53 protein-coding genes, 1 tRNA gene and 1 riboswitch (1 of these 55 only partly in view) are annotated in these 56,721 nt (G+C 73.9%); of the genes, 29 read left to right on the forward strand and 25 right to left on the reverse strand.

The genetic code is table 11. The features are described from left to right. Positions 1-248: 248 nt before the first annotated feature. Positions 249-1,517: a globin domain-containing protein gene (locus E4P43_RS08350; protein WP_135145006.1), complete on the reverse strand. Its 1,269-nt coding sequence runs from the start codon at positions 1,515-1,517 to the stop codon at positions 249-251. A 192-nt stretch (positions 1,518-1,709) separates the two neighbouring features. Between E4P43_RS08350 and E4P43_RS08355 the strand changes: the two genes are divergently transcribed. Continuing rightward, entirely contained in the window at positions 1,710-2,039 is a 330-nt protein-coding gene (locus tag E4P43_RS08355; RefSeq protein ID WP_135145007.1) for a cupin domain-containing protein, read from the forward strand. 37 nt (positions 2,040-2,076) lie between these two features. Here the strand turns inward: E4P43_RS08355 and E4P43_RS08360 are convergent, their stop codons facing one another. Beyond that, positions 2,077-2,772, reverse strand: a complete 696-nt coding sequence (locus E4P43_RS08360) for a helix-turn-helix domain-containing protein (protein ID WP_245159012.1) — start codon at positions 2,770-2,772, stop codon at positions 2,077-2,079. Positions 2,773-2,975: 203 nt separating this feature from the next. Between E4P43_RS08360 and E4P43_RS08365 the strand changes: the two genes are divergently transcribed. From E4P43_RS08365 to E4P43_RS08390, 6 genes are all read left to right on the forward strand, one after another. Further along, complete coding sequence (locus E4P43_RS08365) at positions 2,976-6,683, forward strand: nitrate reductase subunit alpha (protein ID WP_135145009.1); 3,708 nt, start codon at positions 2,976-2,978, stop codon at positions 6,681-6,683. After that, positions 6,683-8,407, forward strand: a complete 1,725-nt coding sequence (gene narH / locus E4P43_RS08370) for a nitrate reductase subunit beta (RefSeq protein WP_135145010.1) — start codon at positions 6,683-6,685, stop codon at positions 8,405-8,407. The genes E4P43_RS08365 and narH overlap by 1 nt, the downstream gene beginning before the upstream one ends. Further along, entirely contained in the window at positions 8,404-9,093 is a 690-nt protein-coding gene (gene narJ / locus E4P43_RS08375) for a nitrate reductase molybdenum cofactor assembly chaperone (protein WP_135145011.1), read from the forward strand. Before narH ends, narJ begins: the two co-directional genes overlap by 4 nt. Beyond that, entirely contained in the window at positions 9,090-9,830 is a 741-nt protein-coding gene (narI, locus tag E4P43_RS08380; RefSeq protein ID WP_135145012.1) for a respiratory nitrate reductase subunit gamma, read from the forward strand. The genes narJ and narI overlap by 4 nt, the downstream gene beginning before the upstream one ends. Further along, positions 9,827-11,068, forward strand: coding sequence for an MFS transporter (locus E4P43_RS08385; protein ID WP_245159013.1), 1,242 nt, complete (start codon positions 9,827-9,829; stop codon positions 11,066-11,068). Before narI ends, E4P43_RS08385 begins: the two co-directional genes overlap by 4 nt. A 654-nt stretch (positions 11,069-11,722) precedes the next feature. Then, positions 11,723-12,421 carry a translation initiation factor IF-2 N-terminal domain-containing protein gene (locus E4P43_RS08390; RefSeq protein WP_135145013.1) on the forward strand — a complete coding sequence of 233 codons (699 nt, stop codon included), beginning with the start codon at positions 11,723-11,725 and terminating at the stop codon, positions 12,419-12,421. Positions 12,422-12,884: 463 nt separating this feature from the next. Here E4P43_RS08390 and E4P43_RS08395 read toward each other — a convergent pair whose 3' ends face one another. The 3 genes from E4P43_RS08395 to E4P43_RS08405 all read right to left on the reverse strand — a co-directional run bounded on the left by E4P43_RS08395 (position 12,885) and on the right by E4P43_RS08405 (position 16,467). Beyond that, positions 12,885-13,910 (reverse strand): acetamidase/formamidase family protein, encoded by a 1,026-nt coding sequence (locus E4P43_RS08395; RefSeq protein WP_135145014.1) that lies wholly within the window; start codon positions 13,908-13,910, stop codon positions 12,885-12,887. After that, positions 13,907-15,343 (reverse strand): APC family permease, encoded by a 1,437-nt coding sequence (locus tag E4P43_RS08400; protein WP_135145015.1) that lies wholly within the window; start codon positions 15,341-15,343, stop codon positions 13,907-13,909. The genes E4P43_RS08395 and E4P43_RS08400 overlap by 4 nt, the downstream gene beginning before the upstream one ends. A gap of 86 nt (positions 15,344-15,429) precedes the next feature. Continuing rightward, positions 15,430-16,467: an ABC transporter substrate-binding protein gene (locus tag E4P43_RS08405; protein ID WP_135145016.1), complete on the reverse strand. Its 1,038-nt coding sequence runs from the start codon at positions 16,465-16,467 to the stop codon at positions 15,430-15,432. 21 nt (positions 16,468-16,488) lie between these two features. Here E4P43_RS08405 and E4P43_RS08410 point away from each other — a divergent pair, with 21 nt between their 5' ends. The 4 genes from E4P43_RS08410 to E4P43_RS08425 all read left to right on the forward strand — a co-directional run bounded on the left by E4P43_RS08410 (position 16,489) and on the right by E4P43_RS08425 (position 20,045). Then, positions 16,489-16,932 (forward strand): MarR family transcriptional regulator, encoded by a 444-nt coding sequence (locus E4P43_RS08410; RefSeq protein WP_135145017.1) that lies wholly within the window; start codon positions 16,489-16,491, stop codon positions 16,930-16,932. 85 nt (positions 16,933-17,017) lie between these two features. Next, the gene (gene bluB, locus E4P43_RS20815; RefSeq protein ID WP_135145018.1) at positions 17,018-18,712 is read left to right on the forward strand and encodes a 5,6-dimethylbenzimidazole synthase; all 1,695 of its coding nucleotides are present in this window, start codon (positions 17,018-17,020) and stop codon (positions 18,710-18,712) included. Then, positions 18,709-19,254, forward strand: a complete 546-nt coding sequence (locus E4P43_RS08420; protein ID WP_245159014.1) for a bifunctional adenosylcobinamide kinase/adenosylcobinamide-phosphate guanylyltransferase — start codon at positions 18,709-18,711, stop codon at positions 19,252-19,254. The genes bluB and E4P43_RS08420 overlap by 4 nt, the downstream gene beginning before the upstream one ends. Then, complete coding sequence (locus E4P43_RS08425; protein ID WP_209313793.1) at positions 19,251-20,045, forward strand: adenosylcobinamide-GDP ribazoletransferase; 795 nt, start codon at positions 19,251-19,253, stop codon at positions 20,043-20,045. The genes E4P43_RS08420 and E4P43_RS08425 overlap by 4 nt, the downstream gene beginning before the upstream one ends. A 10-nt stretch (positions 20,046-20,055) precedes the next feature. On the opposite strand, the gene E4P43_RS08430 is transcribed toward E4P43_RS08425, so the two are convergent. Beyond that, positions 20,056-20,829, reverse strand: a complete 774-nt coding sequence (locus E4P43_RS08430) for an alpha/beta hydrolase (protein ID WP_209313794.1) — start codon at positions 20,827-20,829, stop codon at positions 20,056-20,058. 29 nt (positions 20,830-20,858) lie between these two features. Further along, positions 20,859-21,164: a hypothetical protein gene (locus tag E4P43_RS08435; RefSeq protein ID WP_135145019.1), complete on the reverse strand. Its 306-nt coding sequence runs from the start codon at positions 21,162-21,164 to the stop codon at positions 20,859-20,861. Between the two features lie 152 nt (positions 21,165-21,316). Between E4P43_RS08435 and E4P43_RS08440 the strand changes: the two genes are divergently transcribed. After that, positions 21,317-21,577 carry a hypothetical protein gene (locus tag E4P43_RS08440; protein WP_135145020.1) on the forward strand — a complete coding sequence of 87 codons (261 nt, stop codon included), beginning with the start codon at positions 21,317-21,319 and terminating at the stop codon, positions 21,575-21,577. 45 nt (positions 21,578-21,622) lie between these two features. Here the strand turns inward: E4P43_RS08440 and E4P43_RS08445 are convergent, their stop codons facing one another. Further along, the gene (locus tag E4P43_RS08445; RefSeq protein WP_135145021.1) at positions 21,623-22,810 is read right to left on the reverse strand and encodes an acyl-CoA dehydrogenase family protein; all 1,188 of its coding nucleotides are present in this window, start codon (positions 22,808-22,810) and stop codon (positions 21,623-21,625) included. 28 nt (positions 22,811-22,838) lie between these two features. Here E4P43_RS08445 and E4P43_RS08450 point away from each other — a divergent pair, with 28 nt between their 5' ends. Next, positions 22,839-23,978 (forward strand): glycerate kinase, encoded by a 1,140-nt coding sequence (locus E4P43_RS08450; RefSeq protein WP_135145022.1) that lies wholly within the window; start codon positions 22,839-22,841, stop codon positions 23,976-23,978. 35 nt (positions 23,979-24,013) lie between these two features. After that, on the forward strand, positions 24,014-25,051 hold the full coding sequence (locus tag E4P43_RS08455; protein WP_209313795.1) for a potassium channel family protein: 1,038 nt from the start codon (positions 24,014-24,016) through the stop codon (positions 25,049-25,051). Here E4P43_RS08455 and E4P43_RS19880 read toward each other — a convergent pair. Genes E4P43_RS19880 through E4P43_RS08475 form a run of 5 tightly spaced genes read right to left on the reverse strand, consistent with a single transcriptional unit; the run spans position 25,048 to position 29,652 of the window. Beyond that, positions 25,048-25,185: a hypothetical protein gene (locus E4P43_RS19880; RefSeq protein WP_167759128.1), complete on the reverse strand. Its 138-nt coding sequence runs from the start codon at positions 25,183-25,185 to the stop codon at positions 25,048-25,050. The genes E4P43_RS08455 and E4P43_RS19880 overlap by 4 nt on opposite strands. A 40-nt stretch (positions 25,186-25,225) precedes the next feature. Then, positions 25,226-25,729: a DinB family protein gene (locus E4P43_RS08460; RefSeq protein ID WP_135145024.1), complete on the reverse strand. Its 504-nt coding sequence runs from the start codon at positions 25,727-25,729 to the stop codon at positions 25,226-25,228. Between the two features lie 43 nt (positions 25,730-25,772). Next, positions 25,773-26,984, reverse strand: a complete 1,212-nt coding sequence (locus tag E4P43_RS08465) for a serine/threonine-protein kinase (RefSeq protein ID WP_135145025.1) — start codon at positions 26,982-26,984, stop codon at positions 25,773-25,775. Positions 26,985-27,011: 27 nt separating this feature from the next. Beyond that, the gene (locus E4P43_RS08470) at positions 27,012-28,676 is read right to left on the reverse strand and encodes an AMP-binding protein (protein WP_135145026.1); all 1,665 of its coding nucleotides are present in this window, start codon (positions 28,674-28,676) and stop codon (positions 27,012-27,014) included. 10 nt (positions 28,677-28,686) lie between these two features. After that, complete coding sequence (locus E4P43_RS08475) at positions 28,687-29,652, reverse strand: cyclase family protein (RefSeq protein ID WP_135145027.1); 966 nt, start codon at positions 29,650-29,652, stop codon at positions 28,687-28,689. Between the two features lie 133 nt (positions 29,653-29,785). Here E4P43_RS08475 and E4P43_RS08480 point away from each other — a divergent pair, with 133 nt between their 5' ends. Continuing rightward, entirely contained in the window at positions 29,786-31,075 is a 1,290-nt protein-coding gene (locus tag E4P43_RS08480; RefSeq protein ID WP_135145028.1) for a hydroxyacid-oxoacid transhydrogenase, read from the forward strand. Positions 31,076-31,081: 6 nt separating this feature from the next. Here E4P43_RS08480 and E4P43_RS08485 read toward each other — a convergent pair whose 3' ends face one another. Both E4P43_RS08485 and E4P43_RS08490 read right to left on the reverse strand, forming a co-directional pair. Continuing rightward, on the reverse strand, positions 31,082-32,068 hold the full coding sequence (locus tag E4P43_RS08485) for an MsnO8 family LLM class oxidoreductase (RefSeq protein ID WP_135145029.1): 987 nt from the start codon (positions 32,066-32,068) through the stop codon (positions 31,082-31,084). 41 nt (positions 32,069-32,109) lie between these two features. After that, positions 32,110-32,526: a PaaI family thioesterase gene (locus E4P43_RS08490; protein ID WP_135145030.1), complete on the reverse strand. Its 417-nt coding sequence runs from the start codon at positions 32,524-32,526 to the stop codon at positions 32,110-32,112. A gap of 114 nt (positions 32,527-32,640) precedes the next feature. On the opposite strand from E4P43_RS08490, the gene E4P43_RS08495 reads away from it, so the two are divergent. Genes E4P43_RS08495 through E4P43_RS08510 form a run of 4 tightly spaced genes read left to right on the forward strand, consistent with a single transcriptional unit; the run spans position 32,641 to position 35,668 of the window. Next, positions 32,641-33,063, forward strand: a complete 423-nt coding sequence (locus tag E4P43_RS08495; protein ID WP_135145031.1) for a putative T7SS-secreted protein — start codon at positions 32,641-32,643, stop codon at positions 33,061-33,063. After that, positions 33,060-33,842 carry a hypothetical protein gene (locus E4P43_RS08500; RefSeq protein ID WP_135145032.1) on the forward strand — a complete coding sequence of 261 codons (783 nt, stop codon included), beginning with the start codon at positions 33,060-33,062 and terminating at the stop codon, positions 33,840-33,842. The genes E4P43_RS08495 and E4P43_RS08500 overlap by 4 nt, the downstream gene beginning before the upstream one ends. Beyond that, entirely contained in the window at positions 33,829-35,205 is a 1,377-nt protein-coding gene (locus E4P43_RS08505; RefSeq protein WP_135145033.1) for an alpha/beta hydrolase, read from the forward strand. Before E4P43_RS08500 ends, E4P43_RS08505 begins: the two co-directional genes overlap by 14 nt. A 7-nt stretch (positions 35,206-35,212) precedes the next feature. Beyond that, on the forward strand, positions 35,213-35,668 hold the full coding sequence (locus tag E4P43_RS08510) for a hypothetical protein (protein ID WP_135145034.1): 456 nt from the start codon (positions 35,213-35,215) through the stop codon (positions 35,666-35,668). 6 nt (positions 35,669-35,674) lie between these two features. Here E4P43_RS08510 and helR read toward each other — a convergent pair whose 3' ends face one another. After that, the gene (gene helR / locus E4P43_RS08515) at positions 35,675-37,843 is read right to left on the reverse strand and encodes an RNA polymerase recycling motor ATPase HelR (protein WP_135145035.1); all 2,169 of its coding nucleotides are present in this window, start codon (positions 37,841-37,843) and stop codon (positions 35,675-35,677) included. Positions 37,844-37,922: 79 nt separating this feature from the next. On the opposite strand from helR, the gene E4P43_RS08520 reads away from it, so the two are divergent. Beyond that, the gene (locus E4P43_RS08520) at positions 37,923-38,432 is read left to right on the forward strand and encodes a putative immunity protein (RefSeq protein ID WP_135145036.1); all 510 of its coding nucleotides are present in this window, start codon (positions 37,923-37,925) and stop codon (positions 38,430-38,432) included. A 13-nt stretch (positions 38,433-38,445) separates the two neighbouring features. On the opposite strand, the gene E4P43_RS08525 is transcribed toward E4P43_RS08520, so the two are convergent. Continuing rightward, positions 38,446-38,522, reverse strand: a tRNA-Ile gene (locus E4P43_RS08525). A gap of 149 nt (positions 38,523-38,671) precedes the next feature. After that, positions 38,672-38,834, forward strand: a riboswitch (cyclic di-AMP (ydaO/yuaA leader). A gap of 7 nt (positions 38,835-38,841) precedes the next feature. Here E4P43_RS08525 and E4P43_RS08530 point away from each other — a divergent pair. Next, on the forward strand, positions 38,842-40,032 hold the full coding sequence (locus tag E4P43_RS08530) for a M23 family metallopeptidase (protein ID WP_245159015.1): 1,191 nt from the start codon (positions 38,842-38,844) through the stop codon (positions 40,030-40,032). Positions 40,033-40,062: 30 nt separating this feature from the next. After that, positions 40,063-40,740 carry a VTT domain-containing protein gene (locus tag E4P43_RS08535; protein WP_167759129.1) on the forward strand — a complete coding sequence of 226 codons (678 nt, stop codon included), beginning with the start codon at positions 40,063-40,065 and terminating at the stop codon, positions 40,738-40,740. A 4-nt stretch (positions 40,741-40,744) separates the two neighbouring features. Here the strand turns inward: E4P43_RS08535 and E4P43_RS08540 are convergent, their stop codons facing one another. Further along, positions 40,745-41,620 (reverse strand): maleylpyruvate isomerase N-terminal domain-containing protein, encoded by an 876-nt coding sequence (locus E4P43_RS08540; protein WP_167759130.1) that lies wholly within the window; start codon positions 41,618-41,620, stop codon positions 40,745-40,747. 172 nt (positions 41,621-41,792) lie between these two features. On the opposite strand from E4P43_RS08540, the gene E4P43_RS08545 reads away from it, so the two are divergent. Together E4P43_RS08545 and E4P43_RS08550 are read left to right on the forward strand one after the other, a co-directional pair. Continuing rightward, positions 41,793-42,923: a GGDEF domain-containing protein gene (locus E4P43_RS08545; RefSeq protein ID WP_135145039.1), complete on the forward strand. Its 1,131-nt coding sequence runs from the start codon at positions 41,793-41,795 to the stop codon at positions 42,921-42,923. A gap of 477 nt (positions 42,924-43,400) precedes the next feature. Then, a complete protein-coding gene (locus E4P43_RS08550; protein WP_232796851.1) occupies positions 43,401-43,868 on the forward strand; it encodes a DUF3145 domain-containing protein in 468 nt (155 codons plus the stop codon). A 151-nt stretch (positions 43,869-44,019) separates the two neighbouring features. On the opposite strand, the gene E4P43_RS08555 is transcribed toward E4P43_RS08550, so the two are convergent. From E4P43_RS08555 to E4P43_RS08580, 6 genes are all read right to left on the reverse strand, one after another. Then, positions 44,020-45,432, reverse strand: coding sequence for a carboxyl transferase domain-containing protein (locus tag E4P43_RS08555; protein ID WP_135145040.1), 1,413 nt, complete (start codon positions 45,430-45,432; stop codon positions 44,020-44,022). A 40-nt stretch (positions 45,433-45,472) separates the two neighbouring features. Beyond that, positions 45,473-46,714: a beta-ketoacyl-[acyl-carrier-protein] synthase family protein gene (locus tag E4P43_RS08560; protein ID WP_135145041.1), complete on the reverse strand. Its 1,242-nt coding sequence runs from the start codon at positions 46,712-46,714 to the stop codon at positions 45,473-45,475. 94 nt (positions 46,715-46,808) lie between these two features. Further along, positions 46,809-47,054, reverse strand: coding sequence for an acyl carrier protein (locus E4P43_RS08565; protein ID WP_113810476.1), 246 nt, complete (start codon positions 47,052-47,054; stop codon positions 46,809-46,811). Between the two features lie 107 nt (positions 47,055-47,161). Further along, positions 47,162-48,130: a beta-ketoacyl-ACP synthase III gene (locus E4P43_RS08570; RefSeq protein ID WP_209313796.1), complete on the reverse strand. Its 969-nt coding sequence runs from the start codon at positions 48,128-48,130 to the stop codon at positions 47,162-47,164. Further along, complete coding sequence (locus E4P43_RS08575; RefSeq protein WP_135145042.1) at positions 48,127-49,329, reverse strand: acyltransferase domain-containing protein; 1,203 nt, start codon at positions 49,327-49,329, stop codon at positions 48,127-48,129. The genes E4P43_RS08570 and E4P43_RS08575 overlap by 4 nt, the downstream gene beginning before the upstream one ends. Before the next feature lie 138 nt (positions 49,330-49,467). Then, the gene (locus E4P43_RS08580; RefSeq protein WP_135145043.1) at positions 49,468-50,646 is read right to left on the reverse strand and encodes a helix-turn-helix domain-containing protein; all 1,179 of its coding nucleotides are present in this window, start codon (positions 50,644-50,646) and stop codon (positions 49,468-49,470) included. A gap of 45 nt (positions 50,647-50,691) precedes the next feature. Here E4P43_RS08580 and E4P43_RS08585 point away from each other — a divergent pair, with 45 nt between their 5' ends. Genes E4P43_RS08585 through E4P43_RS08595 form a run of 3 tightly spaced genes read left to right on the forward strand, consistent with a single transcriptional unit; the run spans position 50,692 to position 53,148 of the window. Next, complete coding sequence (locus tag E4P43_RS08585; RefSeq protein WP_135145044.1) at positions 50,692-51,390, forward strand: phosphatase PAP2 family protein; 699 nt, start codon at positions 50,692-50,694, stop codon at positions 51,388-51,390. Continuing rightward, positions 51,387-51,932 (forward strand): pirin family protein, encoded by a 546-nt coding sequence (locus tag E4P43_RS08590; RefSeq protein WP_135145045.1) that lies wholly within the window; start codon positions 51,387-51,389, stop codon positions 51,930-51,932. The genes E4P43_RS08585 and E4P43_RS08590 overlap by 4 nt, the downstream gene beginning before the upstream one ends. Positions 51,933-51,942: 10 nt before the next feature. Then, positions 51,943-53,148: a M20 family metallopeptidase gene (locus tag E4P43_RS08595; RefSeq protein ID WP_135145046.1), complete on the forward strand. Its 1,206-nt coding sequence runs from the start codon at positions 51,943-51,945 to the stop codon at positions 53,146-53,148. Between the two features lie 10 nt (positions 53,149-53,158). Here E4P43_RS08595 and E4P43_RS08600 read toward each other — a convergent pair whose 3' ends face one another. Next, positions 53,159-54,187, reverse strand: a complete 1,029-nt coding sequence (locus E4P43_RS08600; protein WP_135145047.1) for a LacI family DNA-binding transcriptional regulator — start codon at positions 54,185-54,187, stop codon at positions 53,159-53,161. Between the two features lie 267 nt (positions 54,188-54,454). Here E4P43_RS08600 and E4P43_RS08605 point away from each other — a divergent pair, with 267 nt between their 5' ends. Together E4P43_RS08605 and E4P43_RS08610 are read left to right on the forward strand one after the other, a co-directional pair. Continuing rightward, positions 54,455-55,726 (forward strand): extracellular solute-binding protein, encoded by a 1,272-nt coding sequence (locus tag E4P43_RS08605; protein WP_280790947.1) that lies wholly within the window; start codon positions 54,455-54,457, stop codon positions 55,724-55,726. 132 nt (positions 55,727-55,858) lie between these two features. Continuing rightward, a protein-coding gene (locus E4P43_RS08610) for a sugar ABC transporter permease (RefSeq protein WP_135145049.1) crosses the window boundary here: on the forward strand, positions 55,859-56,721 show its 5' portion. It continues 118 nt past the right edge of the window; only the first 863 of its 981 coding nucleotides appear in the window; its start codon is at positions 55,859-55,861; its stop codon lies off the right edge, out of view.

Here is a 56,721-nt window from a genome sequence, read left to right on the forward strand (position 1 = left end):
CCTACCACCGCCGGCGGCGTCAGGACGCCCTCGGTCGACTCACGCCCATCGAGTACGAGACCATCGTGCCCACAATGGCCGCGCAGGCAGCCTGACCCAACCTGTCACCGATCCGTGCAGCAGTCCCGTCCGATTCAGCCTGGGGTCCCACGGCTCCACGAATAGGTGCTCCAGCAAGGACGACGGGCCCGGGGGACACAGGCAGGCGTGCGGGACCGATGGGTCCGGCTCCGCGCGCCGCCGCTCGGCTACCGAGCGGGTCCGCCACTGCGGCCTTCGTCGAGGTCCCGGTCGGTGCCGGGAGCCGGGGTGGTGACCGTGTCGGCCTGCCACAGATCGGGTCCGAAGACCTCGTACTGGATGTCCCGGGGCGGCACGCCACAGTCGACGAGCGCGCTGCGCACCGCCTGCATGAACGGCAGGGGACCGCACAGGTAGTAGACGGCGTCCTGCGGCAGCTGCACCGCGGAGAGATCCATGATCCCACCGTGCACGCCGTCGACGGGCAGGCTGCACTCCGCGCCGCGCTCGAACCAGACGTGTACCGAACTGTTGGGGAGCTTCCGGACGTCGCCGAGCACCTGCTGGCGCAACGCCCAGGACGACTCGTCGACGTCAGCGTGCAGCAGTGTCAGATCGAGCCGGGAGCCTGCGGTGGCCAGATGGGAAAGCATGCCGGCCATCGGGGAGATGCCGATGCCGGCGCTGGCGAAGACGGCCGGCCGCGAGTCGTCGAGGACGACGTCCCCGAATGGGAGGGACAGGGTGACCGTGTCGCCGACGTCGACGGTGTCGTGCAGCAGGTTGGACACCTCGCCGGCAGGCTTGCCGTTACTCCGTATTCGCTTGACGCTGAACTGGCGGTGTTCACCGTCGTCGGCGCGGGTGAGGCTGTACTGCCGAGGCTGGTGCAGGCCGTCCGCCGTCGGCATCTGCACGGTCACGTACTGGCCGGGCAGCGAGGTCTTGACGAGCCGGTCGTCGATTCGCTTGACCACGAAGGTGACGACGTCGTCGGTCTCGCGGACCTTCCGCTCCACCTGCCAGGGCCGCCACACCGTCTCCGGCCGGACACCACGGGAGCTGTACAGCCCGCGTTCCATGTTGATCAGTGCGTAGGCCATCAGCCAGTAGACCTCGTCCCAGGCGGCCGCCACCTCCGGGGTGACCGCGTCGCCGAGCACGTCGACGATTGCCCAGAAGAGGTGCTCGTGGACGATGTCGTACTGCGCCGGGGTGATGCCGAGGGAGACGTGCTTGTGCGCGATCCGGGTCAGCAGTCGCTCGGGCACCTGCTCAGGGGTCTTGACCAGGGCACTGGCGAAGACGGCGACCGAGCCGGCCAACGCCACCTGCTGCGTGCCCTCGGCCTGGTTGCCGCGGTTGAACGTGCCGTCGAACAACTCGGGGTGGGCGCTGAACATGTGCCCGTAGAACCGCCGGGCGATCTCTTCGATGTTCTCGGCGACGACCGGCAGCGTGGCCTCGATGACAGGACGGGATCGTTCGGACAGCACAGCGGCTCCTGGTCCTTGACAGCGTGAGTTGACCGCTTCGTTCGGAAGGCGGCCGATGGTTCGACCGTAAGCGGCGTCCAAAGTTTGGACAACAGGGCGTCGTAGTAACCACGACCTCTGGTAGAAAAGCGGGAGGACGCCCGATTACCGCGCGCTGGCGGCCACCGCAGCGCCGAACGGCAGGGGGACACCGTGCACCAGGCGAACGTGGCGGCGCTGTCGCGCCGGTTGCTGGCGACAGCAGCCGCGCACCACTCCCGACGTGCTGGTGAGACCGTCTACGGCGCCCACGAGACGACGCTGCACCAGACGGTGATCGCCCTGGTGAAGGGTGCCGGCCTGGCCGAGCACGAGAGCCCGGGGGAGGCCACCCTCCAGGTGCTGACCGGCCGCGTGCGCCTGGTGGCCGGGGATCGGTCGGAAGAGGGACTGGAGGGAGACCTGCTCGTCATTCCCCCGGTCCGGCACAGCCTCGAGGCGCTCGACGACTCGGTGGTCCTGCTGACGGTCGCCCGCGGCTGACCCGGTGATGGGACCGGGCGGGAGGGGAGCCGTCGGATCAGCCGAGCGGAGCAGCTGCCCCGTTCGCAGCGGATGGCGGAAGGTCCGCGTCGGACTCGGGACCCACCGGTGCCAGGTGGGCCTCGCACAGCGAGGGCTCGACGAACGGCAGCAGTCGATCGGCGGTCACCGGGGCGCGCATCTCGGCCAGTGCTCCGCGCATCAGTCCCAGGTGGATCGAGCAGATCACCTGGCGCTGCGCCTCGGCCACCTCGCGGAACGGGCAGTGCGGCAACAGGATGCGCCGTGGATCGTCGACGGCGAGCTCGGGGGCGAAGCCGATGTCGCCGAGGATGCGCAGGAGCTCAGCGACGGCCTCCTGCTCGCTCGTCCGCTCGAAGGGCGCCGGGGCGTCGGTGAGGTGGTGTCCCCAGGCCCGTCCGGTCTCGATGGCTGCCCCGGCTGGGTCCTCCGCCGTGCCGGACACGTAGCTGGCGAGGATCTCGGCCAGGAACCGGTAGTTGCGCCGGTTCGCCGCCGGGTCCGGCGTCGGGGTAGCGGTGTAGGTGAGCCGCGGTCTTCCCGGCTCGACGCGCTCCTCCTCGGCCTCCCGTGCCGCCAGCCCGTCCGCGACGAGGCGGTCCAGGTGGAAACGCACCGTGTTCGGGTGCAGGCCGGTTCGCTGGGCGAGATCTTGGACGCCCAGACCTGCCGGTGCGCTGCGCAGCAGGTCCAGGACGTGCTGCCGGCGCACGCCCGCCCGCGCGGTCTCCGCCGCTCTGGGTTGGGTCCGCCGTTCCTCCATCGCTCCAATGTCCCAGATCGCGCAGACCGGGCGCTTCTGCCGCGGCGCCCGAACCACCCTCGCGGGGGACGTCGGCCATCCGGTGCGGCGGCTCCTGGCACAAGAGAGGCAGACCGACGCCCGGTCCACGGCGGATTTGCAGAAGGGGACTCATGACCAGCACCCGAACCGGCCCGGACGAGGCGTTCGAGGGGGGCTTCGACAGCCCCCTGTCGGAGGCTCTCGTCGGTACCTCCCGCTACTTCCGCAAGGGCGAGACGAGCGCCGACAAGCGTTCCCTCCACCAGATCGGCGGTCGGGACGCCGACAGCTTCTACCGGGACCGGTGGAGCCACGACAAGGTCGTCCGTTCCACGCACGGCGTGAACTGCACCGGGTCGTGCTCGTGGAAGGTCTACGTCAAGGACGGGATCATCACCTGGGAGGCGCAGCAGACCGACTACCCGTCGACCGGCGCCGACCGGCCCGAGTACGAGCCCCGCGGCTGCCCGCGTGGCGCCGCCTTCTCCTGGTACACGTACTCGCCGACCCGGGTCCGCTATCCCTACGTCCGCGGCTCGTTGCTGCAGATGTACCGGGAGGCCCGGCAGCGCCTCGGCGACCCGGTCCTCGCCTGGGCCGACATCGTCGACGACCCAGAGAAGGCCCGGACCTACAAGTCCCAGCGCGGCAAGGGTGGGCTCGTCCGGGCCTCGTGGGACGAAGCGACCGAGATGATCGCCGCCGCCCACGTGCACACGATCAAAAAGTACGGGCCCGACCGCGTCGCCGGCTTCTCCCCGATCCCGGCGATGTCGATGGTGTCGCACGCCGCCGGGGCGCGATTCATGTCGCTGATCGGTGCGCCGATGCTGTCGTTCTACGACTGGTATGCCGACCTGCCGGTGGCCTCGCCGCAGGTGTTCGGTGACCAGACCGACGTCCCGGAGTCCGGGGACTGGTGGGACGCCTCCTACCTGATCCTGTGGGGCTCCAACGTCCCGGTGACCCGCACCCCGGACGCGCACTGGATGACCGAGGCGCGCTACCGCGGCCAGAAGGTCGTCGTGATGAGCCCCGACTACTCCGACGCGACCAAGTTCGCCGACGACTGGCTGGCACCGCACCCCGGCACCGACGGGGCGCTGGCCATGGCCATGGGCCACGTCGTCCTCAAGGAGTTCTTCGTCGACCGGCAGGTGCCGCGCTTCCAGGAGTACGTGCGGAAGTACTCCGACCTGCCCTTCCTGCTGACCCTGACGCGGCACGGCGACGGCTATGTCCCGGGCAAGTTCCTCACCGCTGCCGACCTCGGCGACAAGGAGGAAGGCGCGGAGTTCAAGACCGTGCTCGTGGACTCGGCCACCGACCAGCCGCACGTGCCGAACGGTTCGCTGGGCTTCCGCTTCGGCGAGGCCGGCAAGGGCAGATGGAACCTCGACCTCGGCGAGGTCGACCCACGCCTCAGCCTCTACGACGGCGCCACCGAGTCGGTCCCGGTCGACCTTGCGCGGTTCGACACCCCGCGCGGCGAGGGCGCCACCATGCGCCGCGGGGTGCCCGTCCGCCGGATTGGCAAGCACCTGGTGACCACGGTGTACGACCTGCTGCTGGCCCAGTTCGGGGTCGGGCGGGCGGGGCTGCCGGGGGAGTGGCCCGCCGGCGAGGACGACGCCTCGCAGCCGTACACACCGGCGTGGCAGGAGCAGTTCACCGGCGTCTCCGCGGCGGCCGCAGCCCGGATCGGCCGGGAGTTCGCGCAGAACGCCGAGGACTCCGGCGGCCGCTCGATGATCATCATGGGCGCCGGCACGAATCACTGGTTCCACTCCGACACGATCTACCGAGCCTTCCTGACCCTGACCACGCTGACCGGCTGCCAGGGGGTCAACGGCGGTGGCTGGGCGCACTACGTCGGCCAGGAGAAGTGCCGGCCGGTGACCGGCTGGCAGACGCTGGCGTCGGCCCTGGACTGGGCGCGTCCGCCGCGGCAGATGATCCAGACCGCCTACTGGTACCTGCACACCGACCAGTGGCGCTACGACCAGACCACGCTGGACGGGTTCGCCTCCCCGCTGGGCACGGGGCGCTTCGACGGGAAGACGCCGGCTGACGTGCTCGCGCAGTCGGCGCGGATGGGCTGGATGCCGTCGTACCCGACGTTCAACCGCAACCCGCTGGACATGGCCGACGAGGCCGCCGCCGCCGGCAAGGCACCCGGCGAGCACGTCGTCGACGGCCTGCGCGACGGCAGCCTCCGGTTCGCCGCCGAGGACCCGGACTCGCCGGAGAACTTCCCGCGGGTGCTCACCATCTGGCGGGCCAATCTCCTGGGCTCCTCCGCCAAGGGCAACGAGTACTTCCTGAAGCACCTCCTCGGCACCGACTCCTCCGTGCGTGCCGAGGAGGCGCCGCCGGAGGCCCGCCCGAAGGACGTCGTCTGGCACGACGAGGCGCCCGAGGGGAAGTTGGACCTGCTGCTGGCCCTGGACTTCCGGATGACCAGCACGACGATCTTCTCCGACATCACGCTGCCGGCCGCCACCTGGTACGAGAAGCACGACCTGAACACCACCGACATGCACCCCTACGTGCACTCGTTCAACCCGGCCATCGCGCCGCCGTGGGAGACCCGCACCGATTTCGAGGCCTTCGGCACGATCGCGAAGGCGTTCAGCCGGCTGGCCGCGAAGCACCTCGGCGTCCGCAAGGACCTCGTGGCGCTGCCCCTGCTGCACGACACCCCGGACGAGCTGGCCAACCCGCGCGGGGTGGTGCGCGACTGGAAGGCCGGCGAGTGCGACCCGGTGCCCGGCCAGACGATGCCGAAGTTCGTCGTTCAGGAGCGGGACTACGGGGCGGTCGCCCAGAAGTGGTCCGCGCTGGGCCCGCTGGTCGAGGAGCTCGGCCTGCAGGTCAAGGGCGTCACGACGAAGCCGGACAAGGAGGTCGACTACCTCCGGCACAAGAACGGGGTGATCCGGGACGGCGCCGCGGCGGGCCGGCCGGCTCTCGCCCGCGACGTGCACTGGTGCGAGACCATCCTGGCCCTCTCCGGGACCACGAACGGCCGGCTGGCGACGCAGGGCTTCCGGTTCTCCGAGGAGCGCACCGGCACCCGGATGGCGGACCTGGCCGAGGAGCACCAGGGCAAGCTGATCACCTTCGCCGACACCCAGGCCCGCCCCACCCCGGTGATCACCTCGCCGGAGTGGTCGGGCAGCGAGCACGGTGGACGCCGGTACTCGCCGTTCACCATCAACGTCGAGCGGCTCAAGCCCTGGCACACCCTGACCGGCCGGATGCACTTCTTCCTCGACCACGACTGGATGACCGAGGCAGGGGAGAACCTCCCGGTCTACCGCCCCCCGCTGGACATGCACGCCCTGTTCGGGGAGCCGCACGTCGGCGACACCGGCGAGCTCGGCATCACCGTCCGGTACCTCACGCCGCACAACAAGTGGTCGATCCACTCGGAGTACCAGGACAACCTGTTCATGCTGTCGCTCTCCCGCGGCGGGCAGACGATCTGGATGAGCACCCAGGACGCCGCGAAGGTGGGGGTGCGCGACAACGACTGGATCGAGGCGGTCAACCGCAACGGCGTCGTCGTCGCCCGCGCGATCGTGTCCTCCCGCATGCCCGAGGGGACCGTCTACATGCACCACGCCCAGGACCGGCTGATCGACGTCCCGAAGGCGGAGACGTCGGGGAAGCGCGGCGGGATCCACAACTCGCTGACCCGGCTCTTCCTCAAGCCGACGCACCTCATCGGGGGCTACGCGCAGCTGTCGTTCGCCTTCAACTACCTCGGTCCCACCGGTAACCAGCGCGACGAGGTCACCGTGATCCGTCGCCGTTCACAGGAGGTCCAGTACTGATGCGCGTCATGGCCCAGATGGGCATGGTGATGAACCTGGACAAGTGCATCGGGTGCCACACCTGCTCGGTCACCTGCAAGCAGGCGTGGACCAACCGCAGCGGCGTCGAGTACGTCTGGTTCAACAACGTGGAGACCCGGCCGGGGCAGGGCTACCCACGCACCTACGAGGACCAGGAGAAGTGGCGGGGCGGCTGGCAGCTCGGGCGCAACGGCCGGCTCTCGCTGCGCACCGGCAGCCGGCTCAAGCGACTGCTCACGATCTTCTCCAGCCCGGTCCAGCCGTCGATCAACGACTACTACGAGCCCTGGACCTACGACTACGAGACGTTGACCAACGCTCCGGTCCAGGAGCACACCCCGGTCGCCCGGCCGCGCTCCCTGCTGACGAACAAGCCGATGAACATCAAGTGGAGCGCCAACTGGGACGACAACCTGGGCGGGGCGCCGGAGCTCACGCAGGCCGACCCGGTGCTGCAGAAGATCTCGGCGGAGATCAAGGAGAAGTTCGAGCAGACCTACATGTTCTACCTGCCGCGGATCTGCGAGCACTGCATCAATCCGTCGTGCGCGGCGTCCTGCCCGTCGGGCGCCATCTACAAGCGGGAAGAGGACGGCATCGTCCTGGTCGACCAGGACCGCTGCCGCGGCTGGCGGCAGTGCGTCACGGGGTGCCCGTACAAGAAGGTGTACTTCAACCACCGCACCGGCAAGGCCGAGAAGTGCACGTTCTGCTTCCCGCGCGTGGAGGTGGGGATCCCGACGGTCTGCTCGGAGACCTGCGTGGGCCGGCTGCGCTACATCGGCATCATCCTCTACGACGCCGACCGCGTGCTCGAGGCGGCGTCCACCCCGAACGACCAGGACCTCTACATGGCCCAGCGGTCGATCATCCTGGACCCGCACGACCCCGAGGTGGTCCGGGCCGCCGAGCGGGCGGGCATCTCCCGCGACTGGATCGACTCCGCGCAGCGCTCGCCGATCTACTCGCTCATCACCAAGTTCGAGGTGGCCCTGCCGCTGCACCCGGAGTACCGCACCATGCCGATGGTCTGGTACATCCCGCCGCTGTCACCCGTGGTGGACGCCCTCACCGAGACAGGGCACGACGGGGAGGACGCCGGCAACATCTTCGGCGCCATCGAATCGCTGCGGATCCCGATCGAGTACCTGGCCGAGCTGTTCGCCGCCGGTGACACCAGCCTGGTTACCGGGGTGCTCAAGAAGCTCGGGGCGATGCGCGCCTACATGCGCGACCTGAACCTCGGCCGGCCGGCCGACGAGTCGATCGCGACCGCGGTCGGCATGACCGGTCAGGACATCCAGGACATGCACCGGTTGCTGGCGATCGCCAAGTACGACGAGCGCTACGTCATCCCGGCGATCCACGCCGAGCAGGGGCCTGAGCGCGAGGAGTTCGACACCGGCTGCTCCCTGGACTACGAGGACGGCCCGGGCATGGGTGGCTGGGGTCCGTTCGGCGAGACGTCGGGCGGGTCGACGCCGATCGCGGTGGAGAACTTCCACATGCTGTCGGCCCGGCAGACCACCGACACGCTGTCCGCGCCACCGACGAAGGCGCAGCGGGTCAACCTGCTGAACTGGGACGGCAAGGGAGCTCCCGAGGGGCTCTTCCCGTCCCGTGGGAACGACGACGCACGGCACGGTCCCGACGGTGGCGGGGACGGACCTGGCTCGCCGAGCGTCACGGAGCCCAAGCCGTGAGGCTGCGTCCCGGCGGCGGGGCGACGCCGGCCCAGCTCGCCACGGTGCGCCAGGCGGCGTCCCTACTGATCGGTTACCCGGACGAGGAGCTGGTCGGCCGGCTACCGCTGCTGCGGGCGGCGGTCGCCCCGCTCCCGGGCGAGTTCGCCGGACCGCTCGGCCGGTTCCTCGACCACCTGGAGACCACGCCGCTGACCGAGCAGCAGGCGGCCTACGTCGAGACCTTCGACCTGCGCCGCCGGTGCTCGCTGTACCTGACCTACTACGCCTACGGCGACACCCGGAAGCGCGGCATGGCGCTGCTGCAGTTCAAGCACCTCTACGGCCGCGCAGGCATGGCCCTCACCGACGACGAGTTGCCCGACCACCTGGCCGTCGTCCTGGAGTTCACCGCGGTCGGCGACCCCGTCCGGGGTGAGCGGTTGCTGCACGAGCACCGGGCCGGTCTGGAGCTGATCCGGCTGGCGCTCGAGGACCGCGGGTCGCCCTACGCGGCGGTGCTGCACGCGGTGTGCGCGACGCTGCCGCCGGTGCGGGCCGAGGACCGGGCAGCGGTGCTGAAGCTGGCCGCCGAGGGCCCGCCCACCGAGGACGTCGGCCTCGACCCGTACGGGGCGACGCCCTTCGCGCCCCCGGACTACATCCCGCAACCGACCGCCGGCGCACCCGCAGGAGTTGCCCCGTGAACGCCCTCGACATCGTCCTGTGGGTGATCGTCCCGTACATCAGCCTGGCGATCTTCGTCGTCGGGCACTACTGGCGGTACAAGTACGACAAGTTCGGCTGGACCACCCGGTCCAGCCAGCTCTACGAGTCCCGCCTGCTGCGGTGGGGGAGCCCGCTGTTCCACTTCGGCATCCTGTTCGTGCTCATCGGGCACGTCATGGGCCTGGGCATCCCCAAGTCGTGGACCGAGGCCGTGGGGCTGTCCGAGACGGCCTACCACGCCATGGCCATCGGGGTCGGGGCGATCGCCGGCTTCGGCACCCTGGTCGGCCTGGGCATCCTGCTCTACCGGCGGCGCACCACCGGGCCGGTGTTCAGCGCGACCACCAAGAACGACAAGTTCATGTACCTGGTGCTCACCATGACCATTCTGTTCGGGCTGAGCAACACCGTGCTGGGGGTCGTGGGGCATGGGGGCGTGGACTACCGGGACACCGTCTCGCCGTGGTTCCGCAGCATCTTCTACTTCAACCCCCAGCCCGAGCTGATGGCCGCGGCCGGGCCCGGTTTCCAGCTGCACGCGCTCTCGGCGTTGCTGCTGTTCGCGATCTGGCCTTTCACCCGGCTCGTCCACGTGTTCAGCGCGCCCCTGGGCTACTTCACCCGGCCCTACATCGTCTACCGCAGCCGCGACCGCCAGCTCGGCAACCGGGCGACACCGCGCGGTTGGGATCGAGTGGGAGGGCCACGCAGGTGACCACCGCACCGTCGCCCGGTTCCGCGGGCACACCAGGGACGTCCGCGGAGGCCATCCCCCGGGAGGCCTGGGTGATGCTGGCGGTCGCGACCGTCGGCTTCGCCATCAATTTCTGGGCGTGGGCCCTGGTGAGTCCACTCGGCGCGTTCTTCACCGACGAGCTGGGCCTCAGCGCGCTCGAGAAGTCGCTGCTGGTGGCCGTACCCGTGGTGGTCGGGTCGCTCGGGCGCATCCCCGTGGGTGCCATGACCGACCGGTTCGGTGCGCGGCTCATGTTCCCGTTGATCAGCGCGATGACCATCCTGCCGGTGCTCTTCATCGGGTACGTCGGCAACGACTCCTACCCGATGATGTTGCTCGGCGGCTTCGTCCTCGGGCTGGGCGGCACGACCTTCGCCATCGGCGTGCCACTGGTCAACTCGTGGTTCCCGCCGGCCAAGCGCGGCACCGCGCTGGGCATCTTCGGCGCCGGCATGGGCGGGACCGCCATCTCCGCCTTCACCACCGTCGGACTCAAGGATTCCTTCGGCCTCGCCTTCCCGTTCACTCTGGTCGCCATCCTGCTCGCGCTCTACGGGGTCGCCTCCTACGCCCTGCTGCGGGATGCCCCGGGGCGCACGGCCGTGACCGGGGGAGTGCTCCGGCGGACGTGGGAGACCTTTCGATTGCCGGTCACCCTGCAGATGTCGTTCCTCTACGCGGTCGGCTTCGGTGGCTTCGTCGCCTTCAGCGTGTACCTGCCCACCTACCTGCGCGACGCCTTCGGCCTGACCCCCGGCGACGCCGCGCTGCGCACCGCCGGGTTCGTCGTCCTCGCGGTGATCATGCGGCCGGTCGGCGGGGTCCTGTCCGACCGGTTCCACCCTCTGCCCGTGCTCGTCGGTTGCTTCGCGGTCGTCACAGCGTTCGCGGCGGTGTCGGCGCTGGAGCGGCCGTTGGAGTGGACAGGCACGGTCGCCTTCCTCGCCATGGCCGCCGCACTCGGCGCCTCGTCCGGTGCGGTGTTCGCCCTCGTGGCCCTGGCCGCCCCGGCGGGCAAGGTCGGCGCGGTCACCGGCATCGTCGGCGCCGCCGGCGGCCTCGGTGGGTTCGCCCCGCCGCTGGTCATGGGCGCCATCTACGGTTGGTCCGGAAATTACAAACCCGGCCTCTGGTTGCTGGCCGGAACGGCTCTCCTCGCCGCCGCCTACACCTTCTGGGGTATGCGGTCGGTAGGGCGACCGGCACGGGCGAAGTGACGCGCCTCACCGGCGGCCGCGGGATGGCCGATGCAGCGAGGGCACTTGAATTCAAGTGACGACCGAGCCGGGCCCCGGCCAGCCACCGTACCCGCCCTGCGATGGAGGAGACCTATCGATGTGCGACCACTGCGGCTGCCGGAACCTCACCCCCGTCGCCCGGCTGATGGACGAGCACGACCGCTTGCGTGAACTCAGCGGCCAGCTCGCTGGGAAGACGAACACTCCGCGCCGCGAGCACTGCCCGTCAACTGACGGGATGCGGCGGCGCCCGACCAGTTGTGTGCCGAAGCTCCGGTCGAGGGGAGTCCCGCCGTCAGGCTTTGTCTGTGGGCGGAGCGCCGACGAGGGTCCGGTCTACATCGATCGCAACGACGGGATGTCAGGCGGCGGGTGTCACGCCGCCGCGACTGCATTGGGAGTCGGTGCCGATCGCGGTTCTTGTGGCCGGGCTGGATGGGGGCACCCGCTGACCGGTGGTGCCGTTCACGAGTGCGGCGAGGGCGCGACGGTCGAAGTTGAAGTCGCGAGGCATCGGAGGAATGGCTCTCTCCCCGGAGTGTCGGGCGAGTAGCCCGTGGAGTTGTCGTACAGGTGTGCGAGCCTCGGAGGCGTCTTGTCCATCCGCAGTTCGCTCGGAGGGAGCGGCACGGGATGCCAGGTAAGGCCCGCGTACACGAACTCGCCAAGGAGTTCGGAGTCGATAGCAAGATCCTGCTCGCCAAGCTCAAGGAGCTGGGCTTCTTCGTGAAGTCGTCGTCCAGCCTTGTAGAGGCGCCGGTGGCCCGACAGCTTCGGGAGTGCTTCCCGCAGGCTCAACGGCCAGTGTCGGCGCCAGGTCGTCCGGCTCCGCGATCAGCGGTGCAGGAGCACGCTGCGCCGTTGCCGCCCGTGAGACGGATGTCGTCTGCGCTGCCACCACGGCCGCAGCCGCTGCCCGCCTTCCCGAGCCGCCGACTCAGGCGTGAGTGGTATCGCGGAACCCCGCCGGAGGGGCTCACCAAGTACCTGCTCGACCACTACGTCGTCTGCCGGCGGGATCCAGAGGGAAGGTCGCCGGGTGGCTCCTACTCCTACTTCGAGGACGAGGTTCGCCAGGCAAGGGATCTATCGGCCGAGTGGGCGCCGACTCTCTTCGATGGCCTCAAGTTCGCGGACATCGTGCGGTGGATGCGGGAAGGTGCGCCTGCCCAGTACGCGGGCGATCTGCACCGAGCGGGCGTCCGGCCGGAGGAGCTGAGTTGGTCGTACGAGGACCGAGGCGCCGAGCCCCTGAGCATGCGACTGATCCGCGGTCGGTGGACGGTGGAGATGGTCGTCAACGAGGTCGAGCGGCGGCGTGAACTGAGGTGATGCGGCGATGGAACGCTTCGCCAGCGGTGAAGCGGGCGTCGCGTTGGCGTTCACCTCCATCCCTCATCGGTGACTGCCCTAGTAGCAGGGTGGGCCGAAGTGGATCAGGCGGGGTTTTTGGGCGTCCCCTGAGATGGTCGCCGGGAAGGAGCGTGGAGGGTGATCGCCGCAGTCGCGGGACCGGCGACAGGCACTCTTTAGGCACCCAATACTCCCGTAATCGGCCGTCACGAGCCGTCGTAGCCAACGCTTCGCAGCCCCTCTGACCTGCGTCTTCAACGTGAGCCAACGCGAGCAAGCGCCTCAAGATCAAATCGCAGGGTTATTGGTTCGAGTCCAATCGGGGGAGCCCTTCCAAGGCCCTTGACCGACACGGTCAGGGGCCTTCGTCGTCCCTGGGCGTCGCCGTGGACGACTCGGGGCCCGCCCGGACGAACCGGACGGGCCCCGAGGGTGGGACGGGTCAGCGCTGGGCGAGGTAGGCCGCGCCGGTCTGCCGCAGCCGGTCGTGCACGCCGTCGTTCACCGTGACGCCCTCGCGGCCGAGGAACGCCTTCGCCAGCTTGGCGACCATCGTGTAGTTGGTGTCCACGACGTTGGCCACCGGCGCGAGCCCGGCCTGGCTGACCAGCTGGTAGGCGTCGAGGGTGTCCCAGCCGGTGAGCTCGGCGGCCCAGGTGACCAGGTCGTGCTGGCTCACCCGGTAGGCGTCCTCCAGCGGCTTGGTGGAGCCGGTCGACATGAGGAAGTCGTCGGTCTCCAGCCGCGGCCAGGGGTTCCCGCCGCCCTTGATGAGGTCCACCACGACGACGGTGCGCATGGCCGCCTCCACGGCGGTGCCGCACACCTCGCCCTCGCCCTGCCGGCAGTGCCCGTCGCCGATCGCCAGCTGGCCGCCGGCCACGTTGACGCCGAAGTACGCCGTCGTGCCGGCCCGCAGCTCCGGGGTGTCCATGTTGCCGCCGTGCGCCCCGGGCGTGACGGTCGCGAACACCTCGCCGCCCGCGGGGGCGACCCCGACGGTCCCGTGCATCGGGTCGAGCGGCAGCTCCACCTCGGGGCCGCCACGGCGCGGCCGGAACAGGCAGGTGCCGCGCTCGCGGTCGACCTCGTAGACCCACACGACCTCGTCGAGGGGGGCGTGCAGCATCGCCGTGGTGTGCGTGGCCGTGAGCGCCCCGAAGTGCGGGAACGTCGTCGAGACGGCCCAGTCGCGGGCCGGCGCGATCTCGACGAAGTGCACCGCCAGGGTGTCGCCGGGCTCGGCGCCCTCGACGTGGATCGGCCCGGTGACCGGGTTGAGCTGCGAGAAGTCGCAGACGGCGCTGGGCAGGTCGTCGGCGCTGGTCACCCGGCCGCCGAAGCAGTCCTCGGTGGTCAGCTCGACGACGGTGCCCGGCCGCACCCGCACCAGCGGCTCGGGGGCGCCGCCGAAGGTGTAGCGGTACTGGTCGGGCGTGGGCGAGAGCTGGACGACCTCGAGGCTCACAGCGCGTCCTCCGTCCTGAGCTCCGGCTTGCGGCCGGTGGCCAGCAGCACGACCAGCAGCACGACGCCGACGGCGAACCACACGAACCCGAGCTCCTGGGCGGCCACCTGGGCGTTGTAGACGACGTAGGCCAGGATCGCGAAGCCGATGACGGGCACCGCGAGGTGCAGCCACCAGTTCCGGCTCTTCTGCCGCCCGATGTAGTGCACGACCACGGAGACGTGCAGCAGCAGGAACGCCGACAGGGCGCCGAAGTTGACCAGCGTGGACAGCAGCGTGATGCCGTCGTCGCGGGTGCTCATGTAGATGCCGAGCACCAGCGAGATCGCCGCGACGAGGAAGGTCGCGTTGACCGGCACCCGCCGGGTCGGGTGGACGCTGGCGAGGAACGCCGGCAGCTGCCGGTCGCGCGCCATGGCGAACAGCAGCCGCGAGGTGGCTGCCTGGGCCACCAGCGAGTTGGCGAAGCCCCACGCGATGGCGGTGGCGACGGCCGTCAGGGTGCCCAGCCAGGCCCCGCCGGCGACCTCGGCAGCGTCGTAGAAGGCGGTGCCGGCGGCGTCGCCCTCGGCGATCAGCGTCTCGGGGTCGGCCACGAGCAGCGCGGCGACCCAGGTCTGGACGACGAACAGCGTCCCGGCGAGCACCAGCGCCGCGATCATCGACTTGCCGATCGAGCGGGCTGCGTCCTTGTTCTCCTCGGCGAGGGTGGAGATCGCGTCGAAGCCCAGGAAGCTCAGCACGGCGATGGAGACCGCGCCGAACACCAGCTCCAGGGAGAAGGTGTCGCTGTTGTAGATGGGCGAGAGGTCCCAGCCGCCGCCCTCGCCCGAGGAGAGCGCGACGACGCCGATGACGAGGAAGATCGCCAGCACGACCAGCTCGGCGACCAGCACGATCTTGTTCACCCGCGCGGTGAACTCGATGCCGAAGTAGTTGACGACGGTGTTCAGCACGATGAAGCCGACGATCCACGCCCAGACGGGGACGCTGGGGATGATCGAGGTCATCGCGAACCCGGAGATCAGGTACAGCAGGCCGGGGATGAGCAGGTAGTCCAGCAGCACCATCCAGCCGGCGATGAAGCCCACCGGCTGGGCGATGCCGCGGCCGGCGTAGGTGTAGACCGAGCCGGCCATCGGGAACGCGCGCGACATCTGCGAGTAGGACGCGGCGGTGAACGCCATGGCCAGCCCGCCGATGATGTAGGCGAGGGCCACCATGCCGCCGGAGGCCTGGAAGACGCCGCCGAAGATGCCGAACGGCGCGATCGGGACCATGAAGACCAGGCCGTAGACGAGCAGGTCGCCGAAGGTCAGCGTGCGCTTGAGTTCCTGCTTGTAGCCGAACGACTCGACGCCGGCGGCGGTGGCGGCGGGGGTCACGCCTGCGGGGCCGGTCGAGGTGCCGGTGGTGGTGCGAGGGTCGCTCATGGGCGGTTCACTCCGTCTCTCCTCCCGGTGCGGTGCCGGGGCGCGAGCAGAGTAGGACCGAATCCTTCCAGGTGGAAGTATCCGTCTCAGGCCGTGGGAACGATCGGGATCTCGCGCAGCGCGAGGCCGTCGGCGCGGGCCAGCCGGGCGGCCGGGCCCCGGCGGCGGAAGCGGCCCGGGCCCGAGACGGCGACCCGGACGCCCTCGTACAGCCCGCGGGCGTAGGCGCAGGCCACCGGCGCGGTCGGTCCCGACCGGCGGGCGAGCCGCTCCTGCAGCTCCAGCTGCGTGTGGTCGGGCCCGTCGGCGGACGAGGCGAACGAGGGCATGCAGGCGTAGAGCTCGCCGGTGCCGTCGCCGCCGACGGCGTACAGGCCGTTCTCCTCCAGGGCACCCGACAGCCGCACCACCCTGCGGTCCAGCCCGGCCCGGGTGAACTCGCGGTTGAAGGTGACCAGGTCGCGCCCGACCATGCTCAGCAGCACGCCGTCCGCCCGCGTCCGGCGGACGAGGTCGAGCAGCGGGCCCATGTCGGTGGGGCCGAACGGCACCAGGGCCTCGCCGACCACCTGCGCGCCGGCGGCGGCCAGTGCCCGGCGAGCGGCCCGGTGCACCGCCCGTGGCCACACGTAGTCGGTGCCCAGCAGCACCCACCGCCGCGCCCGCCGGTTGCCGACCAGCCAGGTCAGGGCCGCGGCGTGCTGCTCGGCCGGGGAGGCCCCGGTGCGGACGACGCCCGGGCGCAGCCGGCCGCCCTCGTGCGGCGGGGTGAACACGTAGCGGGCCGCCGGCGGGAGCGCCCGCTCGAGCGCGCGGTGCACGTCGCTGGTGTGGAACCCGACGAGGACGTCGAAGGCCCCCGCGCGGAACAGCGACGCCGCCTCCGCGGCAACCACCTCGGGCGCCCGGCCCGAGTCGAGGCTGACCAGCCGCACCTCGCGGCCGTCCACCCCGCCCGCGGCGTTCAGCTCGTCGGCGGCCAGCCCGGCGAGGTCGAGCGCGGACGGCGCGGTGAGCGCCAGGGGGCCCGACAGCGGCACCGCGAGGCCGACGTGGAAGACGTCGCGGCGCGGACCCGTGAGCAGGAGGTCCCACGGGTCCAGCGGACGCGTGGCACCGGACACGCGCAGAAGTATGGTCTCCCCATGTTCCCGGCAGGTGACGTCGACGCCGTGCGCGTCACCGACGACCTGGTCGAGCTGCTGACCGTCACCCAGCGGCGGGTGGCCGCGCAGGTGTCGGCCGCCCTCGCGGAGGACGGCGGGACCCTCGACGGCTACCGGCTGCTCCGGGCCCTGGCCGGGACCGGCCGCGCGATGGGCGAGCTGGTGGCGGTGCTGCACCTGCCCGCGCCCACCTGCACCCGGCTGGTGGACGCCGCCGTCGACCGGGCGCTGGCCTACCGGCTCCCGCACCCGGACGACGGTCGCAAGGTGGTCGTCCACCTCTCCGACGTCGGCCGGGACCGGCTGCGCCGCTGGGAGGCGCTGGTCGCCGTCCAGGAGTCCGCGCTGTCGGCCGCGCTCGGTGCCGCCCGGGTCGACGCCCTCCGCCGCGCGCTCGACGAGCTCGCCCACCCCGACGGCTGAACGGCCGCCCCCTGCGGGGGAACCGGGCGCGGCTCGTGCGCCCGCGCGTGCGAGGGTTCCCGGGAGACGCGATGGAGGAGTTGGCATGACCTGGCCCCGGCCGGTCCCGGTGATCGGTGACCAGACCCACGCCGCCGAGCGGGCCGCCGACCCTGCGGGCTGGGCGTTCGACCCGGCCACGGTCGAGGCCCTGCACGCGGTCGTCGGTGCCCGCCGCGACATCCGCCGCTACCGTCCCGACCCGGTGCCGGACGAGCTCCTGCGCACCGTCCTGGAGGCCGGCCACCGCGCACCGTCGGTGGGGCACTCGCAGCCCTGGCGCTTCGTCGTCGTCACCGAGCAGGCCACGCGCGACCGGGCCGCGGTCCTGGCCGACCGCGAGCGGCTCCGCCAGGCCGAGCTGCTCACCCCCGACCGCCGCGCCCGCCTGCTGGACCTGCAGCTGGAGGGGATCCGCGAGGCGCCGGTGGGCATCGTCGTCGCCTGCGACCGCCGCACCCACGCCACCGGCGTGCTCGGCCGCGCGACCTTCCCCGACGCCGACCTGTGGAGCTGCGCCTGCGCCATCCAGAACATCTGGCTGGCCGCGCGCGCCTCGGGGCTGGGCATGGGCTGGGTGACGCTGTTCCAGCCGGCCGACCTCGCCGAGCTGCTGCACCTGCCCGAGGGCGTGGAGACCCTCGGCTGGCTGTGCCTCGGCTGGCCCGACGAGCGCCCGCCCGAGCCGGGGCTGGTGCGGCACGGCTGGTCCACCCGCGCCCCGCTGGAGGACGTCGTCCTGCGCGAGCGGTGGCCGGGGGAGGAGAGCCCGGCCGCGCCGGTCTCGCACCTGGCCGGGCCGCAGCCCGAGGCGGTGGTCGCCGCCCGCGACACCGGCGACGACCTGCTCGCGGTACCCGGCTCGCTGGGCGTCCTGGACCGCGCTGTCGACCGCGTGCTCGCCCTGCCCGGCCCGGTGCCGGGCACCGGCACGCTGGTCGTCGTCGCCGGTGACCACCCCGTCGCCGCCGCGCACGCCGTCTCCGCGTACCCGGCGTCGGTCACCGCCGACGTCCTCGCCGCCACCGGCACGGGGGAGTCGCTGGGGGCCTCGACCGCGCGGCAGGCCGGGCTGCACGTGCGCGCCCACCACGCCGTCTCGCCCGACGTCCAGGGCGACCTGCTCACCGCCGACGCGCTCACGGGCACCGCCGCCGCGGCGCTGGTCGAGGAGGGGCGGGCGCTGGGCACGGAGCTCGCCGCCACCGGGCTGGTCTGCCTCGGCGAGGTGGGCATCGGGAACACCACGGTCGCCGCCGCGCTCGCGTGCGCGCTGCTCGACCTCGACCCGGACGACGCCGTCGGGCTGGGCGCGGGCGCCGACGCCGCGATGCTGGACCGGAAGCGGGCGGTGGTCCGTGGGGCCGTCGAGCGGGTCCGGGCGGAGCACCCGTCCGCCGGCCCGCTCACCCTGCTGGCCGCTCTCGGCGGCCCGGAGGTCGCCGTGCTCACCGGCATCACGCTCGGCGCCGCCGCGGCCGGCGTCCCGGTGGTGCTCGACGGCCTCGTCACCTCCGTCGCGGCGGCGGTCGCGGTCCGCCTGGAGCCGGCGGCGCAGACGGCGCTGGTCGCGGGCCAGCGCAGCCGCGAGCGCGGGCACGCGGCGGTGCTCACCGACCTCGGCCTGGAGCCGCTGCTGGACCTGCGGCTGCGGGCGGGGGAGGGCGTCGGGGCCGCGCTCGCCGCGCAGCTCCTGCTCACCGCGCTGCGCGCCCGCGCCACCGCGGGCCGGGTCTCGTGATCGGCCGGCCCGCCCGCCGCACGCTCGTGCTGGGCGGGGCCCGGTCGGGCAAGTCGAGCTATGCCGAGCAGCTGCTGCGCCGCGCCCGCGAGGTCGAGTACGTCGCCTGCGGGCTGCCCGCCGACGGCGGTGACCCCGAGTGGGCCGACCGCGTCGCACTGCACCGCGACCGGCGCCCGGCGAGCTGGCGGACGGTCGAGACCGTCGACCTCGTCGGCGTCCTCGGCCGTCCCGGCCCGCCGGTGCTGGTCGACTGCCTCTCCACCTGGCTGGCCCGGGCGATGGACGACTGCGGCGTCTGGGCCGAGGAGCCCGGTGCCGACGAGCGGCTGGCCGGCGCGGTCGACGACGTCGTCGCGGCCTGGGCCGGGACCCGCCGCCGGGTGGTCGCGGTCAGCAACGAGGTGGGGTCCGGAGTCGTCCCGGCGACAGTCTCCGGCCGCCGGTACCGCGACGAGCTGGGCATCCTGAACGCACGCGTCGCGGCGGCGTCGCAGCGCGCGTGGCTGCTCGTCGCCGGCCTGCCGCAGCGGCTGAAGTGACCGGCCCCGCTCGCGGAGGCCCGCTGGCGGCGCTGGGCCTGTTCAGCGTCCTGCCGGTGCCGGCGTCCGCCCGCGTCCCCGGTGCCGGCGTCCTGCGCTGGCTGCCGCTCGTGGGCGTGCTGCTCGGCGCGCTCGCCTTCGTGCCGGCGCTCGCGGTGTGGCGGGGCGAGGGCGAGGGCAGCCCGCTCCTCGCCGCCGCGCTCGTCGTCGGAGCGCTCGCCCTGCTCACCCGGGGGCTGCACCTCGACGGCACCGCCGACCTGGCCGACGGACTGGGCAGCGGGCGGCCGGCCGAGCAGGCGCTGGCCATCATGCGCCGGCCGGACGTCGGCGCGTTCGGTGTCGCGGCGCTGGTCTGCCTGCTGCTGGTGCAGGTGACGGCGCTCGGCGCGGTGCTGGCCGGCTCCTCTCGTCCCACCGGGCTGCTCTGCGTGGTGCTCGCGGCCGCCGCCGGGCGGGTGGCGGTGCTGCACGCGGCCGCCCGGCCCGCCGCGCCCGGCTCGTCCCTGGGCGTGCTGGTCGCCGGCGCGCGCACACCGGTGGCCCGCTGGACGGCGACGCTGCTCCTGCTCGCCGGTGCGGCCGGTCTGCGGCTGGCGACGGGCGGCTCGGTGGGCGACGCCGCCTGGGCGGTGGCCGCCGTGCTGCTGGCGCCGGCGGTGGGCGCCGGCCTCACCGCGCACGCCGCGCGGCGGCTCGGCGGGGTCAACGGCGACGTCTTCGGAGCCGTGGTGGAGGTCGCCACGACCGTCGCGCTCGTCTCCCTGGCCGCCGGGGTGACCTGGGCCTAGCCCGCCCGGGTCAGTCGGCGGGGAAGAGGGCGCGCAGGCCGAACCGGGTGGGCCGCTGGAACGGGCGCCAGGCGCCCCGTGGCTGGGCCAGCCGGTCGGCGACGACCCACAGCACCGCCGGGTCGACGCCCATGCCGAGGTGGCTCGCGTGCACCGCCACGTTCTCGCTGGTCGGGCCCTCCTCCTGCAGGCAGGTCCGCCAGTCGACGACGCCGTCCCACCGCGAGTAGACCGACGTGCTCGGCACCTTCAGGGCCCGGGCGGGGCGCACCTCCTCGACGGCGCGCAGCTCCCGGTAGGCCCGGTACATCCCCGCCCCGGACGGCGGGCGCTCGCGGGGGGTGACACCCGCGAACGGCGAGCCGAGCGAGACGACCTGGCGGACCAGGTGCGGGCTGCGCTCTGCCAGCCGCCGGGCGTAGATCCCGCCCAGGCTCTGGCCGACGATGCTCACCGAGGTGCCGTGCTCGTCGGCCAGCCGCTCGACCAGGGCGCGGACCCCCTCCACGACCTCCGGCCGCGGGCCGCGGTTGCGGCCCAGGTCCCAGCCGACGGTCGGGTAGCCGAGGGTGCCCAGCCAGCGCCGGATCGTGCGGGTGGAGACGTCGGAGGCCAGCCACCCGGGGAGGACGACGACGGGGTGCGGCTCCCCGCGCGCCGCGAACCGCAGCAGCGGGTACCCGGCCGCGAGCGCACCGGCGCTCACCATCGCCCGAGCGGGCTCGGTGAGGGCCAACAGGTTGTCGACGCGCTCGCCGCGGGCGGGCTCGGAGGGGGTGCTCACGGGCACTCGATGCCCGGCCGGGGCCGGGATCAGTCGCCCGGGGGCAGGACACGGGGGACGAAGACCTCGTCGACCGGCCGGGGGCCGACGTACTGGCGGCAGGTGCAGGGCACCCAGCTGTGGCCCGACCACCGGCCGCGCTTGTCGTAGGTGTCGCGGCGCAGCTCCGCGTAGCAGGTGTTGGTGGCGGTGTCGTGCTGGCTGAGCGTGTGCCCGCACCCGCACAGCGGTGTGACCGGCGGGGGAGGTGCGGGGGTGCGCCCGCGGCCCAGCCGTCCCGCCACGAAACCGACACCGAGCAGGGCGGCGCCCACCAGCAGGCTGACCGGTTCCATCCGCGTGCACCTCTTCCGAACGAGGCCTCCGACGGTAGCGCGGCCGGCGGCACCGGCGAGCGCGGACGGTGGTCGCGATTGCCGCCCGGAGCCGTCCGTATTCGCCCGATCGGGGGGGATTGGACGGCCGTGACGCAGGGCACTGGACGAACGTGAGCGCCTATGCCGTGGGGTTCGCCCGACCGGACCGTTGGTCGGGCAGCCAGCCGAACCAGCAGACCTACCCCTGGCACGCCGTCGAGGCGCACCGTTCGCCGGCGGAGCTGGACGGCGAGGTCGAGCTCGCGGTCTGCGGCGCGATCGTCCAGGTGTGGGGCACGCAGAAGTGGGAGCGCGTCGGCATCGGCCGCACCGGCTGCCCGGAGTGCGCCCGCATCACCGCCGTCGACCAGCGGCTGACCCGGGCGAGCTGAGCCCGCAGGCCCCCCGCACCGGCCGGCCGCAGCCGGCCGGTGCCCTCAGCGCTTCTCGGGCCTGCGTCCGCTGATCGCCGACAGCCCGGTGATCGCCCGGCCCACGATGAGCGCCTGCACCGAGTCGGTGCCCTCGAAGGTGAAGACCGCCTCCATGTCGGCGAAGTGCCGTGCGACGTGGTGGTCGATGAGGATGCCGTCGCCGCCGAGGATGTCCCGGGCGTCGGCGACGATCGCCCGGGCCTTGGCCGCGTGGTTCATCTTGGCCAGCGAGGCCATCGCCGCGGTCATCCGGCCCTGGTCCGCCAGCTTGGACAGCCGCCAGCACATCAGCTGCATCGAGGTGATCTCGGCGAGCATCCGGGCCAGCTTGTCCTGCACCAGCTGGAAGCCGGCGATCGGCTGGCCGAACTGCTCGCGCTGCATCGCGTGGGCCAGCGCCAGCTCGTAGGACGCCGTCGCCAGGCCCAGCGCCCGCCAGGCCACGGTGTAGCGGGTGCGGTCGAGGACCTGGGAGACGTCCTTGAAGGAGTGGCAGTTCGCCAGCTTGTTCTCCGCCGGGACCCGGACGTCGGTCAGGGTGATCTCGGCCTGCCACACCGCGCGCAGCGCCGTCTTCCCGGTCATGACCGTGGCCTCGTACCCGGGCGTGCCCTTCTCGACGACGTAGCCGCCGACCTTGCCGTCCTCACCGCGGGCCCAGATGATCACGAAGTCGGCGATGGAGCCGTTGCCGATCCACTTCTTCGCGCCGTTGAGCACGAAGGAGTCGCCGTCCCGGCGGGCCGAGGTCTCCAGGCCGACGGCGTCGGACCCGTGCGCGGGCTCGGTGAGGCCGAAGGCGCCGATCTTCTCCAGCCGGGCCATCGGCGGCAGGAACCGCTCGCGCTGCTCCTCGTCGCCCAGCAGCGCGATCGACTGCATGGCCAGGAAGCTGTGCACGCCGTTGAAGGTGCCGATGCTGCCGTCGGCACGGGCCAGCTCGGCGGCCACGAGGCCGGCGGCGACGTTGCTCATCCCGGGGCAGCCGTAGCCCTCGATGGTGCCGCCGACGATGCCGGTCTCCGCCAGCCGGGGCACCAGCTCGAACGGGAACTCCGCGCGCTCCCAGTACTCGTTGATGCGCGGCACGACCTCCTTCTCGCCGAAGGCACGCACGCGGTCGCGGATCTCGACCTCCTCCGGCTCGAGCAGGTCCTCGAACGCGTAGAAGTCAGGGCTCTCGACGGTCACGAGCGCGAACGCTACGACGATCCGGGGCATGCTGCGCGTCGTGCGCATCGTGATCGCCCCGGACTCGTTCAAGGGCACCCTGACCGCCGAGGCCGCGGCCGACGCGGTCGCGGCGGGCCTGCGCCGGGTGGTCCCGGACGCCGACCTGGTCCTGCGGCCGGTCGCCGACGGGGGAGAGGGGACGGTGGCGGCGGCCCTCCGCGCCGGCCACGCCGCGCGGCGCGTGCGGGTGAGCGGCCCGGACGGGCGCCCGGTCGAGGCGACCTTCGCCCTCGACGGGACCACGGCCGTGGTCGAGCTGGCCTCGGCCGCGGGGCCCGGGCTGCTCGACCGGCCGGCACCGACGACGGCGACGACGCGCGGGGTCGGCGAGCTGCTGCTGGCCGCGCTGGACGCCGGGGCGCGGCGGGTCGTGCTGGGGCTGGGCGGCAGCGCCACGACCGACGGCGGCGCCGGCATGCTGCAGGCCTTGGGCGCCCGGCTGCTCGACGCGGCCGGCTACGAGGTCGGGCCGGGGGGTGCCGGCCTGGCCGACCTGGCGCGGGTCGACCTCAGCGGCTTGGACCCGCGGCTCCGGGACACCCGGGTCGTCGTCGCCACGGACGTGGACAACCCCCTCACCGGGCCGTCGGGTGCGGCCGTGGTCTTCGGCCCGCAGAAGGGCGCGTCCCCGGAGGACGTGGCGCTGCTCGACGCCGCGCTGGCCCGGTACGCCTCGGTGCTGGTGCACACGACCGGCGCCTGGGTCGAGCGGCGGCCGGGAGCCGGCGCCGCGGGCGGCACCGCGGCCGGCGCCATGGCCGTGCTCGGGGCGGAGCTGGTCTCCGGCGCGGCACTGGTCTGCGACCTCGTCGGCCTGGACGCCGCGCTCGCCGGCGCCGACCTCGTGGTCACCGGGGAGGGCGCGCTCGACGAGCAGACGCTGCGCGGCAAGGCGCCCGCGGAGGTGGCCGCCCGGGCGCGGACCGCGGGCGTGCCGTGCGTCGTCCTCGCCGCGGAGGTCCGCCTCGCGGCCGAGCGGCTGCCCGCCGCGGGCATCGCCGCCGCGCACGCGCTGACCGAGGTGCAGCCCGACGTCGCGCGATGCCGGTCCGAGCCCGCGCCGGTGCTCGCCGACCTGGCGGCCCGCGTGGCGCGGAACGGGGTCCCGACCGCCGGCTCGCGGTAGCTTGCGTCGTCCCGGTCCGCTGCCCAGGAGTCCCGTTGCCGTTCTTCATCCGCAGCCTCGGCCGCTTCATCCGGCTCCGGCTGCACGGCTGGCGGCTGCCGCTGGCGGTCGCCGTCCTCGTGTTCCTCAGCAGCTGGCTGCTGATGAGCCTGGTGGAGCCGGCCGGTGCCGCCATCACCGCGCCGGGCACCTACTGGTGGTACTTCCTGGTGACCGCCGCGACCGTCGGCTACGGCGACGTCTTCCCGACCTCTCCCGGGGGCCGCGCCGTCGGGGCCTACGTGATCGTCGGCGGCATCGTCACGCTCACGCTCCTGTTCACCCAGCTGGCCGCGGCGCTGCAGTCGGTCCGCGGCCGTCGTCTGAGAGGTGTGGTCCCCCTGGACCTGTCCGACCACGTGGTGCTGCTGGGCTACTGGCCCGGCCGGACCGAGCGCATCGTCGCCGAGCTGACCGCCGAGGGGCGCTTCCAGGTCGCGCTGTGCGCCTGGGACGACGTCGCCGAGAACCCGATGCCGGACCAGCCCGCGGTGCACTTCGTGCGCGGTGACCTGACCCGGGAGGACGTCATGACCCGGGCGTGCGTGGCGAGGGCCCGGACCGTCGTCATCGACGGCCGGGACGACAACGAGACGCTCGCGGTCGCGGTGGCGGTCGACCACGCCAACCCCGGCGTGCACCTCGTCGCCGCGGTCCGCGACCTCGGGCGCCGGGAGAACCTGCGCTACGTCAACGCCGGCGTGCAGGCGGTGCAGTGGCACATGCCGTTCCTGCTGTCGGAGGAGGCGACCGACCCCGGCATCACGCAGGTCTACAACGACCTGATGAGCAGCGGCGGGCACGGCAACACCTACTCGATGGCCGTCCCGCCCGGGTTCCCCCACCGCACGTTCGGCGAGTGCCAGACCTGGTTCGGCCAGGGCTTCGGCGCCACGCTGCTCGCTCTGCGGGGCGAGGGGCCCGACGGGCTCCGGGTCAGCCCGCCCTGGGACACCCCGGTGCCGGCGGGGACGACGCTGTACTACGTCGCCGCCCAGCGGATCCCGGCCCGGGAGCTGACGCAGCGCGCCTAGGAGGGGTGCCCCTCGACGTCGGCCTCGTCGCCCTGCGGCGCCTCGCGGGGCTCGCTCTGGGCCTCCAGCGAGGCCTCGACCTCGGCGGTCTCCTGCTCGACGGCGATGTCGCGGGGCTGCGGCGTCTCGGTCATGGCCCCACCTTGGCGCAGGTGCCGCCGCTCCGCTCGCCGCTCACCCGAGGAGCCCGCGCGCGTAGCCGATCTGCCCGAGGTGCTGCATGTCGTCGCCGATGACGCTCACCAGCCGCATGCCGACGGTGACCGGCGGGTCGTAGGAGTCGTCGACCATGCGGTCGAGGTCCTCGTCGGTGACCCCGCGCAGGTAGGCGGCCGACTGCGCGTGGACGGCGTCCGCATAGCCGGTCAGCAGGTCGACCGACGGGATGCGCACCGCGGAGACCTGCTCGCGGTCGAAGCCGTAGCCGGTCTCGCTCGGGTCGAAGGGCAGGCCGAAGCGCTCCGCCCAGCCCTGCGCGGTCCACACCTGCTCCCGGCCGGCGAGCTCGGCGACGTGGTCGTCCTGGACCCGCAGCAGGTGCCAGGCCAGCCAGCCGATCGGGTTGGCGTCGGGTGCGACCCGGTGGCCCAGGTCGTCGGCGCCCAGGCCGCCGAGGCTGCTCAACAGCATCTCGTGGATCTGGTCGTAGGCGTAGAGGTACACGTCGGAGCTGCGCATGACCGTCGTCCTACCCGTCCGGGACGGTTTCCTCCCGGTGCGCTCAGAAGTTGAGGAACTCTGCCAGGGCGAGCGCAGCGCCGAGCAGCAGCACCAGCAGCAGGGCCAGGGTGGTCACGACCGGCACGACCACCCACCTGCGCTTGAACCGGCGCCGGCGACGCGGAGGAGCGGGGGCCGGGGCGGCCTGCACCGGCACCGGGGCGGCCGCAGCCGGCGCCCCCTTCCGCTCGCGCCGCCGGTCGGCCAGGTACCGGACCTGGTCCCGGGCGTCCCGCGCCACCGAGCCGAGCAGCGTGCGGGAGGCGGAGGCGAGCGCCAGGAGGTCGGCGGCGTCGAGCCGCTCCATCGAGCTCCCGCGGATCGACGCCGGGGCGGCCGGCGGAGGAGGCGACCAGTCCTCGGCCGCGGACGGGGTGGGCGAGCGGCCGTCGGCGACGGCCCGGAGCTGCGCGCGGGCGGTGGCGGCTGTGCTCCGCCGGCCCGGGTCCTTGGTGAGCAGGCCCTCGAGCACCGGCCCCAGCGGCCCGGCCCGCACCACCGGCGCGGGGTCCTCGGAGACGACGCTCATCAGCGTGGCCATCGCGTCCCCGCGGTCGAACGGCGGGCGCCCCTCCACCGCCGCGTAGAGCGTCGCGCCCAGGGACCACAGGTCGACCGGCGGGCGCGGCTCGTCGCCGTAGGCGCGCTCCGGCGCCATGTAGGACGGGGAGCCGATGAGCGCCCCCTGCGTGGTGAGGCTGGAGTCCCCGGTGGTGGTCGCGATGCCGAAGTCGGTGAGGCAGCCCGAGCCGTCCGGGCCGACGAGGACGTTGGCCGGCTTGACGTCGCGGTGCACGATGCCGATCTCGTGCGCGGCCTCCAGGGCGTCGAGCACGTCGAGGCCGATCCGGGCGACCGCGGCGGGTGCCAGCGGACCGCGCTCCTCGACGATCTCCTGGAGGCTGCGGGCCTGGACGTGCTTCATCACCAGCCACGGCTTGCCGGCCTCCTCCACGACGTCGTAGACGGTGGTGACGTGCGGGTGCTCCAGCCGGCCCGCGGCCCGCGCCTCGCGCATGGTGCGCTCGCGCAGGACGGCGCGCTCCTCCTCGGTGACGTGCACCGAGAAGGTGACCTCCTTGACCGCGACCTGGCGCTCGAGGACGAGGTCCCTCGCCAGCCAGACGGTGCCCATGCCGCCCTGGCCGAGCTTCTCGGCGAGCGCGTAGCGCCCGCCCACGACACGGGGCGGGGTTCCGGGTTCGGCGCTCACGGGCGTCCTCCTACCCGGAGGCCGTGGTCAGGACGCCCCCGTGCCGTCGCGGAGCTCCCGGCGCAGGATCTTGCCGGTCACGGTCTTGGGCAGCTCGTCGATCAGCTCGACGATCCGCGGGTACTTGTAGGCCGCCATCCGCTCCTTGCAGTGCGCGATGAGCTCCTCGGGCGTGGTGGTCGACCCGGGCTTGAGGCTCACGAAGGCCTTGACCGTCTCGCCGCGCTTCTCGTCCGGCACGCCCACGACGGCCGACTCCCGCACCGCCGGGTGCTCGGCCAGCACGTCCTCGACCTCGCGCGGCCAGACCTTGTAGCCCGACGCGTTGATCATGTCCTTCTTGCGGTCGACGATGAACACCCAGCCCTCGGGGCTCATGAACCCGACGTCGCCGCTCCTCAGCGCCCCGCCGGGCAGGTTGGCCGCCGTCTCCTCGGGCTTGCCCCAGTAGCCGGCGACCACCTGCGGCCCGTCGGCCACGATCTCGCCCACCTCGCCCAGCGGCAGGTCGTTGCCGTCGTCGTCCTGGATGCGGACGACCGTGCTCGGCGCCGGGACGCCGACCGACAGCGCCCCCGAGGTCGGGTCGACCGGGGACGGCGAGCCGAACGGGGTGACGGTCATCGGCGACGTCGTCTCGGTCAGCCCGTAGGCGTTGTGCACCTGCTTGCCGGTCGCGGCGAGGAAGTTCTGCTCGGCGGTGGGGGAGATCGCGGCACCCCCGGAGTAGATGGACCGGAACGACGCGAAGTGGTCCTTGCTGAAGCCCGGCGCGTTGAGCAGGGCGGTGAAGGCGGTGATCGCGCCGATGGTGAACGTCGGCCGGTGCTCGGCGAAGGCGTCGAGCACCACCTGCGGCTCGAACCGGTAGGCCAGCACCAGGGGGGCGGGCGCCAGCATGCTGACGGCGATGTGCCCGATCAGACCGGTGATGTGGAACAGCGGGGCGACGCCGAAGATCGCGCCTCCGTCGGCCCCGGCGTGCACCCAGTCCCGGTACACCTGCGCAGTGAAGACGACGTTGCGGTGGGTGTTCATCGCACCCTTGGGCACACCCGTCGTCCCCGACGTGTAGGTCAGGAACGCCACGTCGTCCGGCGCGAGACCGACCGGCGGAGGCACGCTGCCGCGGTGCTGGGCGATGAACTCGGAGAGGTCCGTCGTCCCCTCGTGCCGCTGCCGGGCCAGGCCGGCGAAGAGCCGCTCGTCGTCCCTGGTCTGGAACTCCAGCTCGCTGGTGGTGAGCACCAGCTCGACGTCGGTACCGGGCACGACGTCCCGGGCCACCTGGTCGTAGAGCGCCTCCAGCGACACCAGCACCTTCGCGCCGGAGTCCGCCAGCAGGTAGGAGAGCTCGCGGGCCCGGCTCATCGGGTTGATGGAGACCATGACGCCGCCGGCCTTCCACGCGGCGACCATCGCGATGACGAACTGCGGCACGTTCTGCAGGTAGACGGCCAGCCGGTCACCGGGTGCGAACCCTCGGGCGAGCAGCCCCGCGGCCAGCCCGTCGCTGAGCCCGTCCAGCTCGGCCCGGGTGATCACGCCGTCGAAGTAGCGCAGCGCCACCGCGCCGGGGTCGCGGGCGACCCCGGCGCGGAACATCTCCAGCGCGTTGCCGAACTCGATGTCGTAGTCGGCCGGGTGGTCCCCGTAGAGCGCCAGCCACGGGCGCTCGTCGTAGGCGCTCATGTCCGGGTCGCTACTTGATGACGACCGGGTTGACCGGGGTGCCGGCGGCCTTGGCGACCTTCAGCGGCGCGGCCACGTAGAGGAAGGCGTACTGCCCGTCCTCCGCGCAGTCGGCGGCGAGCTTCTCCAGGTCCGCGATCTCGGTGAGGGTCACGCCGAGGTTGCGCATCAGCGCGTTGTGCAGGACCAGGGCGACGCCGTTGTTGGGGTCGAAGGTGACCTCGTTGGCGATCGTGTCGGTGGCCAGGTTCGGGATCTCCATGTCCTGGAACCACTGCACCAGCTCGGGGCTGTAGACCAGGCCGGGCTCGTTGAAGCCCTCGTAGAACGCCTCGCCCTGGTCGTGGAACAGCTTCAGGAAGTTGGTGCGGACGACGAGGATGTCGCGCTTCTCGATCGGCGTGCCCTGGGCCTCCGCGCAGGCGACGAGGTCCTCGTGGGTGAAGGTCTCGCCCTTGTCGAGGGTCTCCTTGCCGCGGAACCGGGCCATGTCCAGCAGCACCGCCCGGCCGACGACGCCGCGCTCGGCGATCGGCGCGACGCTTGCCTTCTCCAGGCCGCCGACCGTGGTGCGGGCGTCGTAGCCGTTCCAGATCTTGCCGTCGTACCAGAGGTGGCCGAGGGCGTCGTACTGGGTCGACCCCTGGAGGTAGGCGTCGATCTTGTCGTCGGCGTAGTGCAGGCCACCGGGGTACTGGGCGCCCTTGCCGCCCTCGTCCCAGTCGCTCTCGTCGAGCACCTGGGTGCGGACGGCGGGGGTGCGGCCGGGCCACACCGGGTCGCCCTTCGGGTCGCCGATCAGCCGCTGCAGCGTGAAGACCTTGCCCGAGCGGACCAGCCTGACCGCGGCGAGCACCTGCTCGGGGCCGAGGTAGTTCAGCGCGCCGACCTCGTCGTCCGGCCCCCACTTGCCCCAGTTCGTCGGCGAGTCCTTGAGCAGGTCACCGAGGTAGGGAGCGGCGGGGGTGTCGGTCACGAGGGCCTCCAGGGCTGGGAGCGCGAGCGGGGTGCCCCGACACCACCACGACCCCCTTGTGGTGTCAATCACAAGGATCTGGAAGGTTCTGGGGAGACCCGCCCGACGCCGTCCGCTCGCCCTGGGGGAAGCCATGAGCACCACCGTTCCCGGTAGCCCGGAGACCGTCTTCACCTACGGTGCGCCGCAGCTGAAGTTCGGCAACGGGGCGTCCGACGAGATCGGCTACGACCTGAGCCGGTACGGCGTGAAGCGGGTCCTGGTGGTCACCGACCCGGGGGTCGCGGCCACCGGCCACCCGCAGCGGGTGGCCGACCAGATGGCGCAGTTCGGCATCGAGGCGCGGGTCTACGACGGCGTGCACGTCGAGCCCACCGACGTCAGCCTGGTCGCGGCCATCGAGGAGGCCCGGTCCAGCGGTCCCTGGGACGCCTTCGTCGCCGTCGGCGGCGGGTCGAGCATCGACACCGCCAAGGCGATCAACCTCCTCACCACCAACCCCGGCGAGCTGATGGACTACGTCAACGTGCCGGTGGGGAAGGGGCAGGCGCCGCCGGAGCCCCTCAAGCCGCTGGTCGCGGTGCCGACGACGACGGGCACCGGTGCGGAGAGCACCACGATCTGCGTGATGGACGTGATCTCGGCCCGGGTGAAGACCGGCATCAGCCACGCCCGGCTGCGGCCGACGCTCGCCGTCATCGACCCGGACCTGACGTTCACCCAGCCGGCCGGGGTGACCGCGGCGTCGGGGATGGACATCCTCTGCCACGCGCTGGAGAGCTACACCGCCCGCTGGTACACGACCTACGACCACCGGACGCCGGAGCAGCGGGTGCCCTACTGCGGCTCGAACCCGATCTCGGACATGTGGTCGGAGAAGGCGCTCACCCTGCTGGCCGGCTCGTTCCGCACCGCGGTGCGCAACGGCGAGGACGCCCAGGCCCGCTCGGACATGGCGATCGCGGCCACCTTCGCCGGCATGGGCTTCGGCAACGCCGGCGTGCACATCCCGCACGCCAACGCCTACCCGATCGCCGGGCAGGTGAAGGACTTCCACCCCAAGGACTACCCGGCCGGCGAGGCGATGGTGCCGCACGGGATGTCGGTGTCGCTCACCGCGCCGGAGGCCTTCCGGTTCACCTTCGACGCCTCCCCGGAGCGGCACGTCCGGGCCGCCGAGCTGCTGGCGCCCGGCGCCGACCGCCCGTCGGACCTGGCCGAGTTCCTGCCCACCGTGCTCGCCGACCTGATGCGCGACATCGACATGCCGAACGGCATCGGGGCCGTCGGGTTCGACGAGGGCGACATCCCCGACCTGGTCGAGGGCACGATGAAGCAGCAGCGGCTGCTGGCCACCAGCCCGAAGGCGGTCACCGAGGACGACGCCGCGGGGATCTTCCAGCGCTCGGTGGAGCTGTGGTGACGCCGCTCAGCTGAACAGCGCCGCCAGCTCCGCGTCGGAGGCGGCCAGGGCGTCGCGGTCGAAGGTGCTGCTGGAGGCCACCAGCTCGGCCGCGCCGGTGCGCTCCAGCAGCTCGGCGAGCCGGCGCTCCACCTGCGCCGGGGTCCCGGCGACCGCGGCCGCCGCGGTCTGCTCGAGGTACTGCTGCTGGCGCGGGGTGCGGGCGGCGGCCCGTACCTCGGCCACCGGCTGCAGCGCGGGGAAGGCGCCCTCGGTGCGGGAGCGCGCCATCGCCCACGCCTCGGGCAGCAGCAGGTCCGCGGCCTCCTCCGCGGTGTCGGCGACGACCACGTCGAGGCTGACCGACACCCGCGGCTCGGGCTGCTGCGCCGAGGGGCGGAAGCCCCGGCGGTAGGCCGCGAGGGCCTCGACCCCGGGCTGCGGGTCGCCGGCCACCCCCAGGATCGGGCCGCCGACGACCACCGGCAGCCCCAGCTCGGCGGCGACCTGCAGGCCGCTGCCGGTGGCGAGCACGTGCAGCGGGACCGGGCCGGCCGGCTGCGGGTGCAGGGTGATCGCCGCGGTGCCGGTCAGGTAGGCGCGCAGCTCGTCGAGGTCGGCGGGGAAGTCGCGCTCGGTCTCCCGCAGCGCGCGCCGCACCGGAGGGGTGAAGCCGGGGGAGCGGCCCAGGCCCAGGTCGACCCGGCCGGGTGCGAAGGCGGTCAGGGTGGCGAACTGCTCGGCGACGACGAGCGGCTGGTGGTGCGGCAGCATCACGCCGGCCGAGCCGAGCCGGATGGTGCTGGTGCGCCCGGCGACCGCGGCGAGCAGGACGGCGGGCGCGGCGCCGGCGACCCCGGGGACCCCGTGGTGCTCGGCGACCCAGAACCGGCCGAAGCCGAGCCGCTCGGCGTGGACGGCGCGGGCGGTGGTCCCCAGGAGTGCGGCGGAGTCGGGCTCGCCCACCCGGGTGCGGGACCGGTCCAGGAGCGAGAGCCGGGGCGTCGGGGTCACGGGACCGGCAGCGCCGCCGGGGTCCGCGCTGTTCCGGCCGCTCAGCGCAGCGGGACGACGGACTTCGTGACCTGGCCGCTGGCGACCAGCACGCCGTCGACCGTGGCCTCGGCGCGCATGAAGGCCACCGCCCGGCCGCGCCGGAGCACGGTGGCGACGACGTCGACCGTCGCGCCGCTGCTGACCGGGCGGAGCAGCGAGGCGGCGACGTCGTGGGTCACCGCGTGCTCGCCCGGTCCCAGGGAGGGCAGCAGGGCGAGGAAGGAGGCGACGTCGAGCAGCGCGTAGACGACGCCGCCGTGCAGCAGCCTCGCCGGGTTCTCCGACGCCGTCCCGACCTGGAAGCGGATCCCGGCGGAGGGGTCCTGCCGGTCGCGCAGCTCGACGCCGAGGAAGCGGTGCAGCGGGATGTCGAGGACTGCCTGGACGCGGGCGTCTGCGAGGGGCTCACCGGACATCGGGCCAGCATCCATCAACAGCTCCCGCGGTTCCCACAGGCCCTGCCGCACCGGGCGGCGAGCGCGCCGGCTCCCATAGGCTCCGGCCCAGTTCAGCAACTGGAGGGGGCGGCGGTGGGCTTGTACGGGGATCCGGGCGCCCTGGATGCGCTGGCATCGGAGCTCTCCCAGCGCGCCCGGGAGGTGCGGGCAGCGGGTGAGGAGCACCGGGCCGAGGGTGCCCGCACCCGCTGGGTGTCGGAGGCGGCCACGGCCTACCGCGAGCAGCAGGCGAAGGACTGCGCCGACGTCGACGCCGCGGCCGACGCGATGGAGCGTGCCGCCGACCTGCTGCGCCAGCACGCGGACGAGGTCCGGGAGCGGCTGGCGGCGATCGCCCGGGCCGAGGAGGCGGTGCGCTCCTGGCTCTCCGAGCAGGCCGCCCGCGGCGGGGAGCTGCTCGACGACGTCGGCGACTTCCTCGGCGACCTCCCCGAGGCCGGCGCGGACGCCTGGCGCGGGCTCTCCCGGCAGCTCGGCCGGCTGGGGCTCATGTGAGCGCGGCCCCGCGGCGCCTGACGCTCACCGCGGCGGAGTGGGCGGTGCTCGTGACCGACCGGCTGGCGGACCCCCCGCCGGCGTTCGTGCCCGCGCCGGTGGCCCCCGCCGACCGCGACGGCGCGGTCGCCGCGCTCGTGCGGGCGCGCGTGCTGGTGGCCCCGCCCGGAGGGGCCGCGGAGCCGGTGCCGCCGGTGGCCGCCGACCTCGCCGTGCTGAGCCGCCCGCTCCTCGCCGTCCGCCTGGCCGTCTCGGGGCGGACCGGGGAGCGGCACGGCTGGTTCGCGCTCGGACCGGGGGTCGTCGTCGGGGTGCTGACGCTGCCGGGTGGGGGGGTGGAGCTGTCGCTGGCCCCCGCCGTGCGACTGGGCACCGAGCTGGCCCGCGCCGTCCCCGAGGCACCGGAGGTGACCGGCCCGTGGCCGGCCGAGGAGGAGCCGACCGACGGCGCCCCGCTGTCCGGGCGGGTTCCCCTGGCGCTGCTGGCGGACGAGCCGGCACCCGGCTCCTCCGACGACGAGCGGGCGCTGGCCCGGGAGCTGGAACGGCGGACGACGGGGTCGCTGAGCTGCCTGGTGCTCGGTCGGGCGGGGGGCGACCTGGCCGTGGGGCAGGTGTCCTGGCTGGCCACCGACGCGGGCTGGGTCGGGCTGCGGCCCCGCCTCGACGGCGGCCCGCGCCGGATGGTCGACCTCGTGCCCGTGGAGCCGGCCGACCTCGGCACCTGGGTGGCGCCCACGGTGGCGGCGCTGCTGGAGGCCGACTATGACCGGCTCTGAGATCTCCGTCAGCGGCGGCGCGGGCGGCCTGGAGGCGGACCTCGCCGACCTCGCCGCGCTGGGCCGCAACAGCACCGACCTCGCGGAGATGCTGGCGGCGACCAGCCTGACCTGCCACGGGATGCTGGTCGACCCCGACGTCCTGGCCTCGGCGGTCCTGGACCCGGCCGGGGTCGCCCGGTTCGAGGCAGCGCTGCTGGAGGCCCTGGACGGCCCCGGTGGCTTGAGCGCACTGGCGGTCCGGTTCGCCGCCCGCGCGGCCACGCTGCAGGCCGCCGCGCTCGCCTACGAGGCGGCGGACGCTGCGCTGGCCGAGATGGCCGACACCCTGGACTGGGCGATCGGGACCATCCCCGGGCTCTTCGTGACGACGGTCCTCGCCGAGGTGGCCGCGGAGCTGCTGAGCGACCCCGAGGGCGCGGCCGACGCGCTCGGGGAGCTCATCGAGGACCCCGAGCGGTGGGTCACCGAGCACCCGGGGCTGGTCGACTCCGTGGTCAACAAGGCGCCGGGGCTGCTCGGCGGGCTCTCGCTGCTCGGCGGGGGCGACGTCCGGGCGGCTGCGGCACTGCTCGGGAACCTGTGGCCGGACGGGCGGCCGGTCGTCACCAGGCGGCCCGACGACGTCCGGCAGGGCGTCCTCCAGCCTCCGCGGAACGTCACCGACCTGCTCACCGCGCTGGACCTCCGCAACCGGTCGGCGGCGGAGCGGGACACCGACCAGGTCAGCGTCCGCGTGATCACCCATGCCGACGGCACCCGGGCGTTCGTCGTCGACATCCCGGGAACGCAGGACTGGAGCCCGCCCGGGCTCTCGCCCAACCGGGCGCCGAACGACCTGGGCACGAACGTCCGCGTCCTCGGTGGTGACGTGACGACGCGCCAGGAGGCCATCGCCATGGCGCTGCACCGGGCGGGCGCGGGCCCGACGGACCCGGTCATGCTGGTCGGGCACAGCCAGGGCGGGATGGTGGCCGCGCAGGCGGCGCACGACTCGGGGACGGCGGCCTTCCCCTACGACGTCCGGAGCGTCGTGACCGCCGGGTCGCCGGTCGCCCGGGCCGGCATCCCGGAGTCGGTGCAGGTCCTCGCGCTGGAGAACGCGCACGACATCGTCCCGCACCTCGACGGCCGCTCGAACGACGACGACCCCAACGTCACCACCGTCACCTTCGACCGGCAGAAGGGGAGCGTCGGCGAGAACCACGGCATCAGCACCGCCTACCGGTACGGTGCCGAGCAGGTGGACCGCAGCGACGACCCGTCGATCGCGCACTTCCGCGCCGCCTCCTCGCCGTTCTTCGTCGAGCCGGGGGAGAGCGCGACGGTCCGGGCACAGGTCTTCGAACTCGAGCAGAGGTGAGCCGACGATGCGCGCAGCCAGGTCGCTGACGCGACGGTCGCCGGGGGCGCTGGTCGTGGTCCCCCTGGTCGTGCTCGCCCTCGCCGGCTGCTCCTGGGTCGGGGCGGAGGACGACCGGCCGGAGAACACGGTCGAGGACAACGAGAGCATCGGCGCAGGGCTCGCCGCCGAGCTCGCCGAGCGCGACGACGTGGCCTCCGCCGAGGTGCGCTACCTCGACACGTTCACCGTCCCGAACAGCGCCAGCGTCGAGATCCGGATGGAGCCGGGGGCGGACGTGGAGGCCCTGTACGACGAGGGGCTGCGGCTGGTCTGGCAGAGCGAGATCAACCCCATCTCAGTGATCTACGTGGACGTGGTCAACCCCGAGGACCCGCCGTCGGGGATCTCCCGGTCGGTCGACGCGACCGAGCCCTCCGTCCGCGAGGAGCTCGACGAGAAGTACGGCCCGCACCCGGACTGAGCGCCGTCAGGGGCTGGTGAGCACCACCAGCTCCTGGGTCGCCCTCGTCATCGCGACGTACCGGTCCACGGCCCCCTCGATCGCCGTGCCGAAGGTCTGCGGTTCGACCAGGACGAGCAGGTCGAACTCCAGCCCCTTCGCGAGGAGCGGGTCGAGCGACCTGACCCGCGGGGTCGGGCGGAAGGCCGGGGCGCCGATCACGCAGGCCACCCCTTCGGCGTGCCCGGCCAGCCAGGCCGCGACGACGGCGTCGAGGTCGGCCGCGGAGCCGTGCCGGACCGGGGCACCGCTGCTGCGGATGGACGTCGGCACGTTGGCGTCGGGCAGCACGGCCCGGATGACCGGCTCGGCCTCGGCCATGACCTCGGCCGGCGTCCGGTAGTTGACCGTCAGGGACGCCAGCTCGACCCGGCCCAGCTCGACGCGCTCGAGCCGCTCCCGCCACGTCTCGGTGAACCCATGCCGGGCCTGCGCCCGGTCGCCGACGATGGTGAAGCTGCGGGACGGGCAGCGCAGCAGGAGCATCTGCCACTCGGCGTCGGTCAGCTCCTGGGCCTCGTCGACGACGACGTGCGCGAAGGGGCCGGCCAGCTCGTCGGGCTCGGCGGTGGGCAGCGCGGCCTGGTCCACCAGCGCGTCGCGCAGGTCGCCGTGCCGCAGGCTGGTCATCAGCAGCAGCTCGGAGTCGTCGGCCGCGACCAGCTCGTCGATGACACCGGCCATGCGCTCGCGCTCGGCCGCGACGACGGCGTCCTGACGGCGCCTGCGCCTGGAGGCCTCGGGGTCGCCGAGCCGCTGACGGGCTGCGTCGAGCAGCGGCAGGTCCGACGTCGTCCAGGCCCGCGGGTCGCGGCGCTGCAGGAGCCGGACCTCGTCGGGGGAGAGCCCCGGAGCGGCCATGCGCAGGTAGGCCTGCACGGACCACAGGTCGCCGACGACGTCGGTCGCCTCGAGCACGGGCCAGGCCCGGCTGAACGTCGCGCGCAGCTCGCGGTCCTGCAGCAGCGCCTTCCGGAGCAGGTCGTCGTCGACCTCGCCGTCGTGCTTGTCCGCGACGATGGTGAGCAGCTCCTCCCAGACCTGCTCGCGCGCCTCGTTGTGCGGCGTGCCCGGCTCGGCGGCCCCGAACGCCTCGGCCCAGTCGGCGGCGGTGGGCCGGACCTCGTCCCACGGCGTCGTGACCGTGGACGCCCGCGACGGGGGCTCCTCGTAGAACCGGACCGCGGCCTCGACCGCCGCCACCAGGTCCACCCTCGACTTCAGGCGGGCCACCTCCGGGTCGGGCTCCGGCGTCGCTGCCGCGCCCTCGGGGACCAGGTCGCGCAGCGTGCAGGTCCGCACGCCCTCCTCGCCGAGGCTGGGGAGCACGTCGGAGACGTAGGCCAGGTAGGGCTCGTGCGGGCCGACGAACAGGACGCCGCCGCGCCGGTGGCCCAGCCGGGGGTCGGCGTAGAGGAGGTAGGCGGTGCGGTGCAGGGCGACGACGGTCTTGCCCGTCCCCGGCCCGCCGTCGACGACCAGGGCGCCCTCGGAGCCGGCGCGGATGATGGCGTCCTGGTCGGCCTGGATGGTGCCCAGCACGTCGCGCATCCGCGCCGTCCGCTCGCTGCCCAGGCTGGCGATGAAGGCGGACTGGTCGTCCAGCGCGGCGTGCCCCTCGAACCCGTCGGCGGTGAAGACCTCGTCCCAGTAGTCGGTGACCCGCCCGCGGGTCCAGCGGTACCGGCGGCGGCTGGCCAGGCCCATCGGGTGGGCGTGGGTGGCGGCGAAGAACGGCTCGGCGGCGGGGGAGCGCCAGTCGAGGAGGAGCCGGCGGCCGGAGCTGTCGGTGAGGCCGAGCCGTCCCACGTACACCGGCTCGGCGCCGTCGGCGGCCACGATCCGGCCCAGGGTCAGGTCCAGCCCGAAGCGGCGCAGGGTGCGCAGCCGGGCGCTCAGCCGGTGCACCTCCAGGTCCCGGTTGAGGGCCTCCTCGCCGCTGCCGCCGGGCGCCTTCCGCTCGGCGTCGAGGCGGGCGGACAGCTCGGCGACCTGCTGCCGGAGGCTCTCGGCGATGGCGGCGAAGTGCTGCTCGTCGGCGGCGACCAGGGCCGGGTCGGCCTTGGCGGCGAGCGTCTCGGGGAGGGCGAACGCACTGGTGGCTGAGGGCTGGGGCTGGTGCCGGTGGTCGCTCACGGCGGGCGAGTCTCCGGCACGACCCGGGTCTTGCCGCAAGCCCCGGGGTGAGCTATACGTTGGAAGTGGCAGGAGGTCGGTGATCCTCCCGAAGGTCCGCGACCCGCGGTTCACGACCATCCGTCGGGGCGGCAGCCTGACCGACGACGACCACCGGCTCCTCGCGCTCTGGGCAGCCGACTGCGCCGAGCACGTGCTGCACCTGTTCGAGTCGGTGCGACCTGAGGACCCGCGGCCGAGGCAGGCCATCGAGCACGCCCGTGCGTGGGTGCGCGGCGAGGTCCCGATGATGCAGGCGCGCGCAGCCGGTGGGCACGCCATGGGAGCGGCCCGCGACCTGCGCGGAGCGGCCCGCTTCGCCGCCTACGCCGCAGGGCAGGCGGGAGCCGTGGCGCACGTGGCGGCGCACGAGCTCGGCGCAGCCGCGTACGCGATCAAGGCGGTGCGGGCAGCGGCGCCGGACGACGACGACGCCGGCCGGCGGGAGTGCCGGTGGCAGCGCGAACAGCTGCCGGAGCCGGTCGGCGAGCTGGTGCTCGACGACCAGCGGCTGCGCAACGACATCTGCTGGTACGTCTTCGACTGCTGACCGCGGGTTCCGGTGGTGGGGCGGGTGGGGCTCGAACCCACGACCCAGGGATTATGAGTCCCATGCTCTGACCGGCTGAGCTACCGCCCCGTGCTGACAGCCTGCCAGATGCCGACGACCGTCTGCCCCCGCCGCCCGGGCCGCTGACCTGGGCGTCGTGACCGCGCTGTGACATCCGGTGCGATCGCTTGTACCGTCGCCTGCGGCCCGGACGACCCCGCCCCCGAACCCGGGGGCTCGCCCGGGCCCCGCCGAACCGCTCCGGCCCTCGGGCCGAGCGGACCGGGGACCCACCGTTCCACTGGGGTGAATCCCGTCTGCGCCACCACGGGCAGACAGGTAGGGCCACGTTCCAGCCCGAACCCGTCAGCTGACTCGGTAGGCGGAGCGAGGAACGGAGAACGTCGCCTTGGCGACCCTGCACCACCAGTACCCCCATGCCCGCCTGCTGCGACGCTCCGCCGTCGTCACCACCCTGGTCGCTGCATCCCTCTTCACGGCCCCCACGGCCTCCGCCGCTCCCGACGAGGGGCGGGCCGACCAGGACGTCGCCGCCCAGGTCGAGGCCATCGGGCAGAAGGTCCGCGACGCCGAGGCCAACCTGCAGCGCATGACCATCGAGGCGGAGGCCGCCAGCGGCGCCGCCATGGAGGCCCAGACGCAGCTCGCCGACGCGCAGCGGCACGCCGAGACGACGGCCGCCCAGCTCGCCGCCGTCCGCGAGGCCGTGGCGGAGGGCGAGGACGACGTCGCGGCTCTCGGCCGGCAGGCCTTCATGGGCGGCGGCGACACCCGCAGCTCCATGCAGATCGTGCTGCACGCCGGCGGGCCGGCCGAGCTGCTCCAGCAGGCCGCCACCCTCGACCTGCTCGGCGAGCAGCGTGCGGAGACCCTCGAGGACCTCGAGCGCGACGAGGCACGGGAGGAGCGTCTGGACCAGGAGGCCCGCGACGCCGTCGCCGACCGCGACGCCGCCGCCCGCGCCGCCGTCGAGACCCAGCAGGCCGCCGAGGCGCAGCTGGCGTCCGCGCAGGCGGACTTCGACGCCCTGGCTGCGGAGAAGGCGACCCTGGACCAGCAGCTGCGCGACGCCGAGATCCGGCTGCTCGCCATGCGCGGCGCCGCCGACGCCGAGGCCGCCTGGGCGCAGCTGCAGGCCGCCGAGGAGGCGGTCGGTGCGCTCACCGCTGCCGGCGGCGCCGTCCCACCGACGATCGGCCGCGTCACCTCCTGCTACGGCAGCCGCTGGGGTGCCATGCACTACGGCGTGGACATCGCCGCGCCGATCGGCACCCCGGTCCACTCGCCCGAGCCGGGCGTCGTCCTGCAGGCCGGTCCCGCGAGCGGCTTCGGTCTCGCCGTCGCCGTCCAGCACCCCGACGGGGCCATCACGGTCTACGGCCACGTCAACCAGTTCTTCGTGCGCCCCGGCCAGGTGGTCGGCGGCGGCGAGCGGATCGCCGAGGTCGGCAACAAGGGCCAGTCCACCGGGCCGCACCTGCACTTCGAGGTGCACCGGGGCGGCCTCTACGCCGACCGCTCGAACCCGGTGCCGTGGCTGGAGCAGCGCGGCATCTCGCTCGGGGGCGGTTGCGGCTGAGCCGGTGAGGCCGTGACGGAGGATGACCCCGTGCGGGACGGCGGGGGGATCTGGCTGCGAGCGGCTGCGCTCTGCCTGCTCGTCGTGGCGGGCACCGTCGCGGCGCTGGTGGGGGACCTGCCGGAGCCCGCCGCGGTGCGCGCCTGGCTCGACGGCGGGGGAGCGGCCGCCTGGGCGCTGCTGGTCGGCGGGGTCGCGGTCGTGCTCCTCGCGCCGGTGCCCCGGTCGGTGGTGTCGGTGCTGGGCGGCCTCGTGCTCGGCTTCGGAGCCGGGTTCGCCGTCGCCGTCGCCGGGGGCCTCCTGGCCGCGGTCATGGCGTTCTGGCTCAGCCGGGCGCTGGGACGTCCCGCCGTCGAGCGGCTCGCCGGGCCCCGCCTGCACCGCGCCGACGAGCTGCTCAGCGAGCGCACCTTCGTCTCCGTGCTCGCCGGCCGGGTGATCCCGGTGATGCCCTTCGTGGTGATCAGCTACGGCGCCGGGCTCAGCGGCGCGCGCTTCGCTCCCTACATCGCCGCCACCGCGGTGGGCCTGCTGCCCAGCACGGTGGTGCAGGTCGGCATCGGGGCCTCGACCGGCTTCGTCGTCGACCACCTGACCGCCCTCACGGTGGTGCCGGCGGCCGCCGTCGCGCTGGTCCTCGCCGTCGCGGCCGGCTGGTGGCTGCGGCGGCGGTCGCGGCGGGTGGGGGAGGGATCCCTGCCCGGCTGAGCGCTCAGCCCCGCCCGAAGAGCCGGCCGAGCACGCCTCCGGCACCGCCCATGGTGCGGGCGGCCAGCTGGAGGATCGGCCCGCCCGGGATGCCGGGCACCTTCTGCACGATCGGCGCGAGCTGCAGCAGCCCGCCGACGTCGTGGACCTTGAGCTTGCGCCGGGCGACGGCCGGTACCGGGTTGACCCGCCCCGACGCGGCCTCCAGCAGCAGGTCCGCCGCGCCCTCGACCGCCGGGCCGTCGACCGTGCCCGCGGGCACCCGCCGCACCTGCCAGCCCGAGGCGTCGGCGGTGAAGCCCCAGCCGCCGTCCGGGGTGGCGAGCGTGACCCGGCCGCTGATGCCGGTGTCGGCGGCCAGCGCCCCGGTGACGTCGGTGAGCGCCGCGAGCCCGGACTGGAGGACGTCGGCGGGCGGCGGCTCCGCGCCGCAGGACACCAGGTCCAGCCAGTGGACGGCGAGCTCGTAGGCCTGGCCCAGCACGACGCTCAGCAGCGGGATGCGGCCGACGACGGAGACGGCGGGCGCGGTGTCCAGCTCGACGGGCTCCTCGGCCAGGTACCGGGCGGTCGCCTCGCGGTTGCGGCGCAGGGCGGCGAGCACCTCCTCGCGCGAGGCGGACCGGTGCGCCGCCGTGACACGGGCGTTGACGGCGTCGGGGTCCGGCGGGGTGCCCGGCCCGCCCGAGCGGGCCGAGGCGACCAGGTCGCGCAGCGCCTGGTGGTCCTCCCAGCAGCCCAGGTGCACGCAGATCTCGTGGGCGCGCCAGCCCGGCAGCCGGGAGTCCCGGGTGAGGTCGAGCGCCTCGGCCTGGGCGATGAACCCGTCCCACGCTCCCAGCACCATCTGGGAGATCTCGTCCCGTCCGGCATCGGCCATTCCCTGGTGTCGTCCCACGTCAGCGCCCTACCCGGGGCGCGCGCCGGGCAGGCATCGATCGCGGACCGCACATCCACCGCCGTCGGAGAAGCACCTCTCACCCTCCCGGGGGAGGCGGGGCGTCAAGCAGCCGGCGTCTCGCGCCGATCGCACTCACGTGAGCCAGCCCCCCGTGCGAGACCGCCGAGCCAGCGGTGCGACGCCGTCCGACCAGCCGACCGACGGCTGGCTGCGGGCGGCGCTGCGCGCTGCCGGCGCGGGCCTCTTCCGGACGCTGGCCGACGACGACGACCGCGCCGCCTACTGGGTGCGCCACGTCCGCATCGGGATCGTGGTCAGCGAGGTCTCGGCCCTGGCCTTCGCGGTGTACGCCCTCTGGACCGGCGGGTCCGATGGGCTGGACCCGGCGCTCCTGGCGCTCCCCGTGCTCGTCGCGGTGACCACGCCGGGGATCCTGCTGCTCCCGCTCCGGGCGATGATGCGCGACTGGCGCGGCCCCGCCTTCTTCTACGCCTGGTCGGCGGTCGTGGCCGCGGTGGTCATCGCCGCCACCCGCATGGACGGTGGGGCGAGCAGCCCGCTGGACGCGCTGCTGTTCCTCTCCCTCACCTACACCGCCGTCGCGTACACGCCCCAGGGCGTCGTGGCGACCGGTGGCTTCACCATCGTCGGCTACCTGCTGTTCGTGGAGCTGCCCGGCTTCAGCACGGCGGGCGCCTTCTTCCTCACGATCCTGGTGGTCTTCACGATCATCAGCGCCATGGCGTCGGCCAACTCGTGGGCGGCCTACGACCGGCAGGTGCTGCTGATCCGCACCCAGGAGATGCTCGCCTCCACCGACCCCCTCACCGGCATCCCCAACCGGCGGCTCTTCCTGGACCGCGTCTCCGGCGCGGTGGAGGCTGCGGCCTGGGGGCACCAGGCGGTCGTGCTCCTCGTCGACCTCGACGGCTTCAAGGCCGTGAACGACGCCGACGGCCACGCCGCCGGTGACGCGCTCCTCACCGCGGTGGGCGTGGCCCTGGGCGGGGCGGTCCGGGAGACTGACACCGTCGCCCGGCTCGGTGGCGACGAGTTCGGCGTCCTGGCCGACGTCACGGCCGGGTTCTCCGCCACGCTGCTCGCCGAGCGGCTCCGGGAGGCCGTCGCGGTCGCCGGCGCCCGGTACGGCGTGACGGCCAGCGTCGGTGTCGCGGAGATCGACCCGGGGGACGACGTCGAGGACCTCATGCACCGGGCCGACGTGGCGATGTACCAGGCGAAGGCCGGCGGAGGGGACCGCGTCCGCTCGCTGGACGCCTGAGCGCCTCTGGGACGCGCCGTGGTTCTGCCGCGACGCTGGGTCACCGTTCGTGGGGGTAGCTGCGCAGGTCATCGGCGCGTCGTGCCGGGGACATCAGCGACGACTGGTGACGGAGAGTGACCTGCGTCATGGTCGGTGACGTGCGGCCCGCCACCCGGCGGCTCGTGCCCGGCCGGGCCGCTGCGGCGGTGTCCAGGAACGTCCACCCACGGGTAGACGGGGCGCGCTGAAGCGTGGTATTGGCCGTTGACCAGCGCCGAGAGGTGCCGGCGGAGATCATCGACCACTTTCGTCCCAGGAGTCGCACCCGGGCTGGCGCGATCGGGTCACCATCGTGCAAACTTGTCGCGAGAGCCCTGCTCCGCCACTGCCGAACACAGCGCGTCACCGAATCGATGGGTCCGTAGGGGAAGACGAGACCGATCGAGTCGATGGAGGTGCCCCGTGCAGCGACGGTCAACCCAGGGTGTCGTCTTCGTGCACGCGTGCCCGAAGGCGCTCTGCCAGCACGTCGAGTGGGCGCTTGAGCGCGTGGTCGGCGCGCCGGTCTCCTTGTCGTGGGCTGAGCAGCCCGCGGCGCACGGTTCCTACCGTGCCGAAGTGGCCTGGACCGGTTCGCCCGGCACCGGCGCCAAGCTGGTCGCTGCGCTGCGCGCGTGGCCCATGCTGCGCTTCGAAGTGACCGAGGAAGCCAGCCACGGCAACGACGGCGAGCGCATGTCCTACGTGCCCGGCAAGGGCGTGTTCCGCGCCCCCACGAGCGCCAACGGCGACCTCGTCGTCTCCGAGCAGCAGCTGCGCCACCTGGCCGCGACCGCCGGCTCCATCGAGGCGTTCCGCCACGGGGTCGACGAGCTGCTGGGCGCTGCCTGGGACGCCGACCTCGAGGTCTACCGGCACGCCGGTGACGGCAGCCCCGTCACCTGGCTGCACCAGGTCGTCTAGTCGTCGGGCCTGCGCGAGCAGGTCACGATCAGGGCACGACACTCCCGGCTCGGCCGGGCAGCCGTCGTAGCCTGGAGCGGGCCGTCCGGGCGCCGTCGGGGAAGCGGCGCCGGGACGGCCTTTCCACGTTCCCTGGCGGGGGCCGCGCCCGCTACAGCGGGATGTTGCCGTGGGCGCCGCGGCCCAGCGGGGCGTCGGCCAGGGCCTGGACCAGCCGCCGCCGGGTGTGCGCCGGCTCGACCACCTCGTCGACGACGCCGATCTGCAGCGCGCGGTTCACGCCGCCCGCGATCCGCTCGTGCTCCTCGGCCAGCTGCGCGTGCAGCGCCTCGCGCTCCCCGGGCGGGGCGGCGGCCAGCTTCTTGCGGTGCAGGATGCCCACCGCTGCCTTGGCGCCCATGACCGCCACCTCGGCGCCGGGCCAGGCGAAGACCTTCGTGGCGCCGAGCGACCGCGAGTTCATCGCGATGTAGGCACCGCCGTAGGACTTGCGGGTCACCAGCGTCACCCGGGGGACCACCGCCTCGGCGAAGGCGTGCAGCAGCTTCGCGCCGCGGCGCACCACGCCGTCCCACTCCTGGCCGACGCCGGGCAGGTAGCCGGGCACGTCGACCAGCACCACGAGCGGGACGCCGAAGGCGTCGCACATGCGCACGAAGCGCGCCGCCTTCTCCGCCGAGGCGGAGTCGAGGCAGCCGCCCAGCCGGATCGGGTTGTTGGCGATCACGCCGACGGTGCGCCCGGCCAGCCGGCCGAGGGTGGTGACGACGTTCGGCGCGAAGCGCGGGTGCAGCTCCAGGCCCGGCTCGTCCAGCACCGCCGAGATCAGCGGCTTCACGTCGTAGGCGCGGTTGGTCTGCTCCGGCAGCAGCGCCCGGAGGTCCGCCTCCGGCTCGCCCGCGTCCGGGGCGAAGGTGCCCTGCGCGGCCAGCAGCTCGACGGCCAGGCGGGCGGTCTCCAGCGCGGCCGGCTCGGAGTCGGTGACCACGTGGACGACGCCGGAGCGCCGGCCGTGGGTGTCCGGGCCGCCCAGCTGCTCCTGGTCCACGACCTCGCCGGTCACCGAGCGGACGACGTCCGGGCCGGTGACGAAGACGCGGCCGGCCGGTCCCATGATCACCAGGTCGGTGAGCGCGGGGCCGTAGGCAGCGCCGCCGGCGGCCGCGCCGAGGACCACCGAGATCTGCGGGATCCGGCCCGAGGCACGCACCATGCCGGCGAAGACCTCGCCGACGGCGTGCAGGGCGGTGACGCCCTCGGCCAGCCGGGCACCGCCGGAGTGCCAGATGCCGATGACCGGCACCCGCTCCCGCAGCGCGGTGTCGATCGCGTCGACGATGTGCCGGCAGCCGTCGACGCCCATCGCGCCGCCCATGACCGTGGCGTCGGTGCAGAAGGCGACCACCGGGCTCCCGCTGACCGTCCCGCGGGCCGCCATCACACCCGAGGTGTCCCGGGCGGCGAGGGGCTGCAGCGAGCCGGGGTCGAAGAACCGCTGGAGGCGGTCCTCGGGGTCCCGCGGGTCGGGGGCGGTCAGGGGCGGGGCGGCCGGCGCGGCGGTCACGGCGTCTCCTCGGGAAGCGGGGGCGGGGGGAGGGACGGCGTCACGCGGTGGTGAAGACCAGCGCGATGTTGTGGCCGCCGAAGCCGAACGAGTCGTTGACCGCTGCGCGCAGCGTCGCCTTGCGGGGCTCGGACCGCACGATGTCGAGCGCCTGCACGGCGGCGTCGTCGTCCGGGTCGTCGAGGTTCGCCGTCGCGGGGACGACCTGCTCGCGCAGGGCGAGGATCGCGAAGACCGACTCCAGTGCGCCGGCGGCGCCCAGCAGGTGGCCGGTCTGGCTCTTGGTCGCGCTGACGAGCACGTGCTCGCCGAGGGAGTTGCGGATGGCCGAGGCCTCGGCGGTGTCGCCGACCGGGGTGGAGGTGGCGTGCGCGTTGACGTGGCCGATGTCGGAGGCCGACAGGCCGGCGTCGCGCAGCGCGGCGGTGATCGCGCGCCCGGCGCCCTCGCCCTCCGGGTGCGGGGCGACGAGGTCGTAGCCGTCGGCGGTGGCGCCGGCGCCGGCCAGGCGCGCGTGCACCCGGGCGCCGCGGGCGGCGGCGGAGTCGGCCCGCTCCAGCACGAGCGCGGCCGCGCCCTCGCCGAGCACGAAGCCGTCCCGGCCCTTGTCGAACGGGCGGGAGGCGCGCTCGGGCTCGTCGTTGCGGGTGGACATCGCGCGCATCGCGGCGAACCCGGCCATCGGCAGCGGGTGCACGCAGGCCTCCGCGCCGCCCACGAGCACGACGTCGGCGCGGTCGAAGCGCAGCAGGTCCAGGCCCCAGCGGATGGCCTCGGCGCCCGAGGCGCAGGCGCTCACCGGGGCGTGCACGCCACCCTTGGCGCCGATCGCCAGCCCGACGGCGGCAGCGGGCCCGTTGGGCATGAGCATCGGGATGGTGAAGGGGGAGACCCGCTTGGGGCCCTTCTCCTCGAGGACGTCGTCCTGCCCGAGGAGGGTGAGCGCGCCGCCGATGCCGGTGCCGAAGACGACGGCGATCCGCTCGGGGGCCACGCCCGCGTCGGCGGCGCCGGACTCCTTCCACGCCTGCTCGGCGGCGATGACGGCCACCTGCTGGCTGCGGTCCAGGCGGCGGGCGCGGACGCGGTCGATCTGCTCGGTGGGGTCCGACGCCAGGCGGGCGACCAGCTGGGCCGGGAACTCCTTGACCCAGTCGTCGGTGATCCGGCTGACGCCCGAACGGCCCGCGAGCAGGGCCTCCCAGGTGCTGGCCACGTCACCGCCGAGCGGCGTGGTGGCACCCAGGCCGGTGACGACGACGTCGGAGGTGGGCGCGCTCATGGGATCTCCTCGTGCTGCGTGCGGGGGCGCCGCGGCCGGTGGGCCGGGCGGGTGGCGGGTCCCGCCGGCGGTCGGCCGGCGGGACCCCGGGCCGTCAGCCCTGGTTGCTCTCGATGAAGCTGATCGCGTCACCGACGGTCTTGATGTTCGCCAGCTGGTCGTCGGGGATGGCGACGCCGAACTTGTCCTCGACCGCGGTGGCGATCTCGACCATCGACAGCGAGTCGACGTCGAGGTCGTCGGTGAACGACTTCTCCGGAGTGGCGTCGGCGGGCGCAACGCCGGCCACCTCCTCCAGGATCTCGCCGAGCCCGGCCTGGATCTCCTGGGTGCTGGCCAACGTGGGGTCCTCTCTCTCGGATGGGACGGCGACCCCGGTCGGGGGCGCCGTCGTCGTCCGGGACCAGGTGTCCCGGGGACTGGGGGGAGCATCGCTCCGTCGCGGCGTCACGGCAGCCGCAGCACCTGGCCGGCGAAGGTGAGCCCGGCGCCGTAGCCGAGGACGAGCGCCAGGTCGCCGGACTTCGCCTCGCCGGACTCCAGCAGCGCGCCGAGCGCCAGCGGGATGGAGGCGGCCGAGGTGTTGCCGGCCTGGACGATGTCGCGCGCGATGACGGTCCGCTCGCCGAAGCCGAGCTTCTTGGCCATCGACTCGATGATCCGCAGGTTGGCCTGGTGCGGGGCGAAGACGTCGATGTCCGCGGCGGTCACCCCGGCCTTGTCCATCGCCTCCTGCAGCGTCTCGGTCAGCCGCGTCGTCGCCCACCGGTAGACGGCCTGGCCGGCCATCGTGAGGAACGCCGACTCGACGTCGATCTCGATGGCGCTGTACTGGTCGCCGTCGCTGCCCCAGGCGACCGGGCCGATGCCCGGCTCGTCGGAGGGCCCCACCACGACCGCGCCCGCACCGTCGGCGAAGATCACCGCCGTCGCCCGGTCGTTGCGGTCGGTCACGTCGGTCAGCCGCTCGACGCCGACGACGACGACGTGGCGGGCCGACCCGGTGCGGATCGCGTCGGAGGCCAGCCCGAGGGCGTAGCAGAACCCGGCGCACCCGGCGTTGAGGTCGAACGCGCCCGGGCGGGGGATGCCCAGCCGGTGAGCGACCTGCGGGCCGATGCCGGGGATCGGGTGGCGGAGGCTGGCGCTGGCCACGATCACCAGGTCGACCTGGTCGGGGGCCAGGCCGCTGGCGGCCAGCGCCTTGCCGCCGGCCGCAACCGCCATCTCGACGAGGGTCTCGTCGTCCTCGGCCCAGCGCCGCTCGGCGATGCCGACCCGGCTCTGGATCCACTCGTCGTTGGTGTCCATCACCTGCGCGAGCTCGTCGTTGGTGACCCGGCGGCGCGGCCGGTAGCCGCCGACGCCCAGGATGCGGGCGCCGGGGGCGCCCTCGGCCGGCTTGATGGTGGTCACGAGGACACCTCCGGGTAGAGCCGGGCGATCGGGTCGCCGGCGTCGACGAGGTCACCGTCGTGCACGAGCCACTCGGCGAGCACGCCGTCGTAGCCGGCGGAGACGTTGACCTCCTCCCGACGGCCGCGGATGCAGCCGAGCGGGGTGCCGGCGGGCAGGTGCGTGCCCTCGGCGATCTCGGCCGGGCTCACCGTCCCGCGGGCGGGGGCGACGACCATGCGCCAGTCGGGGAGGTGCTCGGCCTCGGCACGGCCGCGCTCGGCGGCGATCAGCTCGCGGGCGCGGTCGAGGTCGGCGGGGCTGCTGACCGCGAGGATCTCGATGCCGGCGCCCTTCCACTCGCGCTTGGCCAGCCCGGCCAGCGCGCCGGCCGGCGGCAGCTCGATCACCGCGGTCACCCCCAGCTCGCGCATCGTGGCCAGGCAGGAGTCGAAGCGGACCGGGCTGGTGACCTGACTGACCAGGCGGGACAGCGCCTCGGCGCCCGAGCCCACCGCGGCGCCGTCGGCGTTGGAGAGCAGCAGCCGGCTGGGGTCGGCCGGCCGGAGACCGCCGACCAGCCCCTCCAGCTCCTCGCGGGCCGGTGCCATGTAGGAGGTGTGGAAGGCGCCGGCGACCGACAGCGGCATGACCCGCGCCTTGGCCGGCGGCTGGGCCTTGAGCGCGTCCAGCCCGTCCAGCGGGCCGGCGACGACGACCTGCCCGCCGCCGTTGTAGTTCGCCGCGGAGAGCCCGTGCTCGTCCAGTGCGGCCTGCAGCTCGTCGGGGTCGCCGCCCAGGACGGCGGACATGCCGGTCGGCGTCAGCGCGCAGGCCGCCGCCATGGCCCGCCCACGGACGGCGGTGAGCGCGATGGCGGCCTCGACGGAGAGGACGCCGGCCAGCGCCGCGGCGGTGAGCTCGCCGACGCTGTGCCCGGTGATGACGACGTCGCGCCCCGCGTGCGGCGTGTGCGCGACCGGCCCCGGTAGCCCGCCCAGCTCGCGGGCGACGAAGAGGCTCATCGCGACGACGAGCGGCTGGGTGACCGCGGTGTCCTTGATCGCCTCCGCGTCACCCTCGGTGCCCAGCGTCAGGAGGTCGGCGCCGGCGATGGCCCCGGCCCAGCGGAAGAACGGCTCCGCGCCCGGGAGGTCGAGCCAGTCGGTGAGCATCCCTGGTTTCTGCGCACCCTGACCCGGGGCGAGGACGGCGAGCACCCCCTCACCGTGCCAGTGATCCGGCTCGGCCGCGGTGGGCTGCGATACGAAAGCCCACCGGTGATCTTTGTGGGAACCCTCCAACACATGCAGCAGAACAGCCTCGTGGCGACCCGGTCCGTGGTGGGGTTCGGACGGTCAGTGCCAGAGCGAGCGCTCGTCGGCGAGGGCGGAGAGGGCGAGTGCAACCTGGAGGGTCCAGCTCCCGCGGGGGTCGGTCGCCGAGACGCCGGTGAGCTCTGCGGCCCGCTTCAGCCGGTACCGCACGGTGTTCGGGTGCACGAAGATCGCGCGGGCGCTGGCCTCCAGGTTCCCGCCGCTGGCGAGGACCGCCCGCACGGTCTCCAGCACGCCACCCCCGGCGGCCCGCAGGGGTGCGGCCACCCGCTCCTGCAGCGCGGCCCGGGCCAGCGGGTCGCCGTCCAGGGCGCGCTCGGCCAGGAGCGCGTCGGCGGACACCGGCCGCGGCGCCTCCGGCCAGGCCCGGGCCGCGCGCAGGCCGGCCAGCGCCGCCGCGGCGGAGAGGCCGGCCCGGCTCAGCCCCTCCACGACCGGCCCGGTGACGACCGGGCCCGCGCCGAACTCCTCGCTGACCCGGTCCGCCGCGAGCTCCAGGTCGTGCTCCCCGCCCAGCACGACGACCAGCTGCTCGGCGTGCACGCCGACGAGGACGTCGCAGCGCACCGAGCGGGCCGCCCGCCGCACCGCGGCGTGCGGGTCCTCCACGTCGGTCGGGGCCGGGCCGACGACGACCACCGCCGTTGTGGTGGCCGCCCACCCCAGCGCGGCGGCGCGCCCCGACAGCTCGTCGGTCCGCTCGCCGCGCACCAGCGCGTCGACGGCGAGCGCCTCCAGCCGGGCGTCCCAGGCGCCCCGGTTCTCCGCGAAGCTGGCGTAGACGTGCGCGGTGGCGAAGGCGACCTCGCGGCTGAACAGGAGGACGGCCAGCCGGAGGGCGTCCTCGTCACCGGGCTCGGCGACCGAGGACACCCGCTCCTCGACCACCTCGACGGTGACCTTGACCAGGTCCACGGTCTGCTTGAGCGCCACGGTCCGGGCCAGCTCCCGGGGGGCGGCGCCGAACACCTCGCCGGTGAGCTTGGGCGGGCGGCCCGGGCTGCGGCACCACTCGACCAGCGACGCGATGCCGGCCTGGGCCACCAGCGTGACCCAGGAGCGCTGGTCGGCGGGCATGGCGCGGAACCAGGACAGCTCCTCGTCCATCCGGGCCACGGCCTGGGTGGCCAACGACCCGGACGCGCGCTCCAGCCGGCGGAGGGTGGCCTCCGACGGTGGGCGGTTGCTCACCCGGCTCACCCGGTCAGCGTGTCACGCCGCCCAGTGGTGGGGGAGAGTGGACCGGTGAGCGTTCCCCCGGTCGGCACCGCGGATGTCACCCGGGCGCGTGCCGCCGTCCCGGCCGGGCTGGTGGTGGCCACCGTCGCCGGGTTCGCCCTGGTGGCCCTGCTGGGTGCCGGCGTGCGGACGGGGTTCGCACCGCAGCTGCGCCTCGACGCGGCGGTGAGCGAGGCGCTGTACGCCGGCGACGACCGCGCCCGGGCGCTGGACTGGCTGCTCGAGACGCTCACGGCGCCCGGCCTGTCCGCCGTCCGGCTGGTGCTCCTCCTGCCGGTGGTGGTGTGGCTGGCCCGCCGCCGGGCCTGGCGGACCGTGGCCTGGGTGGTGCTCTCGGCCGGCCTGGTCAGCCCGGTGACGGCGCTGCTGAAGGACTACTTCGGCCGCGTGCGCCCGCCCTTCGACGACGGCGGGGCCCGGTACGAGTCGCTCAGCTACCCGAGCGGCCACTCCTCGGGCATCGCCGCCCTGGTCACCGTCGCCCTGGTCCTCGCCTGGCCCTGGCTGACGTCGGCGTCGCGGCGCCTGTGGGCCACCGCGGGTGTCGTCCTCGTCGTCCTGGTCGGGCTCACCCGCATGTGGCTGGGCGTGCACTACCTCTCCGACGTCCTGGGCGGCTGGGCGCTGGGGCTGTCCTGGTGCCTGCTCGTGGCCGTGCTGCTCGACGCGCTCCCGGGTGGTCGCGCCGCCCTCCCGCCCCGGTGAGCGGCCCCGACCAGCACGTCGTGCTGGCCCCCGACGACGGCTCGCTCGGCCCGCTGCTGCGGGTCGCCGACGACCGCCTGGCGCCGGGGGAGGGCTACGGCCGGCACGAGCACCGCGCCGTCGACGTCGTCGCCGTCGTCCTCGCCGGTGCGGTCACCCACCGCTGGGGCGAGGGGGCGACGGTCGCCGCGGGGGACGTCGCGGTGCTGCGCGCCGGGCAGGGGCTGGTGCACGACGAGGTGGCCGGGGCAGCCGGCGCCCGGGTGCTGCAGTGCTACCTGCGCAGCGCCGACGCCGCGGCGCCGACCTCGCACGAGGTGCACCGTGCGCCCGCCGGCCGGCTGGACCTGCGCCGCCCGGACGCCCGGCTCTGGCTCGGCCGCGCGGAGCCGGGGGAGGAGCTGGTGGTCCCCGCGGGGGTGGTGCTGGTCGCCACCGCGTCCGGGGTCGCCCGGCAGGACGCGGGGCCGGTGCGGGTGGCCGAGCCGGCGACGGTCGTCGTCTGGGAGGTCGACACCGGCCGGCCGTCCTGGGCCGTGTGACAGTGGAGGCATGCCGACCAGCCCCTCCGACCTGCTCGCCGCCGCCTACTCCGACGCCGACCGCACGATCGAGCTGCGCCGCCGGCTGCACCGGCACCCGGAGATCGGCCTGCACCTGCCGCAGACCCAGGCGACGGTGCTGGAGGCGTTCGCCGAGCTGCCGCTCGAGGTGACCACCGGGACCTCCACGAGCTCGGTCGTGGGCGTGCTGCGCGGGGCCCGGCCCGGCCCCACCTACCTGCTCCGCGGTGACATGGACGCGCTGCCGGTGCACGAGGACAGCGGCCTCCCCTTCGCCTCCGAGGTGCCCGGCGCCATGCACGCCTGCGGCCACGACACCCACGTGGCGATGCTGGTGGGCGCCGCGCGGGTGCTCTCGCAGCTGCGCGAGGAGATCGCCGGGCAGGTCGTGTTCATGGCGCAGCCGGGGGAGGAGGGCTTCCACGGCGCCCGGTACATGCTCGACGAGGGGCTGCTCGACGTCGTCCCCGAGGCGCCGGTCAGCGGCGCGTTCGCGCTGCACGTCTCCTCGACCATGCCGAGCGGCACCGTCAACCTGCGGCCGGGCCCGGTGATGGCTGCGGCCGACCAGTGGCGCATGACGCTGCGCGGGCGCGGCGGGCACGCCTCGGAGCCGCACAAGGCCGCCGACCCGATCCCGGTGGCCGCCGAGATCGTGCTGGCCCTGCAGGCGATGGTCACCCGCCGGGTCGACGTCTTCGACCCCGCCGTCGTCACCGTCGCGCACATCGAGGCGGGCTCGACCAACAACGTCATCCCGGACACCGCGGTGCTCCAGGGCACGATCCGCACGCTCTCGGCCGAGCGGCGGGCCGACATGGTGGCGTCCGTGGAGCGGGTGGCCACGCACGTCGCCGCCGCGCACGAGATGGAGCTGCACTGGGAGCACTTCGAGGGCTACCCGGTCACCGTGAACGACCCGGCCGCGGCGGCGCAGGTGCTGGAGACGGCGGCGACGCTGTTCGGCCGGGAGGCGGGGGTGCTGATGCCCGCGCCGCTCATGGGCGCGGAGGACTTCTCCTACGTGCTTCAGCAGGTCCCCGGCGTCATGGCCTGGCTCGGGGCCTGCCCGCCCGGGCTGGACCCGGCGACCGCGCCGGCCAACCACTCGAACCTGGTGGTGTTCGACGAGGAGCCGCTGCCGGCCGGCGTCGCCCTCTACGCGCAGATGGCGCTGCAGGCGCTGGCCGGCTGACCGGCGGCGCTCAGGCGGAGGCGCGCCGGACGAGCGCGGTGTCGCAGACGCGGGTCTCGACCGACCGCTCGCCGTGCTCGATCTGGTCCAGCAGCAGCTCCACCATCAGCGTGGTCATCTCGCCGAGCGGCTGCGCCACGGTGGTCAGCGGGGGGTCGCAGGCCGCGGCCACCGCGGCGTCGTCGAACCCCACGACGGCGACGTCGTCGGGCACGCGGCGCCCGGCCGCGCGCAGCGCCTGCACGGCGCCGACGGCCATGGGGTCGGACGCGACGAAGACCGCGTCGAGGTCCGGCGCCCTCTCCAGCAGCTCGGTCATGGCCCGCATCCCGCCGGCCTCGGTGAAGTCGCCGGCGGCGACCAGGGCGGGGTCGACGGGGCGGCCCGACCGCTCCACGGCCGCGCGGTAGCCGGCGAACCGGTCGAGCCCGGCCACCATGTCCTGCGGCCCGGTCACGGTCGCCACGCGGCGGCGGCCCAGCGAGAGCAGGAGCCCGGTCGCGGCCGCGGCGCCGCCGGTGTTGTCGGCGTCGACGTAGGCGATGGGCCGGCCGTCGAGCGGCCGGCCGGAGAGCACCAGCGGGAGCCGGGTGCCGGTGAGGATGTCGGGCAGCAGGTCGTCGCTGTGCAGCGACATCAGGATGACGCCGTCGACGTGGCCCTGCCGCACGTAGCGGCCGATCTTCTCCTGCTCGCGCTCCCCGCGGGCGGCCAGCAGGACGAGGTTGAGGTCGGTGTCGGCCAGGCGCGCGGACAGCCCGCGCACGATGCTGGCGAAGAACGGGTCGGAGAAGACCTGGGTGTTGGACTCCGACAGGACCAGCGCGATCGTGTCGGTCCGCCGGGTGACGAGGCTGCGGGCCATCCGGTTGGGCACGTAGCGCAGCGCCTCGACGGCGGCCTGCACCGCCAGCCGCGCCTCGGGGCTGACCCGGGGCGAGTCGTTCACGACCCGCGACACCGTGGCCCGGGAGACGCCGGCCAGCTGGGCGACCTCGTCGAGCGTGGGGGAGCCGACCCGCGTGCCGGTGGTCGTCATGGCCGTCCCTCCCGGCTCGGTGGCCGTCCCGGTCCGTCGCCCCGGGAGCCGGGGCGGCAGCGCAACGGTAGCGCCGTGAAAGCGTTTCCACGATCCCCTTGACAGGTGATTGTGACTCAGGCCACTCTGGCCGCCGTCAGGTCGTGAGAGCGTTCTCACGACGGACCCTCGAGCCCGTCCCTCCGTGGGTGCGGCCGACGACCAGGAGGTCTGCCATGTCCGTGTCCGCGAGGGACCAAGGCGGCGTCGGCGGCGGTCGCCGTCGCACTGCTCACCGGAGCCTGCGGCAGTTCCGGCGCCGCAGACGACGGCCCGTACGACCCCGACGCACCGGTCACCCTGACCCTCGGGCTGTTCGGCACCTTCGACTTCGACAACGCCGGGCTCTACGAGGAGTACATGGAGCTCCACCCGAACGTCACGATCAAGCAGAACACCGTGGCCCAGTCCGCGCCGTACTACAAGTCGCTGCAGACCCGCCTCGCCGCGGGCTCCGGCCTCGACGACATCCAGGGCCTGGAGATCGGGTTCATCGCCGACGTCGTGGCCAACCACGCCGACGCCTTCGTCGACTTCGGCGCGGAGGAGAACGCCGAGGAGCTCGAGGCCAACTTCTACGACTGGAAGTGGGGCCAGGCCAGCAGCCAGGACGGCAAGGTCGTGGGCCTGGGGACCGACGCCGGCCCGGAGGCCATGTGCTTCCGCAAGGACATGTTCGAGGCCGCCGGCCTGCCCACCGACCGCGCCGAGCTCGGCGAGCTGTGGTCGACGTGGGACGAGTACCTCGAGGTCGCCCGCCGCTACGAGGCCTCGCCGACCAAGCCCGCGGACAGCGCCTTCGTCGACAGCCCGGCGAGCATCTTCTCGGCCTCGGTCTACCAGGGCGAGACCGCCTACAACGACGAGGACGGCAACCCCATCCCGGAGGAGAGCGACGGCGTCGAGTCGGCGTGGGGCTACGCCAGCCAGGCGGCCGCGGAGGGCCTCACCGCCAACCTGTCGCAGTTCGGTGACGAGTGGGTCGCCGCCTTCCCCAACGACGCCTTCGCCACGATCGCCTGCCCGGCCTGGATGCTCGGCTACATCAAGTCCCAGATGGGCGAGGACCGCGCCGGGGTGTGGGACGTCGCGCCGCTCCCGGGCTCCAGCGAGTCCGCCGCCAACTGGGGCGGGGCGTGGCTCGGGGTGCCCTCCAGCGGCAAGAACGTGGAGGCGGCCAAGGACCTCGTCGAGTGGCTGACCGCACCCGAGCAGCAGGTGAAGCTCTTCACCCGCACCGGGCACTTCCCCTCCAGCCCGCAGGCGGCGGAGGACCCGGCCGTCGTCGGCCACGTCGACGAGTTCTTCAGCGGCGCACCGACCGGCGAGATCTTCGGGAAGTCGGCCGCGGCGATCAAGCGGACGCCTATCGGGCCGTACGACACCCAGATCCAGGAGGCGTTCACCACCGCCCTGACCGACATCGCGTCGAGCGGCACCAAGCCCGACGACGCCTTCGAGGACGCGATCAAGGCCACGCAGCAGGCCATCGGCGGCTGACCCCCGCCCGGCACGCCCCACCGGACGCGGTGCCCGGGAGCGATCCCGCTCCCGGGCACCTGCACCGGCACCTCGCCGCCCCCGGCCGTCCCGGGGGACCCCGGTCCGCCCCCGAACTCCTCGAGGCCCCGCATGACCATCGCGAGCCAGAGCCCCGCCGAGGCGCTCGTCGCAGCGCCCCTCCGCCCCGCCGCCCCGCCACCACCGCCCCGCCGCCGGCGTCGGCTCAGCCAGAACCGCTGGGGGTACGCCTACGTCGCCCCCTTCTTCCTCGTCTTCGGGGCGTTCAGCCTCTACCCGTTCCTCTACACCGCCTGGGTGTCCCTGCACCGGACCAGCCTGTCCGACATCGACGGCGGCACGTTCGTGGGCCTGGAGAACTACCGCAACCTGCTGCAGAGCGAGTTCTTCTGGAACGCCGCCCGGAACACCCTCACCATCGGCGTCCTCGCCACGGTGCCGCAGCTGTGCATGGCCCTGGGCCTGGCCCACCTGCTGAACTACAAGCTCCGCGGGCGGACCTTCTTCCGCACCGTGATGCTCATGCCCTACGCGACCAGCATCGCCGCCGCGACGCTGGTCTTCGCCCAGCTCTTCGGCCGCGACTACGGGCTGATCAACACCGCCCTCGAGGCGGTCGGCCTGGAGCGCATCGACTGGGAGAGCGGCACCTGGAGCAGCCAGTTCGCCATCGCCGTCATCGTCACCTGGCGGTGGACGGGCTACAACGCCCTGATCTACCTGGCGGCGATGCAGTCGATCCCCGGCGAGCTCTACGAGGCCGCGGAGATCGACGGCGCCAGCCGGTGGAAGCAGTTCCTGCACGTCACGATCCCGTCGCTGCGCCCGACGATCGTGTTCACGATCGTCGTCTCGACCATCGGCGCGGTCCAGCTGTTCGGTGAGCCGCTGCTGTTCGCCGGCAACGGCACCACCTCCGGCGGCTCGTCGGGGCAGTACCAGACGCTCGGCCTGCTGATGTACCAGCAGGGCTG

The sequence above is a fragment of the Blastococcus sp. TF02A-35 genome, assembly GCF_004571075.1.
GTDB lineage: Bacteria > Actinomycetota > Actinomycetes > Mycobacteriales > Geodermatophilaceae > Blastococcus.

Excerpts from the sequence above, each read along its gene's own strand:
- E4P43_RS08510 (WP_135145034.1), top strand. The coding sequence starts at position 35,213 with ATGCGCGCAGCCAGGTCGCTGACGCGACGGTCGCCGGGGGCGCTGGTC.
- E4P43_RS08560 (WP_135145041.1), bottom strand. The coding sequence starts at position 46,714 with ATGAGCGCGCCCACCTCCGACGTCGTCGTCACCGGCCTGGGTGCCACC.
- E4P43_RS08480 (WP_135145028.1), top strand. The coding sequence starts at position 29,786 with ATGAGCACCACCGTTCCCGGTAGCCCGGAGACCGTCTTCACCTACGGT.
- E4P43_RS08490 (WP_135145030.1), bottom strand. The coding sequence starts at position 32,526 with ATGTCCGGTGAGCCCCTCGCAGACGCCCGCGTCCAGGCAGTCCTCGAC.
- E4P43_RS08540 (WP_167759130.1), bottom strand. The coding sequence starts at position 41,620 with ATGGCCGATGCCGGACGGGACGAGATCTCCCAGATGGTGCTGGGAGCG.
- E4P43_RS08435 (WP_135145019.1), bottom strand. The coding sequence starts at position 21,164 with ATGGAACCGGTCAGCCTGCTGGTGGGCGCCGCCCTGCTCGGTGTCGGT.
- E4P43_RS08505 (WP_135145033.1), top strand. The coding sequence starts at position 33,829 with ATGACCGGCTCTGAGATCTCCGTCAGCGGCGGCGCGGGCGGCCTGGAG.
- E4P43_RS08410 (WP_135145017.1), top strand. The coding sequence starts at position 16,489 with ATGTTCCCGGCAGGTGACGTCGACGCCGTGCGCGTCACCGACGACCTG.
- E4P43_RS19880 (WP_167759128.1), bottom strand. The coding sequence starts at position 25,185 with ATGACCGAGACGCCGCAGCCCCGCGACATCGCCGTCGAGCAGGAGACC.
- E4P43_RS08365 (WP_135145009.1), top strand. The coding sequence starts at position 2,976 with ATGACCAGCACCCGAACCGGCCCGGACGAGGCGTTCGAGGGGGGCTTC.
- E4P43_RS08600 (WP_135145047.1), bottom strand. The coding sequence starts at position 54,187 with ATGACGACCACCGGCACGCGGGTCGGCTCCCCCACGCTCGACGAGGTC.
- narH (WP_135145010.1), top strand. The coding sequence starts at position 6,683 with ATGCGCGTCATGGCCCAGATGGGCATGGTGATGAACCTGGACAAGTGC.
- E4P43_RS08460 (WP_135145024.1), bottom strand. The coding sequence starts at position 25,729 with ATGCGCAGCTCCGACGTGTACCTCTACGCCTACGACCAGATCCACGAG.
- E4P43_RS08400 (WP_135145015.1), bottom strand. The coding sequence starts at position 15,343 with ATGAGCGACCCTCGCACCACCACCGGCACCTCGACCGGCCCCGCAGGC.
- E4P43_RS08450 (WP_135145022.1), top strand. The coding sequence starts at position 22,839 with ATGCTGCGCGTCGTGCGCATCGTGATCGCCCCGGACTCGTTCAAGGGC.
- E4P43_RS08390 (WP_135145013.1), top strand. The coding sequence starts at position 11,723 with ATGCCAGGTAAGGCCCGCGTACACGAACTCGCCAAGGAGTTCGGAGTC.
- bluB (WP_135145018.1), top strand. The coding sequence starts at position 17,018 with ATGACCTGGCCCCGGCCGGTCCCGGTGATCGGTGACCAGACCCACGCC.
- E4P43_RS08595 (WP_135145046.1), top strand. The coding sequence starts at position 51,943 with ATGCCGACCAGCCCCTCCGACCTGCTCGCCGCCGCCTACTCCGACGCC.
- E4P43_RS08470 (WP_135145026.1), bottom strand. The coding sequence starts at position 28,676 with ATGAGCGCCTACGACGAGCGCCCGTGGCTGGCGCTCTACGGGGACCAC.